Annotated in this window: 54 protein-coding genes and 1 tRNA gene (2 of these 55 only partly in view); 43 read left to right on the top strand and 12 right to left on the bottom strand. The window is 58.0% G+C overall.

Annotated features, from left to right (window positions below; genetic code table 11):
- From C8265_RS14070 to lipB, 3 genes are all read right to left on the bottom strand, one after another.
- Nucleotides 1-406, bottom strand: the 5' portion of a protein-coding gene (locus C8265_RS14070) for a DUF2244 domain-containing protein (RefSeq protein ID WP_276308504.1). The gene continues 53 nt to the left of window position 1, outside the view; only the first 406 of its 459 coding nucleotides appear in the window; its start codon is at nt 404-406; its stop codon lies off the left edge, out of view.
- Between the two features lie 173 nt (nt 407-579).
- The gene (ctaD, locus tag C8265_RS14065) at nt 580-2,253 is read right to left on the bottom strand and encodes a cytochrome c oxidase subunit I (RefSeq protein ID WP_108484652.1); all 1,674 of its coding nucleotides are present in this window, start codon (nt 2,251-2,253) and stop codon (nt 580-582) included.
- Between the two features lie 227 nt (nt 2,254-2,480).
- The gene (gene lipB, locus C8265_RS14060; RefSeq protein WP_108484651.1) at nt 2,481-3,128 is read right to left on the bottom strand and encodes a lipoyl(octanoyl) transferase LipB; all 648 of its coding nucleotides are present in this window, start codon (nt 3,126-3,128) and stop codon (nt 2,481-2,483) included.
- Between the two features lie 125 nt (nt 3,129-3,253).
- Between lipB and C8265_RS14055 the strand changes: the two genes are divergently transcribed.
- Nucleotides 3,254-4,687, top strand: a complete 1,434-nt coding sequence (locus C8265_RS14055) for a peptidoglycan-binding domain-containing protein (protein ID WP_164512339.1) — start codon at nt 3,254-3,256, stop codon at nt 4,685-4,687.
- A gap of 75 nt (nt 4,688-4,762) precedes the next feature.
- Nucleotides 4,763-4,848 (top strand) — tRNA-Leu (locus C8265_RS14050).
- Between the two features lie 168 nt (nt 4,849-5,016).
- Here the strand turns inward: C8265_RS14050 and C8265_RS14045 are convergent.
- Entirely contained in the window at nt 5,017-6,612 is a 1,596-nt protein-coding gene (locus C8265_RS14045; RefSeq protein ID WP_108484649.1) for a GMC family oxidoreductase, read from the bottom strand.
- 125 nt (nt 6,613-6,737) lie between these two features.
- Between C8265_RS14045 and C8265_RS14040 the strand changes: the two genes are divergently transcribed.
- The 14 genes from C8265_RS14040 to C8265_RS13975 all read left to right on the top strand — a co-directional run bounded on the left by C8265_RS14040 (nt 6,738) and on the right by C8265_RS13975 (nt 23,931).
- Complete coding sequence (locus tag C8265_RS14040; RefSeq protein WP_108484648.1) at nt 6,738-7,970, top strand: TRAP transporter substrate-binding protein; 1,233 nt, start codon at nt 6,738-6,740, stop codon at nt 7,968-7,970.
- A gap of 102 nt (nt 7,971-8,072) precedes the next feature.
- The gene (locus C8265_RS14035; protein ID WP_108484647.1) at nt 8,073-8,741 is read left to right on the top strand and encodes a TRAP transporter small permease; all 669 of its coding nucleotides are present in this window, start codon (nt 8,073-8,075) and stop codon (nt 8,739-8,741) included.
- Nucleotides 8,741-10,108, top strand: coding sequence for a TRAP transporter large permease (locus C8265_RS14030; protein ID WP_108484646.1), 1,368 nt, complete (start codon nt 8,741-8,743; stop codon nt 10,106-10,108). Before C8265_RS14035 ends, C8265_RS14030 begins: the two co-directional genes overlap by 1 nt.
- 15 nt (nt 10,109-10,123) lie before the next feature.
- Complete coding sequence (locus C8265_RS14025) at nt 10,124-10,906, top strand: IclR family transcriptional regulator (RefSeq protein WP_108484645.1); 783 nt, start codon at nt 10,124-10,126, stop codon at nt 10,904-10,906.
- 76 nt (nt 10,907-10,982) lie between these two features.
- Nucleotides 10,983-11,999, top strand: coding sequence for an ABC transporter substrate-binding protein (locus tag C8265_RS14020; protein ID WP_108484644.1), 1,017 nt, complete (start codon nt 10,983-10,985; stop codon nt 11,997-11,999).
- 3 nt (nt 12,000-12,002) lie between these two features.
- Nucleotides 12,003-12,770, top strand: coding sequence for an ABC transporter ATP-binding protein (locus C8265_RS14015; protein ID WP_108484643.1), 768 nt, complete (start codon nt 12,003-12,005; stop codon nt 12,768-12,770).
- Entirely contained in the window at nt 12,763-13,548 is a 786-nt protein-coding gene (locus C8265_RS14010) for an ABC transporter permease (RefSeq protein WP_108484642.1), read from the top strand. Before C8265_RS14015 ends, C8265_RS14010 begins: the two co-directional genes overlap by 8 nt.
- Nucleotides 13,549-13,779: 231 nt before the next feature.
- The gene (locus C8265_RS14005) at nt 13,780-14,373 is read left to right on the top strand and encodes a L,D-transpeptidase (protein ID WP_108484697.1); all 594 of its coding nucleotides are present in this window, start codon (nt 13,780-13,782) and stop codon (nt 14,371-14,373) included.
- A gap of 205 nt (nt 14,374-14,578) precedes the next feature.
- Nucleotides 14,579-16,186 carry a thiamine pyrophosphate-binding protein gene (locus C8265_RS14000; RefSeq protein WP_108484641.1) on the top strand — a complete coding sequence of 536 codons (1,608 nt, stop codon included), beginning with the start codon at nt 14,579-14,581 and terminating at the stop codon, nt 16,184-16,186.
- 10 nt (nt 16,187-16,196) lie between these two features.
- Entirely contained in the window at nt 16,197-17,378 is a 1,182-nt protein-coding gene (locus C8265_RS13995; RefSeq protein WP_108484640.1) for a CaiB/BaiF CoA transferase family protein, read from the top strand.
- Between the two features lie 353 nt (nt 17,379-17,731).
- On the top strand, nt 17,732-19,033 hold the full coding sequence (locus tag C8265_RS13990; protein WP_108484639.1) for an OpgC family protein: 1,302 nt from the start codon (nt 17,732-17,734) through the stop codon (nt 19,031-19,033).
- The gene (locus C8265_RS13985) at nt 19,030-20,544 is read left to right on the top strand and encodes an OpgD/OpgG family glucan biosynthesis protein (protein WP_108484638.1); all 1,515 of its coding nucleotides are present in this window, start codon (nt 19,030-19,032) and stop codon (nt 20,542-20,544) included. The genes C8265_RS13990 and C8265_RS13985 overlap by 4 nt, the downstream gene beginning before the upstream one ends.
- Nucleotides 20,544-22,412 (top strand): glucans biosynthesis glucosyltransferase MdoH, encoded by a 1,869-nt coding sequence (mdoH, locus tag C8265_RS13980; RefSeq protein WP_240611090.1) that lies wholly within the window; start codon nt 20,544-20,546, stop codon nt 22,410-22,412. The genes C8265_RS13985 and mdoH overlap by 1 nt, the downstream gene beginning before the upstream one ends.
- Before the next feature lie 238 nt (nt 22,413-22,650).
- On the top strand, nt 22,651-23,931 hold the full coding sequence (locus tag C8265_RS13975) for a DUF3422 family protein (RefSeq protein WP_108484695.1): 1,281 nt from the start codon (nt 22,651-22,653) through the stop codon (nt 23,929-23,931).
- Nucleotides 23,932-23,978: 47 nt separating this feature from the next.
- Here C8265_RS13975 and C8265_RS13970 read toward each other — a convergent pair whose 3' ends face one another.
- The 5 genes from C8265_RS13970 to C8265_RS13950 form a co-directional block, all read right to left on the bottom strand.
- Nucleotides 23,979-24,920 (bottom strand): ABC transporter permease, encoded by a 942-nt coding sequence (locus C8265_RS13970; RefSeq protein WP_108484637.1) that lies wholly within the window; start codon nt 24,918-24,920, stop codon nt 23,979-23,981.
- Nucleotides 24,913-25,920 (bottom strand): ABC transporter permease, encoded by a 1,008-nt coding sequence (locus C8265_RS13965; RefSeq protein WP_108484636.1) that lies wholly within the window; start codon nt 25,918-25,920, stop codon nt 24,913-24,915. The genes C8265_RS13970 and C8265_RS13965 overlap by 8 nt, the downstream gene beginning before the upstream one ends.
- Nucleotides 25,921-25,990: 70 nt before the next feature.
- Nucleotides 25,991-27,712, bottom strand: a complete 1,722-nt coding sequence (locus C8265_RS13960; protein ID WP_108484635.1) for a peptide ABC transporter substrate-binding protein — start codon at nt 27,710-27,712, stop codon at nt 25,991-25,993.
- Complete coding sequence (locus C8265_RS13955) at nt 27,709-28,722, bottom strand: ABC transporter ATP-binding protein (RefSeq protein WP_108484634.1); 1,014 nt, start codon at nt 28,720-28,722, stop codon at nt 27,709-27,711. Before C8265_RS13955 ends, C8265_RS13960 begins: the two co-directional genes overlap by 4 nt.
- Before the next feature lie 94 nt (nt 28,723-28,816).
- On the bottom strand, nt 28,817-29,815 hold the full coding sequence (locus C8265_RS13950) for an ABC transporter ATP-binding protein (RefSeq protein WP_108484633.1): 999 nt from the start codon (nt 29,813-29,815) through the stop codon (nt 28,817-28,819).
- A 204-nt stretch (nt 29,816-30,019) separates the two neighbouring features.
- Between C8265_RS13950 and argE the strand changes: the two genes are divergently transcribed.
- A complete protein-coding gene (gene argE, locus C8265_RS13945) occupies nt 30,020-31,189 on the top strand; it encodes an acetylornithine deacetylase (protein ID WP_108484694.1) in 1,170 nt (389 codons plus the stop codon).
- Nucleotides 31,190-31,280: 91 nt separating this feature from the next.
- Nucleotides 31,281-32,444 carry a M20 aminoacylase family protein gene (locus tag C8265_RS13940; protein ID WP_108484632.1) on the top strand — a complete coding sequence of 388 codons (1,164 nt, stop codon included), beginning with the start codon at nt 31,281-31,283 and terminating at the stop codon, nt 32,442-32,444.
- A 54-nt stretch (nt 32,445-32,498) separates the two neighbouring features.
- Here the strand turns inward: C8265_RS13940 and moaA are convergent, their stop codons facing one another.
- Nucleotides 32,499-33,503, bottom strand: a complete 1,005-nt coding sequence (gene moaA / locus C8265_RS13935; RefSeq protein ID WP_108484631.1) for a GTP 3',8-cyclase MoaA — start codon at nt 33,501-33,503, stop codon at nt 32,499-32,501.
- Between the two features lie 147 nt (nt 33,504-33,650).
- Here moaA and C8265_RS13930 point away from each other — a divergent pair, with 147 nt between their 5' ends.
- Complete coding sequence (locus C8265_RS13930; RefSeq protein WP_240611089.1) at nt 33,651-34,127, top strand: hypothetical protein; 477 nt, start codon at nt 33,651-33,653, stop codon at nt 34,125-34,127.
- Between the two features lie 6 nt (nt 34,128-34,133).
- On the opposite strand, the gene glmS is transcribed toward C8265_RS13930, so the two are convergent.
- Nucleotides 34,134-35,948, bottom strand: coding sequence for a glutamine--fructose-6-phosphate transaminase (isomerizing) (gene glmS / locus C8265_RS13925; RefSeq protein ID WP_108484629.1), 1,815 nt, complete (start codon nt 35,946-35,948; stop codon nt 34,134-34,136).
- Nucleotides 35,948-37,303 carry a bifunctional UDP-N-acetylglucosamine diphosphorylase/glucosamine-1-phosphate N-acetyltransferase GlmU gene (gene glmU / locus C8265_RS13920; protein ID WP_108484628.1) on the bottom strand — a complete coding sequence of 452 codons (1,356 nt, stop codon included), beginning with the start codon at nt 37,301-37,303 and terminating at the stop codon, nt 35,948-35,950. The genes glmS and glmU overlap by 1 nt, the downstream gene beginning before the upstream one ends.
- A 126-nt stretch (nt 37,304-37,429) precedes the next feature.
- On the opposite strand from glmU, the gene C8265_RS13915 reads away from it, so the two are divergent.
- The 24 genes from C8265_RS13915 to nuoN form a co-directional block, all read left to right on the top strand.
- Nucleotides 37,430-38,095 (top strand): HAD hydrolase-like protein, encoded by a 666-nt coding sequence (locus C8265_RS13915; RefSeq protein WP_108484693.1) that lies wholly within the window; start codon nt 37,430-37,432, stop codon nt 38,093-38,095.
- Between the two features lie 59 nt (nt 38,096-38,154).
- Entirely contained in the window at nt 38,155-39,354 is a 1,200-nt protein-coding gene (locus C8265_RS13910) for a DegT/DnrJ/EryC1/StrS family aminotransferase (protein ID WP_108484627.1), read from the top strand.
- A 63-nt stretch (nt 39,355-39,417) separates the two neighbouring features.
- Complete coding sequence (locus C8265_RS13905) at nt 39,418-40,086, top strand: glutathione S-transferase family protein (protein WP_108484626.1); 669 nt, start codon at nt 39,418-39,420, stop codon at nt 40,084-40,086.
- Between the two features lie 106 nt (nt 40,087-40,192).
- Nucleotides 40,193-40,558, top strand: coding sequence for an NADH-quinone oxidoreductase subunit A (locus C8265_RS13900; RefSeq protein WP_108484625.1), 366 nt, complete (start codon nt 40,193-40,195; stop codon nt 40,556-40,558).
- A complete protein-coding gene (locus C8265_RS13895) occupies nt 40,555-41,079 on the top strand; it encodes a NuoB/complex I 20 kDa subunit family protein (RefSeq protein ID WP_164512340.1) in 525 nt (174 codons plus the stop codon). Before C8265_RS13900 ends, C8265_RS13895 begins: the two co-directional genes overlap by 4 nt.
- Nucleotides 41,080-41,081: 2 nt before the next feature.
- Nucleotides 41,082-41,693: an NADH-quinone oxidoreductase subunit C gene (locus C8265_RS13890; RefSeq protein ID WP_108484692.1), complete on the top strand. Its 612-nt coding sequence runs from the start codon at nt 41,082-41,084 to the stop codon at nt 41,691-41,693.
- A 38-nt stretch (nt 41,694-41,731) separates the two neighbouring features.
- The gene (locus C8265_RS13885) at nt 41,732-42,631 is read left to right on the top strand and encodes a sulfotransferase (protein ID WP_164512338.1); all 900 of its coding nucleotides are present in this window, start codon (nt 41,732-41,734) and stop codon (nt 42,629-42,631) included.
- A 1-nt stretch (nt 42,632) separates the two neighbouring features.
- A complete protein-coding gene (locus C8265_RS13880; protein WP_108484622.1) occupies nt 42,633-43,841 on the top strand; it encodes an NADH-quinone oxidoreductase subunit D in 1,209 nt (402 codons plus the stop codon).
- Between the two features lie 77 nt (nt 43,842-43,918).
- On the top strand, nt 43,919-45,094 hold the full coding sequence (locus C8265_RS13875) for an NADH-quinone oxidoreductase subunit E (protein WP_108484621.1): 1,176 nt from the start codon (nt 43,919-43,921) through the stop codon (nt 45,092-45,094).
- Between the two features lie 36 nt (nt 45,095-45,130).
- On the top strand, nt 45,131-45,364 hold the full coding sequence (locus C8265_RS13870) for a DUF5337 domain-containing protein (protein WP_108484620.1): 234 nt from the start codon (nt 45,131-45,133) through the stop codon (nt 45,362-45,364).
- Nucleotides 45,365-45,379: 15 nt separating this feature from the next.
- The gene (gene nuoF, locus C8265_RS13865) at nt 45,380-46,672 is read left to right on the top strand and encodes an NADH-quinone oxidoreductase subunit NuoF (protein ID WP_108484619.1); all 1,293 of its coding nucleotides are present in this window, start codon (nt 45,380-45,382) and stop codon (nt 46,670-46,672) included.
- A 50-nt stretch (nt 46,673-46,722) separates the two neighbouring features.
- A complete protein-coding gene (locus C8265_RS13860) occupies nt 46,723-47,037 on the top strand; it encodes a hypothetical protein (RefSeq protein ID WP_108484618.1) in 315 nt (104 codons plus the stop codon).
- Nucleotides 47,034-47,180: a hypothetical protein gene (locus C8265_RS19535; RefSeq protein ID WP_164512337.1), complete on the top strand. Its 147-nt coding sequence runs from the start codon at nt 47,034-47,036 to the stop codon at nt 47,178-47,180. Before C8265_RS13860 ends, C8265_RS19535 begins: the two co-directional genes overlap by 4 nt.
- 139 nt (nt 47,181-47,319) lie before the next feature.
- Nucleotides 47,320-47,727 (top strand): DUF5333 domain-containing protein, encoded by a 408-nt coding sequence (locus C8265_RS13855; protein WP_108484617.1) that lies wholly within the window; start codon nt 47,320-47,322, stop codon nt 47,725-47,727.
- Nucleotides 47,727-48,164 carry a hypothetical protein gene (locus tag C8265_RS13850; protein ID WP_108484616.1) on the top strand — a complete coding sequence of 146 codons (438 nt, stop codon included), beginning with the start codon at nt 47,727-47,729 and terminating at the stop codon, nt 48,162-48,164. The genes C8265_RS13855 and C8265_RS13850 overlap by 1 nt, the downstream gene beginning before the upstream one ends.
- Before the next feature lie 163 nt (nt 48,165-48,327).
- Nucleotides 48,328-50,346: an NADH-quinone oxidoreductase subunit NuoG gene (gene nuoG, locus C8265_RS13845; RefSeq protein WP_108484615.1), complete on the top strand. Its 2,019-nt coding sequence runs from the start codon at nt 48,328-48,330 to the stop codon at nt 50,344-50,346.
- Nucleotides 50,347-50,352: 6 nt separating this feature from the next.
- Entirely contained in the window at nt 50,353-50,745 is a 393-nt protein-coding gene (locus tag C8265_RS13840; protein WP_240611088.1) for a hypothetical protein, read from the top strand.
- Between the two features lie 36 nt (nt 50,746-50,781).
- Nucleotides 50,782-51,819, top strand: a complete 1,038-nt coding sequence (gene nuoH, locus C8265_RS13835) for an NADH-quinone oxidoreductase subunit NuoH (RefSeq protein ID WP_108484613.1) — start codon at nt 50,782-50,784, stop codon at nt 51,817-51,819.
- A gap of 3 nt (nt 51,820-51,822) precedes the next feature.
- Nucleotides 51,823-52,317 (top strand): NADH-quinone oxidoreductase subunit NuoI, encoded by a 495-nt coding sequence (nuoI, locus tag C8265_RS13830; protein ID WP_108484612.1) that lies wholly within the window; start codon nt 51,823-51,825, stop codon nt 52,315-52,317.
- Between the two features lie 48 nt (nt 52,318-52,365).
- A complete protein-coding gene (locus C8265_RS13825; RefSeq protein WP_108484611.1) occupies nt 52,366-52,980 on the top strand; it encodes an NADH-quinone oxidoreductase subunit J in 615 nt (204 codons plus the stop codon).
- A gap of 136 nt (nt 52,981-53,116) precedes the next feature.
- Complete coding sequence (gene nuoK, locus C8265_RS13820) at nt 53,117-53,422, top strand: NADH-quinone oxidoreductase subunit NuoK (RefSeq protein WP_108484610.1); 306 nt, start codon at nt 53,117-53,119, stop codon at nt 53,420-53,422.
- A gap of 5 nt (nt 53,423-53,427) precedes the next feature.
- Nucleotides 53,428-55,500: an NADH-quinone oxidoreductase subunit L gene (nuoL, locus tag C8265_RS13815; protein ID WP_108484609.1), complete on the top strand. Its 2,073-nt coding sequence runs from the start codon at nt 53,428-53,430 to the stop codon at nt 55,498-55,500.
- Nucleotides 55,501-55,692: 192 nt separating this feature from the next.
- A complete protein-coding gene (locus C8265_RS13805; protein WP_108484607.1) occupies nt 55,693-57,234 on the top strand; it encodes an NADH-quinone oxidoreductase subunit M in 1,542 nt (513 codons plus the stop codon).
- A 21-nt stretch (nt 57,235-57,255) separates the two neighbouring features.
- A protein-coding gene (gene nuoN, locus C8265_RS13800) for an NADH-quinone oxidoreductase subunit NuoN (RefSeq protein ID WP_108484606.1) crosses the window boundary here: on the top strand, nt 57,256-57,534 show its start. The gene runs 1,158 nt beyond the window's last position; only the first 279 of its 1,437 coding nucleotides appear in the window; its start codon is at nt 57,256-57,258; the stop codon falls past the right edge of the window.

Below are 57,534 nucleotides of genomic sequence, written 5' to 3'. Positions count from 1 at the left end.
CACCATACAAGACCTGTCGTTCTTCGGGTGCAAGAAACGCGCCCAATTCCACCTCACGTCCGGAGCCGGACAGGGTTATATATTTCTCAACCGGTCCACCGGTTTCAATCAATTTGACCCGCACCCAAAACGGATTGGCCGACCATCGCTGTTCCGCGCCTTTTGGGTTCGAGCGCACGATTTCGATTCGATCTGTCCACAGGGTCAGATCCTCTCGCAACTGGGCGCTGGTATAGCTGCGTTCCAGAAAATACCACAGCAGCCACACCGCCCCCATGGTAAACGGCAAAAGCCCCCACAAGATCGGCGAGCCGAGTAACGGGATCACGGGCACCATGATCATCACAAACGCAAATCCGATTGCGATCGCCATACCTTTGCGTGGCAAGGATCGGTGTGGCCACAAGACAGCGTGGGCCAAGGCATGGTCAGTGCTGCCTCGGTTTGTAAAATCAGTTTTGTCGGGGTCTTGATCCCAGCGTAGGGGCATGGGGCGCTCACTTGATTTGCAAAAAAAAGGGCCCCGGCGAAATGCGGAGCCCTTTGGATCACCTGCCCAATGGGCGTCGGATCATTCCTTTAATGACCGGGCTGCTTGTCCCACTCGCTCTGCTTGGGGAGCGTTTCAAACGTATGCTCGGGCGGTGGGCTGGGCAAAGTCCATTCCAACGTATCGGCAAATTCGTTCCACGGATTCGCGGGCGATGTGCTCGGTTTGGTGATCAACACCCAGAACAAAACTCCGATGAAGAACAGGAACGAAGCGAAGGACAGGAAGGCGCCCCAGCTTGAGACATAGTTCCACAGCGCGAAAGCATCGGGATAGTCGATATAACGGCGTGGCATCCCCTGACGACCCAGGAAGTGTTGTGGGAAGAAGGTGATGTTGGTGCCGATAAAGAAGGTCCAGAAATGGATCTGCCCGGCCCATTCGGGAATCATCTTGCCCGACATTTTCGGGAAGTAAAAATAGATCCCCGCGAAAATGGCAAACACCGCGCCCAGCGACATCACATAGTGAAAGTGCGCCACGACATAATAGGTGTCGTGATAGGCCCGGTCGATCCCGGCCTGGGCCAGAACAACACCGGTAACGCCGCCCACGGTGAACAGGAACAAAAAGCCAAACGCCCACATCATGGGAACCTTGAACTCAATCGATCCGCCCCACATGGTGGCAATCCAGCTAAAGATCTTCACACCGGTGGGCACCGCGATAACCATGGTGGCCAGCATGAAATAGCTTTGCTGTGTCAGGGACATACCGACCGTGTACATGTGGTGCGCCCACACAACAAAGCCCAGGCCACCAATCGCGATCAGCGCCCAAACCATCGGCAGATAGCCAAAGATCGGCTTGCGCGCGAAGGTGGCGATCACGTGGCTGATGATGCCAAAGCCCGGCAAGATCACGATGTACACTTCGGGGTGACCAAAGAACCACAGGATGTGCTGATACAACACCGGATCACCGCCACCGGCGGGATCAAAGAATGTGGTGCCGAAGTTACGATCGGTCAGCAACATGGTGATTGCGCCGGCCAGAACGGGCAGGGCCAAGAGAATCATCCAAGCCGTGACAAAGATCGACCATGAGAACAGTGGCACCTTGAACAGGGTCATTCCGGGTGCGCGCATGTTCAGAAATGTGGTGATCATGTTGATCGCGCCCAGGATCGAACTGGCGCCCGAAACGTGAACCGCGAAAATCGCCAGATCCATCGAAAAACCACCTTCGTTGGTGGACAGCGGCGGATACAAAACCCAACCCACGCCGGATCCGGCCTGGTCATTGCCACCGGGGGCCAGAACCGAAGAAATGGCCAACAGGGTGCCCGCAACGTACAACCAGAACGACAGGTTGTTCATCCGTGGAAACGCCATATCCGGCGCGCCAATCTGCAACGGCATGAGATAGTTGCCAAAACCGCCAAAAAGCGCCGGAATGACGACGAAGAACATCATCAGGATCCCGTGGCCCGTGATCAACACGTTCCACAAATGGCCGTTGGGCGTACAGTCTCCGGCAGCGGCGGCCGTCATCCGCGCGCCTTCCATACACATATATTGCACACCCGGTTCCATAAGCTCCATGCGCATGTAAACCGTAAAGGCCACCGCGATGAAACCGGCGAAACCGGATACGAAGAGGTAAAGGATACCGATGTCTTTGTGGTTCGTGGACATGAACCAGCGGGTGAAAAAACTCCGCTCGTCGTGCCCGCCGTGGCCATGAACGGCTGCGTCGGCCATATGATGTCTCCTGGTTCCCGAAATTATTGCCAGCCGCGCGGATGATCGCACGGGTTTGGGAATCCTTTTAATGCCAAATTGGGGCCGGGGGCAATGTTACACCTTGCCGCGCCATGGAAAAATTGTCGTGCGCTGGGTGTATTTGTGAAAAAGAACCCCATGGATGGCGATGCGGCCACACGTCAGGCGGTTGTTTGATGGGCGCCTTGGCGTCGGTTTGCCACCGATCAGGATGTGAAAACATCGCCGAACGTTCGGCGCAACGCAACGTCGACATCCTCCATGGTCACCGGCAGCCCCAGATCGACCAAGCTGGTCACCCCATGTTCGCGGATGCCACAAGGCACGATTCCGTCAAAATGCGTCAGATCAGGTTCAACATTTATCGACAGGCCGTGAAAGGAAACCCATTTGCGCAAGCGAATTCCAATCGCCGCCACCTTGTCTTCGCGCACGGACCCGTCACCGTTTGGCGCACGATCGGGCCGTTCGACCCACACGCCAACGCGGCCCTCGCGCACCTCGGCGGTGATATTGAATTCGGCCAATGCGGCAATCACCCAAGCCTCCATCTGATGCACGAACCGGCGCACATCACGGCCCCGTTTGGCCACGTCAAGCATGACATAGGCCACCCGCTGCCCCGGCCCATGATAGGTATATTGCCCACCGCGCCGCGCCTCATAGACCGGAAACCGATCCGGATCGACCAAATCGGCGATCTGCGCGCTGGTGCCGGCGGTATAAAGCGGCGGATGTTCGACCAACCACACGGTTTCGGGGTGTGTGTCTGCCCTGATCCCCTCGGCGATCTGTTCCATCCGCGACAACGCCTCGGGATAGGGGGTCAGGCCGGGTGATACGATCCAATCCATGAACGGCCTCGATAATTAACGGAAAAGTAGCGAATCTGTCGGACATTCGCAAAAAACGCTTATCATGTTGGGTTCATATGCTATCCTTGCAAGAATATAACGGTATTTTTTTACGGAGCAGAAACATGATTACCAAATCGCTTTTATTGACGGGTGTCGCGGCGTCACTGGCCTTTGGTCCGGCCACAAAGGCATCGGCAGATGCGGGTGATTTCATCGCAGGTGCGATTGTTGGGGCGATCGTGAACCATGCCGCAAAACAACCGCAAAAGAAAGTTTATCGAAAATCGACGAAGACCTATAAGAAAAAGGTATCCAAACCGCGCATTCCGGCCACCCAGACCGGGCGGCAGATACAATCGTCGTTGAATTATTTCGGGTTCAATGCCGGTTCGGTAGATGGCCAATTGGGCCGCAAATCCCGTGATGCCGTGTCGCAATATCAGGCCTATCTTGGTTATGCCGCGACCGGGCAATTATCAAGCTTTGAGCAGGATCTTTTGATCAACTCATACAATCGCGCCCAGGCGGGCGGGTATGCCACCCAGCAGATGGTTGCCGCAAATCCGGAAGGCGTGCGTGGATTGCTGAAACAGTTCCGCCAGGAAATGGCGGGCGGTGCGCCGGTGATGGCCGGAATGGCGGCCCCCACAGCAACAATGCCGCAAACCACAATGGTCGTCGCCCCCAGCCAACAGATGGCGATGGCACCTGCTCCGGTGGCCGTTGCGCCGATGCCGGCGCCTGTTGCGCCTGCCCCGGTTGCGGTCGCTCCGGTTGCCGTCGCCCCCACACCGGTTGCGGTCGCTCCTGTTGCCCCGGCGCCCATCGCCCAGGCCGCGGTCACACCTGTGGCGGCGGCTTTGCCCAGTCTGTTTGGCGGTGCGGCCAAACCCACGCTGTCGGTGCATTGCGCCGCAGTTTCCAAAAAAACCAGCGAGAATGGCGGATTTATTACCGCTGCAACCATGACTGACTCAACTGCGGCGTTGAACGAACAGTTCTGTCTTGCGCGCCAATCGGCAATTGCCGACGGGGCGCAATTGGCCCAGGGTCTGGGGGCCACCCCGGATCAGATAAACGCCACATGCGCGGCCTATGGGCAGCAAACAGCGACATTCGTCGCCAGCCTGGGTAGCAAGCCACGCGAGGCCGTTTTGCAAAATGTCGCGGGCTTTACGCAGGGCACCGGGATTCCGTCACAGGATCTGGCGGCAACGGCGAAGGTGTGCATGTCGGTCGGTTATCGTGATGACAACATGGATCAGGCAATTGGTTCGGGCCTTATACTCGCGGCGATGGACAGCGCTGCATTCGGTGAATTGATGGGTCACCACCTAAGTCAGGGGATCGGAACCGAGATGCGCGTCGATCTGGCCGCTGCATGGTATGAAGGCGCGCTGGATGCGGCAGCCGTGCAACCGGTTTTTGCAACCGCCCAGCCTGGCCGTTTGGCCGTGTTGCGCAAAGCAGTGGGCGGCGCGCAAACAGGTGGATTGGCCCCCTTGCCAACCCTGCAACCGGCCTCTGCCTTGCCTGCGTTTTCAATCAGCGAATAGGCAAATGTGACGCCCTTTGAAAAAGGGGCTTCACACGGGCGGCGGCGTATACTACACCGCCGCCAGACCGTATGTGCGGCTGTGGCGGAATGGTAGACGCGCAGCGTTGAGGTCGCTGTGGGGTAACACCCGTGGAAGTTCGAGTCTTCTCAGCCGCACCACTTATTCTTTTGGTTTATCCTGAGTTTGTCTGTAACCGATTTGCGCGGTGACGGCACCTAAACCTGTTCGTTTGCATTAGAAACGTTGGAATGCTGGGACGTCAGCATGTGCAGGCCCCGCGCCCTTTCGATTTTCTCTGTGAAAGAGCGCGGTTTGGAATGTTTCATTCACGTCGCGCGGATCAGATCGCTGCACTTTTCGCCGATCATGATGGCGGGGGCGTTTGTGTTTCCTGAAACGATCTCAGGCATGATCGAACAATCTGCGACGCGCAGGCCCGAAATGCCGTGAACGCGCAATTCTGAATCAACCACCGCGTCGCTGCCCTGGCCCATTTTGCATGTGCCCGCGGGATGATAGATTGACGCGGTATTGCTGCGCGCCCAATCCAATGTCGCGTCATAATCATCCATCGGCAGGGATGGATTGGGGCGATATTCGGTCGATATCTTTGAGGTCAGCGGCGCGTGGCGTGCGATGGTGCGGGCAATGTTTACGCCCGCGACGATGGTGCGACAGTCGGTTTCGGTGCTGAGATAGTTGGGTATGATTTTCGGGTACTGGCGCGGGTCCGGCCCGGCCAGGCGAATTTCGCCCCGGCTTTCGGGGCGCAGTTGACATACCGACATGGTAAAAGCCGAAAACAGATCGGCACCTTTGCCGGGATTTTCCGCCGACAGGGGCTGTACGTGAAATTGAATGTCAGGGGTTTCCAGATCTTCGCGGGTGCGCATGAATCCGGTGGCCAGACTGGCGGCCATGGTCATCGGGCCGGACCGGAACATCAGATATTTCAGCCCGATTCGTGCCTGATTGAAGATGCCGCGCACCTCGTCATTCAGGGTCGGTTCATTACATTTATAGACAAGCCGCGCCTGCAGGTGATCCTGCATATTCTGGCCGACACCGGGCAAATCGTGCGCCACCTCGATCCCGTTTTCGCGCAGCTGTTCGCCCGGGCCAATCCCCGACAGCATAAGCAATTGTGGTGAATTGATCGCGCCGCCCGACAATATGATTTCGCGGCGTGCATTGATGGTTTTCAACGTTCCGGATTTATCGCGATAGGTCACCCCCGTGGCTTTTTTGCCCTCGAGTTCAATTTTTTCGACTTGGGCGTGGGTGATGATCTGCAGGTTTGATCGGGATTTCACCGGGTTAAGATAGGCAACAGCGGCACTGCACCGCCGGCCATTTTTCGAGGTCAGCTGGAAATATCCAACGCCTTCCTGGGTTTCGCCGTTATAATCGGGGTTGAACGGATAGCCCGCCGATTGCGCCGCCGCGACCCATGCATCGCAGATCGGCCGCTGAATACGCATGTTCGACACCGAAAGCGGACCCTGATCGCCATGGTATTCATCGGCGCCGCGCTCATTGTTTTCGGCCCGTTTGAACAGCGGCAAAATCTCGTCCCAGCCCCAGCCACGATTGCCCATTTGCGCCCAACGGTCATAATCCTGAGGTTGTCCGCGCACATAAAGAAGCCCGTTCAGCGAGGATGAACCGCCCAGAACCTTGCCACGGGGCCATTCGATGGACCGGCCATTCAAACCCGGATCGGGTTCGGTTTTGTAACACCAGTCGACCGACGGGTTATGGATGGTTTTGAAATACCCGACAGGAATGTGAATCCAGGGATTCAGATCGCGCCCGCCTGCCTCAAGCAGAACAACCTTTACCGAAGGATCCGCGCTTAACCGGTTTGCCACCACGCATCCCGCCGATCCGGCCCCCACAACGATGTAATCCGCGTCTTGCATACGATTCCCTCCAAGTATGTGAAGAAAACCCTATACAGAATCAAATTCCACGAATAGTGTTTTTTGAAACGATACGTCTCAATAATTGACGAACCTTACGATCAAGCACTTTCAGGGAGGATAAAATGAAAGTTTCCAAAGCACTTGCTGGCATTTCGCGCCGTGACCTTTTCAAACTTGCAGGCCAGTACGGCATGTCAAGCACGTTGTTGGCGGCTGGCACGTTTGGTGGTGCCGTAAGCATCGCAAACCTGGCCAAGGCCGCTGAATCGACCTATGAAAAGCGGTTCGCAAAAGAGCCAAAGCACACATTCAAGATGGGCGCGTCGGGTTTCAACGCCCGTAACCTGCTGGTTGAACGGATGGGCGCGTTGGAATTCGCGCGGGATCTGGAAAGCCGCACGGATGGCGAAATTCGCGTTGAATTCATTGGGGATAACCAGATCTGTAGCCAGACCGCATGTGTTGAAAAAGCACAGCAGGGCATCGTTGATATGATTGCCGCGTCCACCCAGAACTCATCGGGCGGTGCGCCGTATTACAACGTGCTGGATTATGCGTATATGTTCCCAAGCCGCGCGTCACAGTACCATTTCCTGTATCATCCCGATTCGGTGCGCCTGTTGCGCGAACCGCTTGAGCGGCGCCATGGGATGAAATTCCTGTTTTCCCATGCTGAACTGCGTGGCATCAACTTGGGTCTGTCCTGGAAAGACCGCGAGACGGTGACAAGCATCGATCAGTTGGCAGGCACCAAGAACCGCGTGACCGGCACCCAGTTGGGGCGCATCGCGATGGAGGCCATGCAGCTTAATCCGGTTCCCGTGGCGTGGGAAGAAACCCTTGATGGTCTGCGTCAGGGCCTGATTGATGGCGCTGAAACCTGGGCTTCTGCGGTGGCCTATGCCGGGATGGCGCCTGTGGTATCACAATGTGTCGATCTGAAATTCTTCTGCGGCACCGAACACACCGCGATGACCATGAAGGCATGGGATGCGCTGAACGAAGAGCTGCAAGAGGCGGTGATGGAATCGGCGTATTGGGCGCAGGTGCATGTGCAGGGCGCGAACGAGGCGGCACTGGTCAACACTGTCGGCTTCTCAACGCCGCAGTTGCCGAACACCATTTTCGCCAACGAGGGCGTGCGCGTCGCCACCTTGTCGGATGCCGAAATCAAGAAGGCCGAAGAAATGTGTTCGCCCGAGTTCCAGCCGCAGTTGTGGGAACAGTGGCGCGAGCGCCTGAACGGCTGGTCCGGTGGGCATGACACCTATCAGGATATCTACAATATCGCCCGCGAAATTCCAAAAGACACGCTGGCCGAAAACGTAGAGCCCCGCCGTTGGTGGAAAGGCTGATCATCACTTAAATTCAAGGTCGGCCTGTCGTGGGCCGACCTGTTTCAAACTTGGCCCGAACCTCCGGCAAACGGCGGCGGCCAACCGAAAGAGGGGCAGACCATGTCAATATGGTCCGAAGCTGCGGCCGTTGTGCCGACGCTGTTTAGTGGTGATTGGTGGGCGATCACCCAAGCTTTGCGCACGGAAGGGGCGTGGGTTGTTGGCACTGCGTTCACATTGTTGGGCGCATTTCTGGTGATGACAATCTATCGTCTGGTTCCCTTTATCGAACGGCATTTTGAACGCACCGTCATGGTTTACACCTATCTTGGCATTGCCGCGATCATCTGTGTCGAAGTGGTGCGGCGGTTTGTGTTTTCGGTGCAGGAACCTTGGTCAACCACATTTCCGCCGGTTCTGTTTCTGGTGATGACGTGGTTTGGCTGTGCCTATAACATCAAACTGCGCACACATTTGGCGTTCAACGAATTTCGCACCAACATGCCGCGCCCGGCGCAAATGTTTTGCCTGTCCTTGGATGCGGTGCTTTGGCTGGTCTTTTGCATCATCGTCGTGGTTACCGGATCACGCGTTACGGCAAATGCGGCCGACAATTTTCAGATTCTCGAAGGCACGGACAACTTCATGAAATGGTGGTTTCTGATCACCGTGCCGATTGCATTTTTGCTGATGGCGGCGCGGGTGATGGAAAACTGGATAGAGGATTGGCGCAATTACAGATCAGGCGAAATCATGATAAAACAAGCCGTTATCGGAGGCGATGTGTGATGACCGATGCAACGATTATCACAGTGATTTCGCTGGGCGTCACGTTTTTGTTCATGCTGGGCGTGCCGGTGTTTCTGGTTATCGGCTATTGGGTAATTGGCACGACGTTTGTTCTGGGTCAGACCCTTGATAACGTGGGTGCCGAATTGTCCAATGTGTTTGTCAAAGGGTTTGCCCTGTTGGCGATGCCTTTGTTCATTCTGACCGGGGATTTGATCAACAAATCCGGTATTGCACGGCGGCTTTCGGATTTTGCCTATTCTTGTCTTGGGTGGCTGCGCGGTGGGTTGGCCATGGCCAGCATCGGCGCCTGTGGGTTGTTTGCCGCGATTTCGGGATCAAACAGCGCGACAACTGCCACCATCGGATCAATGTTGCACCCCGAAATGGTAAAGGGCGGATATGATGAACGGTTTTCCGCGGCCACCGCAGCAGCAGGCGGCACAGTGGGGATCATCATTCCCCCATCGATCATTTTCATCGTCTATGGCTATCTCATGGGCCTGTCGATTTCCGACCTGTTCATCGCGGGCATCGTTCCCGGTGCGTTGATGGTTCTGGCGATGATGGCGGCGGCCTGGATCATCTGCACGATCAATGGCTGGGGCTATCTCATTCCTCTGCGGCTTGAGCGGATTTTGAAAACCGCGTTCGGCGCATGGCTGGGCTTTTTCGCGATCGGATTGGTGTTGTACGGCATTTATACCGGCAAATTTTCCCCCACCGAAGCGGCGGCTGTGACGGTTGGCTTTTGCCTCATTGTCGGGCTGATCTGTTATCCGTTGAACAAGATCATGCACAATCATGGCAATGACACGCCGGTCGATGAAAAGACATATGCCGATATGGCCGTTGTCGAAGGGTTCAAGTTGTCCGAAGTGCCGTCAATCACCATGCGCAGTGCACAGATTACCGGCATTCTGGCACCGCTGATCGGAATCTCGGTGGTGATGCAGCAAAACCTTTCGCTGCTTGGCGCACAGGAGGTGATCGGCACTTTTGTCACCGGCATGGGCGGATATTACGCTGTGCTGTTCACATCAATGGCCATCGTGTTCGTATCGGGCATGGTATTGGAATCACTGCCGGTTACGATCATTCTTGCACCGATCCTGGCCCCGATTGCGGCAACTGTCGGGATTGATCCGGTCCACTTTTCGGTGATCTTTCTGATCGGCGCTTCCATCGGGTTCATCACGCCGCCCTATGGTCTGAACCTATATGTCGCAAGCGGGGTGACCGGCGTGCCATATTTCCGGTTGTTGCGCTATACCGTGCCATATCTTGCCGCGCTGATTGGTGTCTGGATCATCGTTGCCTTGACGCCAAACCTTGCATTGATGCTTGTCCCGCAAATCGGGGGATAAGGGAAAGGCAATACCATGCCAGAAGATGCAAACACGGACCAGGAGCAGGGGCAAATCCCCACCAACATGCGGTTGCTGTTGCTCTTGGAAGAAGTAGCGCGTGTCGGCACCCCGGTCAGCCCTGCTGATCTGGGTGCGGCGCTGGGCCTGCCAAAGCCGACCATTCACCGGCTGTTGCACACCTGCGAGGCCGAAGGGTTCCTGCAACGGGATCTGGATGGCCGATCTTATGGGCCGGGGCGCCGGTTGCGCCGGTTGGCGGTGAATATTTTGTCCAGCCTGCATGTACGCACAGCGCGGTTGGCAATCTTGAATGCTCTGGCCGACCGCGTCGGGGAAACCTGTAATATTTCCACGCCCGACCGTGAATCGATGATTTATCTCGATCGCGTCGAAACAAAATGGCCCCTGCGCATTCAGTTGCCCATCGGCACCCAAGTGCCGTTTCATTGCACCGCCAGTGGCAAAATGTACCTGAGTTCCCTGAAACCCGGATATCTTGACCGGATCGTTTCGGCCGCGCCGTTGGTGCGCCATACCGATAAAACAATCACCGATCCCATTCTGTTACAGGCCGAAATCGCGGCGATTCGTGAACGTGGGTTTTCAACCGATAACGAAGAATTCATGGATGGCATGACAGCCATTGCGGTTCCCATTCTTGATCCGCAGGGGCGGGTGGTTTCGACACTGTCGATCCATGCGCCGGTGCAACGGCGCAATCTGGCGGCGCTGCATGCCGATTTGCCGCAATTGCAAAAGGCCGCAAAAGATTTGTCAGACCTGCTGGTCAGCTAAGCCTTGACCTTGCGCCGTCAAAGACCATGCTGCCCGCCAACCGGTCGCACAGGCCAAAAGCACGGGAGTATCCACCATGACCATCACCAGACGTCGCACTCTTGCCCTTATGGGTGGCACTGTTGCCGCGGGCGCATTGGCCGCGCCCGCGATTGCCTCGGGCACCAAAACCGTCGTTGGCGCATTGCGCCTGACCAGCCACGCCGCCAGCTTTGTGGCCGAGCAGCGTGGATATTTCACCGACGCGGGCATGGATGCCGAATTGCGGTTTTTCGATGCGGCGCAACCGATGGCCGTGGCGATTGCCAGTGGTGATGTGGATTTCGGCATAACCGCCATGACAGGCGCGCTGATCTCCTTGGCCGATAAGGGCGCCGTGCGCGTCATCGGTGGCGCGTTGCAGGAAGAGCCGGGCGTGGACGGGCAGAAAATTCTGGTGTCTGACGCGGCATTCCAAAACGGCATCACCGAACCGGCGATGTTGGCCGGGAAAAAATGGGCCGTGACCCAAGCCGGATCGTCGTTTCACTATATGGGGTCGAAAATGGCCCAGGGCGAAGGGATCGAATTGCAATTCACGCCGTTGCAAAAGGTTGGCGCGATCATCGGCGCGATGAAATCGGGCCAGGTGGATGGCTGGGCCATCGTACCCCATATCGCCAAGGCATTGGCCGGGTCGGGTGCTGTGCATATGATTGGCGACGTGGCCGATTACCTGCCCAATTATCAGGTGACAACCGTGTTCACCTCGGCCAGGAACACCACCGATGAGGCCGCCAAAACCCGTGATTTCATGGCGGTCTTTGCCAAAGGCGTGGCCGATTTTAACGCCGCTTTGGTGGATAAAACCCAAGGCGAGCAAGCGCGCGATGACATGGTGCGCCTGATCCATAACTACGTCTACACTGATCGCCCCTACGAGGCAGCGGCGCCATCAATCCTGAATGGTGCGATGCGGCTGAACGGCGATGGCGCGCTGAACATGGCGTCACTGCGCGATCAACTGGCCTGGTTTCAGGCCGAGGATCTGGTGGATGACGCGATCACGCTTGATACGATCGTGAACACCGATTTCGCGCCGCAGATGTCGTAAAAGATGGAATTGTCTTTGGTCGGTGTCGGTCATTCCTATGACCGCACCGATGTTTTATCCGATATCACGCTGGATATCCCCGGCGGGCGCATTCTGTGCATTGTCGGCCCGTCAGGCTGTGGCAAATCCACGCTGTTGCGGCTGATCGGTGGGTTGGAACGGCCCAGCCGGGGGCAGATATTGCAAACGGGCAGGGTGCCTGAGGGGTGTTTGAATCCGCTGACCTATGTGTTTCAGGATTTCGCGCTGCTGCCTTGGCGCACGGTCGAGGGCAACGTGCGCCTCGCGCTTGAGGATCATCGCCTGCCCAAAGGCGAAACCGACCGCATTGTCACCGATGTTTTATCGCGCACCCGCCTGTCGGATTTTCGCACCGCGCTGCCCCGGCAATTGTCGGGTGGCATGAAACAGCGGGTGGCGATTGCGCGTGCCTTGGCCGTCAATCCGGCGGTGATGTTGATGGATGAACCGCTGTCGGCCCTTGATGCGCAAACCCGTGAATTGCTGATGGATGATCTGGTGGCGCTGTGGCTGCGCGCACCCTTTACCGCTGTTTATGTGACGCATAATTTGACCGAGGCGGTGCGCCTGGGCCACCGCATTGTTGTGCTGTCGCGCCGCCCGGGGCGCATTGCCGAGGTGGTGGATATAAAAACCGATCTTGCCGAACGCCGCGCCGATGACCCGGATCTGGTGCGCCATCAATCCCACCTGTGGGATGTCATGCGCGATGAGGCCCGCGCCGCCGATCAAGAGCTGATCAATGGCTGATCCGGTTCCCTTTCGCGGCGGCGGTTTCGCGCCCAAGGCCAAGCGCGGCATCGGCGCGGCAGTGTTCATCGCGCTGATCGCATTGGTGGAATGGGGCACGGCAACGGGCGTCATCTCATCCCTGACCCTGCCGCGCCCGTCCGATGTGTTGGCCGAGTTTGTATCGCTCTATCAGTCGGGGCGGTTGTGGGATCATCTGTTGCCGTCTTTGTCGCGGTTGGCTGTCGGGGCGGCATTTGGGGTAACGGCGGGGGTGCTGATTGGATTTGCCATCGGGCTGTTTTCCTATGCGCGGGCGGGGCTGGTGCCGTTGGTGGCCGCGATCTTTCCGATCCCGAAAATCGCGCTGCTGCCGTTGTTTGTGATCTGGTTCGGCATTGATGAGGCATCCAAATACGCGCTGATCGCCTTTGGCACCTTTACCCCCACGGTGGTGGCCACCTATGGCGCGGTCGATAACGTGGATCGCACGCTGATCCGCATGGGGCAGAGTTTTGGCCTGTCGTGGTTCAGCATCGTGCGCAAGATCGTGCTGCCCGGGGCAATGCCGGGCATATTATCGGGGCTGCGGATCAGTCTGGCGATTGCCATCATCCTGTTGGTGGCGGCCGAAATGCTGGGCGCGCAAACCGGGGTGGGGGCGTATATCCTTGAGGCGGGATCGCTTTATGATCTGGAGCGTTTGTTCGCCGGTGTCGCGATTTTATCGGTGCTCGGCGTCAGTGTCAGTTTCGTGATCGGTCGGGTTGAACGGCGCCTGTTGCGCTGGCGCGGCTAAACCCGGTTGCCAGATGATTCGCCAACGGCCGTTGGGGCATGCTTTTGCTTCGGTGCAAAGCGTGACCAAAAAAATACGACATCGCCAAAATACCACAGGCGTCGCAACGGCAGGGGAACAATTTGTAAACGTTGGGGTTGTTAATCAAACCTGGCGTGGGCCAGAATGTGTTATAATGCTGCTTGTCCCGTTCTGCGCCGGGACACAACGACCTTAGAAGGAACTGCCATGATGAACCGCCGGGATCTGATAAAAACCACCACTGCCTTTGCTTTGCTGGGGGCTACGCCACTGGCTGCTGCGCCCACCGTGCCAACCTATAATGTGCCGGAAAAATACCTCCCGCGTGAGGTAAGCCTGCGGGTCAATCTGGCACCGGGTGAGGTGCATGTTTTCCCCGACGAATTTGCCGTGTACTGGACCCTGCCGGAACAGCGCGCCATCCGCTATACCTGCGGCATTGGCCGGGTGGGGCTGTATGAACCCGGTGAATTTTATGTCGGTGCGAAAAAAGAGTTTCCAAGCTGGAAACCGACGCCTGATATGGTCAAACGGTCGCCCGCGCAATATGCCCGCTATGCCGAGGACGGGATCAAGGGCGGATTGACCAACCCATTGGGCGCGCGGGCGCTGTACCTGTTTGAACCGGGGCGCGGCGATACGTTCCTGCGCCTTCACGGCACGCATCTGCCCAACACGATCGGGCGCGCCGTCTCCAATGGCTGTGCGCGGCTGGTCAACGATCAGATGGTCGATCTTTATAACCGCGTGCCAATGCAAAGCCGTGTCGTGTTGTATCCGCGGATGTTGCCAAACCGGTCATAACAAAACCTGTCGCACACGTGACTTTTCAGAATGCGCGCCACCTGTCAGGGTTGGCGCGTATTTCATTCAGGAGAGTTACCATGCGCCTTTTCGCCACCACCATTGCGCGGATGACATTCCTGATTTGCAGGTGGCGGCGGGCGAATTAGATGGCATATTCCAGAATATCGCCGATGCCGCCGCCCACTGACCAAGGATATCTGATATGAAAACGCCCCCCCGCTCTGCCGATATCCTGGCGCGCCGCCTTTACGCCGCCGGGTGCCGCACCGCGTTCGGAATGCCGGGGGGCGAAGTTCTGACCCTGATTGACGCGCTTGAACGGGCGGGCATCCGGTTTGTTCTGTGCAAGCATGAAAATGCCGGCGGGTTCATGGCCGAAGGGGTGCATCATGTCGATGGTGCGCCGGCAATCTTGCTGGCCACTGTCGGGCCGGGGGCGATGAACGGCGTGAATGTGGTGGCCAACGCCCATCAGGACCGCGTGCCGATGATCGTGCTTTGCGGCTGTATCGATCCGGATGAGGCGGCCACCTATACCCATCAGGTGTTGGACCACCGCGCCGTGTTTGCACCGATTACCAAGGCGACATTCACGCTGACGGCCGGCGCGGCGGGCGTGATCGCCGACAAGGCGATCGCCATCGCCACCGAAGGGCGCGCGGGCCCCGTGCATATCGATGTGCCGATTTCCGTGGCCGATGCACCGGGCGCCGAAATGGAGGGCGCGCGCACACCGCCCGCGCCAACCGTTCCGGCCAATTTGCAAAAGGCCCGCCGCTGGCTGTCCGAGGCGCACCGCCCGATCATGATCGTGGGTCTGGATGCCCTGAAAGACGGCGCATTTGAGGCCGTGCGCCGGTTTTCCGACGCCTTGTCGGTGCCTGTCATCACCACCTACAAAGCCAAGGGCGTGATTGATGAAACCCATCCCCTGGCGATGGGGGCCGCTGGGCTTTCGCCCAAGGCCGATGCGATCTTGCTGCCGCTTTTGGGCGAGGCTGATCTGATCCTGTCGGTCGGGTATGATCCGATTGAAATGCGCGCCGGGTGGCGCGATCCGTGGAACCCAGCCATCCAGCGGGTGATTGATATTCACGCCGCGCCCAACCACCATTATATGCATCAGGCGACGCTGTCTTTTCTGGCCGATACCGGCGCCACACTCGACGCGTTGCGCGAAAACAGCACCGTGCGTGCCAAATGGCCCCAGGGCCGCGTCACCGCCGCAAAACAGGCCCTGCGCGCGGCCTTTCCCACGGACGAGCCATGGGGCCCCGCCGCGATCATTGATACCTGCCGTGCGGCATTGCCGGCCAATACCATCGCCACTGTCGACAGCGGGGCGCACCGGATTTTACTGTCGCAAATGTGGACCTGCGAAGCCCCCCGCACGCTTTTGCAATCATCGGGATTTTGCACCATGGGCTGTGCCGTACCGCTGGCCATCGGCGCAAAGCTGGCCGCGCCGGACCGGCCGGTGGTGTCGTTTTCGGGCGATGCGGGATTTTTGATGGTCGCGGGTGAACTGGCCACGGCTGCCGAACTGGGCCAGACGACGATCTTTGTCGTGTTTGTCGATCGCGCGCTTGCCCTGATCGAAATGAAACAGCGCGCACGACAGATGCAAAATCAAGGCGTTGATTTTGCCGGTCACGATTTTGCCGCCATCGGGCGTGCCTTTGGCGGTCACGGCGTAACAGTGACCGGGCGTGCCGATCTCAGGGGCGCAATTGCCGATGCATTGGACGCTGACACCTTTACCGTGATCGCCGCTGTGATAGACCGTCAGGCATACGACGGGCGCATTTGAGGAGGCGGATATGGCTGGTGCTTTGGACGGGTTGAGAATTCTGGATCTGTCGCGGATTCTGGCAGGGCCGACCTGCACCCAATTGTTGGGCGATTTGGGCGCCGAAGTCATCAAGATCGAAAATCCCGGCACACATGGCGATGACACCCGCGCATGGGGGCCGCCCTTTGTCACCGGCACCGATGGCGCGCCGACCGATCTTTCGGCCTATTTCATGTGCGCCAACCGCAATAAATTATCGGTCGCGGTCGATATTGCCACGCCCGAGGGGCAGGAAACCATTCGTGCCCTGGCGGCGACCTGTGATGTCGTGCTTGAAAATTTCAAACCCGGCGGGTTGGAAAAATACGGGCTTGACCACGCCAGCCTGCGCGCGGCCCACCCCGCCTTGGTGTACTGTTCGATATCGGGCTACGGACAGACGGGGCCGAATGCGTCAAAACCCGGATACGATCTGATGGCCCAGGGGTACGGCGGCATCATGTCGTTGACCGGCGCAACAGATGGTGAGCCGATGAAGGTGGGCGTCGGCGTGGCCGATGTGATGTGCGGCATGTACGCCACCGTTGGCATTCTGGCGGCACTGCGCCACCGCGATCAGACCGGTGAGGGGCAGCATGTGGATGTGTCGCTTGTCGATACCCAGATCGCCTGGTTGATCAACGAGGGGGTGAATTACCTCACCTCGGGCGAGGTGCCGAAACGGCGCGGCAATGCCCACCCCAATATCGTGCCTTATCAGGTGTTTGCATCCAGTGACGGGCATGTTTTGGTGGCCGTGGGCAACGATGGCCAATTTGCCCGGTTCTGTGATTATCTGGGCGTTGCGGAATTGGCGCAAGACCCGCGTTACGCCACAAACCCCGCCCGTCTGGCCAACCGCGACACGTTGATCGAAACCGTCGCCGGGCTGCTGGCGGCACGCACGATGGACGATATCATCGCTGGGCTTGAGGCGCGCAAGGTTCCGGTTGGCCCGGTGCAGACCCTTGATCAGGTGTTCGCCAGCGATCAGGTGCAAGCGCGCGGCATGGTGGCCGAAGTGCCCTGTGACGAGGCGGCCGAGGGCCATGTGCGGCTGATCGGGAATCCGTTGAACATGTCGGCCAGCCCTGTCACCTATCGCCGGGCACCGCCCCGGTTCGGACAGGACACCGACGCCATTTTGGCACGTCTCAAGGACAAAACCTGAAATATCGTGGTTACTCAGGTTGATAGACGGCATTGTTTGGCGGCAAACCGCCGAACAATTTGGCGTTAACAGCGGAAACAGGATCACCTCCCTGTTATTTGCAGGGGGGGAAGCAGTAATCCGATACAACTGCGATTACATATGGGGGCCACGCGTTTGCCCTGTATTGGACTGCCCCCATGACCCAAGCGATTCTGCCCGCCCGCCCGTATAATCCCCGGATTTCCAGTGCCCCGCGCGCCTGCGATGCCAAAAGATCTGCGGCCCGGCTTGGCCTTGATTCAAAGGCTGAAAATGCCGCTTGCGCCGCGCGCAATTCGGCCTAATAAGCCGCGCAAAGGACTCTCACACACATGACACTGGCCAATCCTACCGATTTTCCGTTTGCGGGCGTCTCGACCCCTGTCCGGGTCAAACCGGCGGCGCGATTTCGTGATCCCCGGCTGGATTTCTACCGCGGCATTGCGATGTTCATCATCCTTGCCTCGCACACGCCCAACAATTTCTTCAGCCTGTGGATTCCCGCGCGCTGGGGCTTTTCCGATGCCACCGAAATCTTTGTGTTCTGTTCGGGGATGGCCAGCGCGATTGCCTTTGGCGCCAGTTTCGACAGCCGCGGCTGGCGTTTGGGGACTGCGCGTGTGGGGTATCGTGTCTGGCAGGTGTATTGGGCGCATTTGGGCATGTTCGTGGTAATCGCGGCGATGTTGGCGGCGATTGATCAGTTCGGTGATTTCGAAACAGTATACATCGGCACCCTCAACCTGTGGAAATTCTTTGCCGATCCGGGGCCGCAATTGGTGGGCCTGGTGACGCTGACCTATGTGCCGAACTATTTCGACATTTTGCCGATGTATATGGTGCTTTTGGCAATGATCCCGGTGGTGATGGCCCTGTCAAAGCTGCACGTGGGCCTGGTTTTTGGTGCCATGGCAGGGCTGTGGATCGCGGCGCAGGGCGCGCTGTGGGTCTGGTGGGGCGGCGTGTTTTCCGGCCTCAGCTTTCCCGCCGAACCCTGGAGCGAGCGGCGCTGGTTTTTCAACCCATTTGCCTGGCAATTGGTGTTTTTCACCGGGTTTGCATTGATGCGGGGCTGGATTCCGGCCCCGCCGGTGCGCATCTGGCTGATCGCGCTGTGCGCGGTGCTGGTGGTTGCAAATATCATCGTTTCGAATGTCGGGTTTCGGTTTTTTGAACTGGCCCCGGTGCGCGCCACCTATATCGCGCTGACCGGGTGCGCCGAAACCGGATTTGGCCGGTGTAACCCGGTGTTTGATTTCCGACAGGCGTTTGCACCGTGGTTTGACAAATCGAACTTCGGCATCCTTCGCTATGTTCAGTTTCTGGCGCTGGCTTATCTGGCATGGGTGGTTGCGGGGCCACAGGGCGTGCGCCTGCGCCCGGTCGGGGAGGGCCGCCTGTCACGCGTTTGGGCCACTTTGGTGGCGTGGATCACCAAGGTGGGGCAGCAATCGCTGGCGGTGTTCCTGTTTTCAATGGTTCTGGCGCGGTTCAGCGGGTTCGTGATGGACCAGACGGAACGCACGGCCTGGAACATGACACTGGCCAATTTCATCGGCTTCGGCCTTCTGATCGCGCTCGCCTATGGCGTGGCCTGGATCAAATCTCAACCTTGGCGGGACTTCGTAAAATGACCATGGATAGACGATCGTTTTTGGCCGCACTTGCGGCGTTAGCTGGGGCACCGGCGTTTGCGCGGGGCGAATTGGTGCAATCTCAGGCACCGTTCTCCCGCGACTGGTTGAACCAGGAGGCCGGACGTTTGGCCGCCGCGCCGTATCAGCCCGCGCCCAGCGTCCCGAAAGGGTGGAAAAACCTGTCCTATGATGAATACCGGATGATCTGGTTCAATAGCCAAAAGGCGATTTGGGCGGATGAGCCGCGCCCGTTGCAATTGGATCTGTTCGCGGCGGGGCTTTATTTTGATCATCCGGTGGAAATTGCCATCGTTGACGATGGTATCGCCCGCACCCTTGGGTTTGATCTGTCATTGTTTGACAGCACCGATCAGTTTCCCAATCCGCCCGTGGATGACACCATGGGGTATTCCGGTCTGCGCCTGCGTGCAGAGTTGAACAAGCGCGGCATTTTTGAAGAATTCATGGTGTTTCAGGGCGCGAGCTATTTTCGCGCCATCGCCAACGGTCAGACCTATGGCCTGTCGGCGCGGGGGCTGGCGTTGAACACCGGCGATCCTTCGGGTGAGGAATTTCCCGAGTTTCGCAAATTCTGGGTGGAAACCCCAAAGGCAGGGCAGGGCACATTCACCGTTCACGCCTTGCTTGACGGGCCATCGACCAGTGGCGCGTACAGTTTTGAAATAACGCCGGGCACGCCCACCATGGTTGAGGTATCGGCGACGCTGTATCCGCGCGTGGCGCTGAGCCATGTGGGGTTTGCCCCGTTGACCAGTATGTTCCTGTTCGATGAAACCAACCGCCACAGGTTCGATGATTTCCGCCCCGCCGTTCATGACAGCGAAGCGTTGATGGTGTGGAACGGCAATGACGAGGTGTTGTGGCGGCCCCTGGCCAACCCCCGCGCCCTGCAACTTAGTAGTTTCGCCGATGCAAACCCGAAAGGGTTCGGCCTGATGCAGCGCGGACGGCGGGCCGAAGATTTTGCCGATCTTGAGGCGCGCTATGAAAACCGCCCGTCCCTGTGGATCACGCCCAAGGGCGATTGGGGGCAGGGCGCGGTGCGCCTTGTTGAAATTCCCGCAGACCGTGAGATTTACGATAATATCGTGGCCTATTGGCACCCCGGCACGCCCCTGGCCCCGGGGCAGGCCCATGAATTTGCCTATACAATGGCATGGGGCGAACAGCCCGCCGGATTGCCCGATGTGGCCAAAGTCATCAACACCCGCATCGGCCGGGGGTTTGATCAGGTGAAAACGGTCTGTGCCATTGATTTCGCCGATCACCCCGCCTTGGTTGATGGGGCCGAGGGGCTGACGATTTATCTGCATTCCGATCAGATACCCCCATCCGAGGGCGTATTAGAGCGCAACCGGGGAACCGGCGGTCTGCGTCTGGCGTTCAGCTTTGTGCCGGGCGATGTGCCCGCCGCGGAATTTCGCGCCCAATTGTTCAAGGATAACAAACCGGTGAGTGAAGTTTGGCTTTACCGATGGACCGCCTGATGCCCCATCCCAACATGCCCCCCCACAGCCCGCTGTCGCGCCCCATACAGGCGTTGCACCGGCCCCATTGCGGCGCGCCCGCCCCGGTGCGCACCGCGTCGCGGGCAATGGCCTGGCGCGTGGCCACGTTCGTGCCTGCGGTTTTGACCACGGCAGGCCTGATCGCGGCATTCACCGATTGGTTTGCCGTTGGCGGGCTGACCCCGTTTGAGGCGGTGATCATTCTTTTGATCGCGTTCAGCTTTTTCTGGATCGCCCTGTCGGTCAGCACCGCATTTCTGGGCCTGAGCAGCCTGTGGTTGCGCCGCAATCCGGTATCGGCACCTGGCCCGGTCCTGCCCATGGACGTGGCGCTGTTGGTGCCGGTTTACAATGAATCCCCGGCCGATGTGTTTGGCAACGCCGCCGCCATGTTGGCCGCGTTGGCCAGTGAACCCCATGAACACCGGTTTTCGCTGTTTATTCTGTCAGACACCCGCGATGATGCCATTGCGCTGCAAGAATTGCGCGCGTTTTATTCGCTGCGCGCGATGGTGGGTCCGGATGCGCCGGTGTATTACCGCCGCCGCACCGAAAACACCGATCGCAAGGTCGGCAATCTGGCTGATTGGGTCGAAAACTGGGGCGGGGCGTATCCGGCGATGTTGGTGTTGGACGCCGACAGTCTGATGAGCGGGCCAGCGATTGTTGCGCTGTCAGATGCGTTGTCTGCCGATCCGGCGGCGGGGCTGATCCAGTCGTTTCCATTGCTGTTTGGCGCGCACACCCTGTTTGGCCGCGTGCAACAGTTTTCCAACCGGATATATGGCACTGCTCTGGCCGAAGGTCTGGCCAAATGGACCGACCGCGAGGGCAACTATTGGGGCCACAACGCGATCATCCGCAGCGCGGCCTTTGCCGCCTGTGCCGGCCTGCCGCGCATGCGCAGCCGCAATGGCGAGGGGCGGTTGATCCTATCCCATGATTTTGTCGAGGCAGGACTGTTGCGCCGTGCCGGTTGGTCGGTGCGGTTTTTGCCCGGCATTGGCGGATCGTATGAAGAGGTGCCGCCGACCCTGATTGATTACGTGTTGCGGGATCGGCGCTGGTGCCAAGGCAATTTGCAACACCTGCGGCTGGTGTTCAGCCGCGGCTTTCACGCCGTATCGCGGTTTCACCTGATTTCGGGGGCCATGGGGTATCTGATGTCGCCCGTGTGGTTGGCGCTTTTGGTGGTGTGGTTTCTGGTTGGTGGCGGGGCCGAGGGCGATGTGATCACTTATTTCAGCGGCCTGAACCCCCAGGTCAGCTGGCCGGAAATGACCCGGTTCAACGGGGTTTCGATTTTGGCGTTCATGTATGCCATGCTGTTGGCCCCAAAATTGATGAGCGTCGGGGCGATTCACCGGGTTGGCATTCGCCTGCGCGATCTTGGCGGATTGCGGCAATTCGTGCTGTCGGTGCTGGTGGAAATCACCCTTTCCATTGCCTATGCGCCGGTGTTGATGGTGCAACAATCGGTGGCTGTGGCGCGCACGGCGCTGGGCCTTCGCGAAACCTGGGTGCCACAGGCGCGGCGCGGCGGGCGCTATGGCTGGGCGACGCTGGCGCAGTTTCACGGTGTGGAAACCGTGCTGGGTGCGGCAATGGTGGCGGGCATGGGGGTGGGGGTTGTCACGCTGTGGTTGTTGCCAATCGGGCTCAGCTTGTTGTTGGCGATTCCGCTGTCGGCGCTCAGTGGCGTCAATCTGGCGCGCCATCGCTGGTCGGCGCGCCAACTGGGCACGCCCGAAACCATAAACGCCCCCCGGATCATTCGCCGCGCGATGGTGGAACGGCGCCGCTTTGCCAAACTTCTGGATGCGCCCGATCAGGTGGCGGCAGAATAGCAATCAACGTCTATCCGGCGCGCTCCACTGGCGGGCCGGGTTTGATCCAGAACCGGAAATGCCGACGCCGCACCTGCAACGGCGCGCGGATCGCGCGGCCGTGATCGGGGTGGCGAGCGTTGCAATAATAACAGGCCACCATTGTATACTGCCAAAGGCGCAACAAAAGCGGTGAAATCCGCCGTACAGCGCGAATATGACAGGTAAAACAGACCCGACCCAGCAGGAGCAGCCCCGGATGAGCGCGATTGAAAACCACCCCCTGCGATACAATCTTGCAAATGAGCTGCACGCACGGCCGTTTCCAAATCTGAGCGCGCCATCATTCGCCGCATTTCTGGCAATCAAACAGCCAAACGCCGCCGTGGGGCGCGACCGCAGTCTGGATCGGGCGCATCTGTTGGATTTGCTTGACCGGCACGGGGCGCAGCACCCAAAGGACGGGGCCACCCATTATTTTGGTCAGGTCGGAAAATACCACCTGAAATGGGAACAGCACACCGAATTCGTGACTTATACGATTTTTGGAAATGGCGTGGGCGCGCGGGCGTTTGACCCGGCAGAATTTGACGTCTTCCCCGAAGATTGGCTGGCCCAGGCCCCCGGTTTACGCATGACATCGGCCCTGATCCGGGTCGAGATGGGCGTGGGCAAAGACGAGATTGGCCAAAAACTGGACGAATGGTTCGTGCCCGAAAGCCTGGCGGTTTCGGCGGTTGTCGATGGGTCGGGGATCATGGCCGCCGATTTCCGCATTGATCCGGCGGGGCATATGCGCATGGCCTGTTTCATTGACCCGGCCACCGATCCGCGCCGCATTGGCCGCATCGTGCAGCGGATGTGCGAAATCGAAACCTATAAATCCATGTCGATGCTGGGGCTGGCACGGGTGCGGGATCTGGGGCAGCACATGGGCGGCCTTGATCAACGGCTGACCGCGATGATGACCCAGATGAGCAACCCAAGCGCCAAATCCGATGATACGCTGCATGCGTTGCTGGAAATGTCGGCCGAACTGGAAACCATGATCGCCCAAAGCTCTTTCCGCTTTGGGGCCACCGGGGCCTATGCCGCGTTGGTGGATCAACGGATTTCGGTTCTGCGCGAAGTGCGCTGGCAGGGTCGGCAAACCTTTGGCGAATTCATGCAGCGCCGGTTCGAACCATCAATGCGCACGGTTCAGGCCAGCGAAAAGCGGCTGCATGAAATGGCCGAACGCGCGATCCGTGCCGCCAACCTGTTGCGCACACGGGTCGATGTGGAACGCAGCGCCCAGAATCAGGATCTGTTGGCCAGCATGGACAAACGCGCCGATCTGCAACTTCGGCTGCAAAAAACGGTTGAAGGTTTGTCAGTGGTCGCGATCAGTTACTATGCGGTGAATCTGGCCGCCTATGTCACCTATCCTTTGTTCGAACCGCTGGGATTCAGCAAGGGAATGGGAACGGCGATTTTGACACCATTGGTGGTGGTTTTGGTGTGGCTTGCCGTGCGGCGGATCAGGAAAGAGGTGGAATAACCGCTTTCGCAAAGGTCAGTGCCGCTCAGATCTGGGGCGCCCTTCGGTCAACGCCCCCTGATCCGCGGATCGAGCGCATCGCGCAGCCCGTCGCCGATGTAATTTACCGACAGTACCGTCAGCGAAATCGCCAAGCCCGGCCACATTACCCGTTCGGGGTATTGTTGCAAATAATCGGTGGAATCAAACAAAAGGCGGCCCCAAGTGGGGAAATCCGACGGAAAACCAAGGCCAAGGAAGGACAACGCACTTTCGGTGATGATGGCGTTGGCGATGCCCAAGGTGGCGCTGACCATGATGGGTGACAACACGTTGGGCAGGATATGACGGGTAATCATGCGCCGGTTCGGGGTGCCGATACTGCGCGCGGCCAGCACGAATTCGCGTTCTTTCAACGCCAACACATCGCCGCGCACGATGCGCGCGGTTTGCATCCAACTGGTGATGCCGATCACCCCGACGATCAGAATGAATATCCCGGTTTCCGGCCCAAACGCGGCGCGCAGCGGATCACGAAACAACAGGATGATGACCAACAACAATGGCAGCAAAGGCAGCGCCAGGAACAAATCGGTAAACCGCATCAGCAATCCGTCGAGCCGTTTGAAATAGCCTGCCAATACCCCCACCAAGGTGCCCAGGATCAGGCTGAGCACCATTGCCATCAGGCCCACCGAAACGCTGGTGCGCCCGCCTGAAATCATCCGTGCCAATGTATCGCGGCCCAACTGATCGGTGCCAAATGGGTGCGCCAGGCTTGGCCCCTGGTTGCGGGCGCGGATGTCGATGAATGTGGGGTCGATTGTCCAAAGCAGCGGCCCAAGGGTGACGGCCAACAGGATGAACACGAAAAACCCAAGCCCCGCCAGCGCGCCCTTGTGGGTGCGAAATTGATCCCACACGCCCCACCATTGGCTGCGCGGGGCGGGGGCCACACGCACCGGTTGCGGCGGGACCACGGCGGTATTGGCGCGCACAGGTTCAGTCATAGCGGATCCTTGGGTCAAGCACGCCGTACAGGATATCGGCAATCAGGTTGAATACCACAATCAGAATGGCGAAAATAAAGGTGAGCGTTTGCACCATCGGCAGATCGTTGGCTTGAATCGCGGTGATCAACAACTGGCCGATGCCATTCACCTTGAACACCTGTTCGGTGATGATCGCCCCGCCAAAGATTGACGGCACGCCAAGGGCGATCACCGTGACCACCGGAATCATCGAATTGCGCAGCACATGCACCATGACCACCACCATTTCCGACATGCCTTTGGAGCGCGCGGTGCGCACATAATCCTGATTCAGATTGTCCAGCATTGAGGCCCGCATATAGCGCGAAATCTGTGCCGTGGTTTGCAGCGCCAAAACCATCACCGGCATGATCATCTGGCGCAACTGCACCTTGAAGCTGGCCCAATCATTCACGACATGGGTGGTATCATAGATCGAGGGAAACCAGCCCAGTTGCACAGAAAAGATCACGATCAACAACACGCCGGAAAAGAACGGCGGCACCGAATAGCCGATCATCGAAACAAATGTACCGGCCTGATCAAACAGGGAATATTGGCGATAGGCCGAATAAATCCCGATCGGCAGGGCAATCAACACCCCGACGATATAGGCCATGCCAACCACCCACAGGGTTTGGGGCAGGCGTTGTACCACGATATCCATCACCGGGCTGCGGGTTTGCCATGAAATCACCCTTAATTTGCCCTCGGCGAAGGTGGTGCCAAAGTAATGATCGAACAGATTCAGCGGCTCGATCCAGAAAAACTGTACCAGCCATTTCCAGAACCGGATATGGCCCGGCTCGCCCAGACCCAAGGCCAGGCGCATCTTTTCCTTGACCTCGGGGGGCACGGTCATTGGCACTTGGGCCATCGGATCGCCGGGCGCCAGTTCCAACAGTAAAAAGATCACCAAAGCGATGAACAGAAGCGTCGGCACCGAAAGGATCAGCCGGCGGATCGTGAATGTCAGCATGGATGCCTCGGTTCAGGGCTGGTTGAGGGGTGGGTTTGCCCCCCTGCGGTACAGGGGGGGCAGGGGCAGATTATTCTGTGCGATACCAATCGGCGGCATTCCACAATTCAGAATCCCAAGTGTTCAGGATCACACCGCCCAAGGTGTTGGAATGGGCCGAAACCCGGCCCCGATCCACCAGCCCGACAATCACATGGCTGTCTTTGGTCAGCATGTCATTCAGCGCCTTGGCGATGCGCCCCCGTTCATCCAGATCACCGGTGCGGCCCAGTTCGGCCAGCAATTCCTCATAGGCCGGATCACAGAAACGGTTGATGTTTTCGCCCTGCCACTGGGTTTCCGGGCTGGGGATTTTGTCGCAGGTATAGGCGGCAAGATATGCCTCGGGGTCGGTGCCATCAAAGTTGTTGGCATACATTTCCACATCGGCATAAAACCGTTGGAACGTATCGGGCGAACCGGGATCACCGCCGAAATAGACCGACGCATCGATCTGGCGCAGCTCGACTTCAACGCCGATTTCTTCCCACCACTGTTTGATCAGCGCCTGAAAATCCTGACGCACGGCATTGACCGAGGTTTGATAAAGCAACGCCAGTTTCTTGCCATCCTTGTCGCGCACGCCATCGCCATTTGTATCGCTCCAGCCTGCTTCGTCCAGCAGGGCGCGGGCGCGGTCGAGATCCTGGGGCATACAGCTGGTGTTGTCAGAGGCATACATCGCCGGGGCCGGCACCAGATTGCAGGTGGCACGCCCCGCCTGACCATAGCCGATTTCGACCAACAGATCACGATCAATCGCGATGCTCAGCGCCTCGCGCACGCGAATATCCGACAGGATCGGGTGGGGATGTTTGGCCGTCGAACGCTCGCCCTCGGGCAGGTCGGGCGAGGGATCGGTCATGTTCATTTCCAACCGTTCCACCAAGGTGCCAAAGGCCGACACCGGCACGCCCTTGCCCGCGGCGGCCATGTTGGCGATGACTTCGGGGGCAAGTTGCAGGTTCCAGGCGTAATCGTATTCGCCGGTTTCCAGCACCGCGCGCCCCGCCGCCGCCGCATCGCCGCCCCCCTTTAGGGTAAGCGTGGCAAAGGCCGGTTTTGACGCATCGCGGTAATTTGGATTCGCCGCCATGGTGATCACGTCATTGGGGCGAAATTCGGTCACGGTGAAAGGGCCGGTGCCGATGGGGTTAAAGTTTTCGTCCGTGCATTCGGGTGCCCGCGCGCCGGTGCATTCGGCAAATTGCGCCGCCTGAAGGATTGGCGACTGGCCCCCCATGAAAGGCAAATAGGGGTTTGGTTTGGGTTCGTTGAACGTGACCTTGACGGTCAGATCGTCGATTGCCTCAACGTTTTCAACGCCTTCAAACTTTGCCAATTGCGCACAGCCCCCTTCGGGGTGCATGCAATATTCGGCGGTAAACACCACGTCGGCCGATGTGAAAGGTGTGCCGTCTGACCACAGGATGCCTTCTTTCAGCTTCCAGGTGATTGTGGTCAGATCTTCGGACACGCCACCATTGGCGACAGTCGGAATTTCGGTGGCAAGGAACGGCACAAGGTTGCCATCCTGATCATAGCGGCCCAATGGTTCAAGGATCAGCGACGCGCCTTCGACATCCTTGGTGCCACCCGACAGGAACGGGTTCAGGATTGATACCGCCTGCCAATAAATCACTTTCACTTCGCCGTCGCGTCCACGCTCGCCGGTGTGGGCGTCGGCGGTTGCCATGACCGGGGTCAGCGCCACCGCGGCAGCGGCCCCCAAAAGCGCAGTTTTCAGTTTCATGTTACTCTCCCTGGTTTATTATTCTGGTCGTCGTTCAGCAGGTGACAGGCGGCAAAGCATCCCGGTGACACCTCGCGGAATTCGGGGTCTTTCTGGCGGCAAATTTCCATCACCTTGGGGCAGCGGGTGTTGAAATTGCAGCCCTTTGGCGGGTTGGCTGGGCTGGGCACATCGCCGGTTAGGATTTGACGATGACGGTTGGCGGCAATCGCCGGATCGGGATCGGGAACCGCCGACAAAAGCGCCTGGGTATAGGGGTGCTGCGGCGTGGAATAGAGGGCGGCGCGCGGGGCCAGTTCAACGATTTTTCCCAGATACATCACCGCGACGCGGGTCGCGATATGGCGCACCATCGACAGATCATGTGAGATGAACAGATAAGTCAGGCCCAGGCGATCCTGCAAATCTTCCAGCAGGTTCACCACCTGCGCCTGAATGGATACATCCAAAGCGGCAATCGGTTCGTCACACACGATGAATTTCGGATTCAACGCCAAGGCGCGGGCGATGCCGATCCGTTGCCGTTGACCACCGGAAAATTCATGGGGATAGCGGTTGGCAAAATCACGGTTCAACCCGACCTGATCCATCAATTCAGCAATCCGCGCCTGACGTTCGGATTTCGACAGTTTCATGTGCTCGTCGAGCGGTTCGGCGATGATATTGGCCACCGACATGCGCGGGTTCAGCGAGGCTTGCGGATCTTGAAACACCATCTGCATGGTCGGGCGCATCTGGCGCAATTCCTCGGCGTTGACCTCGGCGATATCTTTGCCTTCGATCAGGATGGAACCGCCCGTGACCTCATACAGACGCAACAGGGCGCGCCCGCAGGTGGATTTGCCACAGCCCGATTCACCCACCAGCCCCAGGGTTTCGCCCTGATAAATATCAAAACTGACGCCATCCACCGCCTTGACCGCGCCAACGACCCGTTGAAGCAATCCGCCGCGAATGGGGAAATGCATTTTCAGATCGCGCACTTCGACCAGTTTGTGTGGCACGCTCATCTCGGTTTGTCCGGTGTTGGTGTGTGGGGAGAGGGCGGGAGCCTCCGGCGGGGATATTTTAAGCAAGAAAAAACCGGGCGTTGGTGGATTTCAATCATCGCGGTGCTCCTGTGGTTGGGTCCCAGAAACAGGCGGCGTCATGGCCGGGGGCGACGGGGCGGCGGGCCGGGTTTTCGGCGGCGCAGCGATCAAAATGATGGGCGCAGCGGGGCAGAAACGGGCAGGCGGTGGGGGACGCCGTGAGGATCGGCGGTTGGCCTTCGATCACTTGCAGGCGCTGGGCGCGCTCTCCGCTGACCGTGGGAATGGTTTTAAGCAGGCTGCGGGTGTAGGGGTGTTGGGGATTGGCGAACAATTCCTGCACCGGGGCCTGCTCCACCACCTGACCCGCATACATCACCAACACCCGGTCGGCGATGCCCGCAATCACGCCCAGATCATGGGTGATCCAGATGATCGCCATCCCGAGTTTTTCGCGCAGCTCTTTCACCAGGTCGAGGATTTGCGCCTGAATCGTCACATCAAGTGCGGTTGTCGGTTCATCGGCGATCAGCACTTCGGGATCGCAGGCCAGGGCGATGGCAATCATCACCCGTTGTCGCATTCCACCCGAAAATTGGTGGGGATAATCGTTAAGCCGTCGCCGCGCATCAGGGATGCCGACCAGTTCCAAGAGTTCGACGGCGCGGGTGCGGGCGGCGGATTTGGACAGGCCCATGTGTTTGCGCAGCGGTTCGCCGATCTGAAAGCCGACATTGAACACGGGGTTGAGCGATGTCATCGGATCTTGGAACACAAATCCGATGCGTTTGCCGCGAATATCGCGCAGGCCGGTTTCATCGATGGACAGCAGGTTTTGATCTTTGAACACCACCTGACCTGCACGGATTTCCGCGGGGGGCGTGGGCAGCAGACCGATCAAGGACATCATCGTTACCGATTTGCCGGAACCGGATTCGCCGACCACACCCAACAGTTCGCCGGGCCGTAAATCAAAGCTAACGGAATTGACGGCGTGGATTTCCCCTGCCCGCGTTTTGAATACAGTTTTCAGGTCCTTGACATCAAGGACGGGCGCGGCCCCATCGGGCATAGGTGACTCCCCAGTCGGTTTTTGATCCCGGATCGGTCATGCCGTCACAGGTTATCGGACAGCATTGCGCAAGATTCGGATTGTCACAACAAAAAATACTCAAACTGCCAAGGGTTTGTATCGATATGCAAGGAATGGTGGTTTTGCTTGACCTTCGGGTATGTGCGACGCACCTTTCGCCTGTCCCATTTGCAAGAGGCCGAAATGACCCCGTTGACCGCCCGTCAGATCATGGAAAAGCTGGTCAGCTTTCCCACAGTGAGCCGCGACAGTAACCTGGAATTAATCTCTTGGGTCGAAGAATATCTGAAGGGATACGGAATCGCCGCGACCCGCGTATATGACACGACGGGCAAAAAGGCCGCGTTATATGCCAATGTCGGGCCAGAGGTTGACGGTGGCATCGTTTTATCGGGCCATACCGATGTGGTGCCGGTGGATGGCCAGGCATGGGACACGGATCCATGGGTGGTCACACAAAAGGGCGGGCGGCTGTATGGGCGCGGCACCTGTGACATGAAAGGGTTTGATGCGCTGGCACTGGCCGCCGTGCCTTTGGCGTTAGAGCGGGGGGTGAAACGGCCCCTGCAAATCGCGCTGAGCTATGATGAAGAGGTGGGCTGTCTTGGGGCGCCGCCGATGATTGATGAAATGGTAAAACATCTGCCCCGTGCGGCGGGCGCAATCATTGGTGAGCCGTCGATGATGAAAACCGTGACGGCCCACAAGGGCAGTGTCGGGTATCATACCCATTTGCGGGGGTTTGAGGTGCATTCATCGTTGATACACACCGGTGTGAATGCGATCATGTTCGGGGCAAAGTTGATCGAATGGGCCAATGAGATAAACGCGCAGAACGCCGCCGCCAAACCCAGTGCGCTGGCCGACGTGTTTGTGCCGCCCTATACCACAGCGCATGTGGGACGGATCGAGGGTGGAACAGCCCATAATATCACCGCCAAGGATTGCATGTTCGGGATGGATTTCAGGGTTGTTCCCGGTGAATCCATGCAGGCATGGCGTGATCGTTATCTGGAAAAAGTGCGTCAGGTCGAGGTTGAAATGCAGGCGATTCACCCCGATACGCGCATCGATGTTGAACCCTATTTCAGCGTGCCGCCCCTGTCGCCGGAAAAAGCAGGCGCCGCCGAAGCCTTGGCGCGATCCATCACCGGCGACAATGGCACCCATGTCGTCAGCTATGGCACCGAAGCCGGTCAATTTCAGGAGCGGGGATATTCGGCCGTGGTATGCGGCCCGGGTGACATTGCACAGGCCCATCAGCCCAACGAATACATCGAAGTCAGCCAATTTGAGGCGGGCGAAGCGTTTCTGGCAAAAGTTGTCGATTCGCTTTGCCGTGAGGATGTTTGAGGCGGCAAAGACCGCGGCCAACCGATTTGCCGCTTGCCGCGGGCATCGGGCTTTGCCAGATTGATCAGGCCCAAAACAGGAGCGCCCCAGAATGCCCGTTAAAAACCGTTTCGCCGAATTGCTGCCCCGGATCACCGAGTGGCGGCGCGATTTCCACATGCACCCCGAATTGCAGTTCGACACCCACCGCACCAGCGGGATCGTGGCGGAAAAGCTTACCTCGTTCGGTTGTGACGATGTGGTGACAGGGATCGGGCGCACCGGGGTGGTTGGCGTGATCAAGGGGCGCAAAACCGATTCGGGCAAGGTGATTGGCCTGCGTGCCGACATGGACGCCCTGCCGATTATCGAAGACACCGGTTTGGATTATGCCAGTACCGCGCCCGGAAAAATGCATGCTTGTGGCCATGACGGACATACCGCGATGCTGCTGGGGGCGGCGCAATATCTGGCCGAAACCCGCAATTTTGACGGCACGGTTGTGTTGATTTTTCAACCCGCCGAAGAGGGCGGCGGCGGTGGTCGGGAAATGGTGAACGATGGCCTGATGGAACGGTTTGGCATTCAGGAAGTGTATGGGATGCACAATTGGCCCGGGCTGCCGACGGGCCAGTTCGCGATCCGGCCGGGTGCGTTTTTTGCCGCCACCGACATTTTTGATGTGTTCGTCGAGGGGCGCGGTGGCCACGGCGCCAAACCCCATGAATGTGTTGATCCGATTGTTGCGACATCGCAGATCGTGACAGGGCTGCAATCCATCGCGTCGCGCAATATCGATCCGGTAAAACAGGTGGTCGTGTCGGTGACATCCTTTCAATCCGAAGGCGACGCTTACAATGTCATCCCGCCGCGTGTACATTTGCGCGGCACTGTGCGCACCCTTGATCCGGGGGTTCAGGACAAAACCGAAGAACGGTTAAAGACGATTTGCACCCTGACTGCCCAGGCAATGGGATGTACGGCGACCGTTGATTACAAACGGAATTATCCCGTGATGGTGAATTCCGAGGCACAGACCGCCTTTGCCGCCGACGTTGCGGCATCGGTGGCAGGGGCCTGTGAGGATGCGCCATTGATCATGGGCGGCGAGGATTTCGCATTCCTGCTGAACGCGCGGCCAGGGGCGTATATTCTGGTGGGCAATGGCGATACGGCGGGGGTACATCACCCGAAATATAACTTCGATGATGACGCGATTCCTGCGGGCTGTTCCTGGTGGGCGGGCGTTGCCGAGCAGCGGATGCCAATCGGATAAAGCATGGCATCAACGATGCCGACAGGCCGCATTTGATGAAGCGCTCGGGCGGTATCAGCCGCCCGTGTGGCTCATATGGCGGGTCATTTGGCCATCTGCGCGCTGGCGGGAATAATCAAAATCGTGGCCCTTGGGCTTTAACGCGATGGCAGCGCGAATGGCGTTTTCCAAAACGTCATTTTCCGCCGATGCCCGCAGTGGGCCGCGCAGATCGGCCATATCTTCCTGGCCAAGACACATGTATAATTCGCCCGTGCAAGTCAGCCGCACGCGATTGCAGCTTTCACAGAAATTATGGGTGAGGGGGGTGATGAAACCGATTTTTTGCCCGGTTTCCTCAAGCCTGACATAACGCGCCGGGCCACCGGTGCGCAGGGCAATATCTGTCACGGTATAGCGTTCGCGCAATCGTGCGCGCAGATCTTTCAGGGACCAGTATTGATCCAAACGGTCCTCATTACCCAGATCGCCCATCGGCATCACTTCGATCCAGGTCAGATCGCAATCGCGCGCCGCGCACCATTCGGTCAGGGTGAACAGTTCGGATTCGTTGAACCCTTTTAACGCCACTGCGTTCAGTTTGACCCGAAGCCCCACCGCCTGTGCCGCATCAATCCCGCGCAAGACCTGCGCCAAACGGCCCCACCGGGTGACCTGTGCGAATTTTTCTTCGTCCAGAGTATCAAGCGAGACGTTGATCCGCCGCACACCGGCCGCGAAGAGATCGGCAGCGTATTTTTCAAGTTGCGATCCGTTGGTGGTCAGGGTCAGCTCTTTCAACGCGCCGCTGTCCAGATGCCGTGTCATGGCCTGAAAGAACGACATGATCCCGCGGCGCACCAAAGGCTCACCACCGGTGATGCGCAATTTTTCAACGCCCATGCCGATAAAGGTGGTACACATGCGATCCAGTTCTTCGAGCGTCAAAAGCTCTTTCTTGGGCAGGAACGTCATGTTTTCAGACATGCAATAAACGCAGCGGAAATCACAGCGGTCGGTCACCGACACCCGCAGGTAGGAAATGGCCCGCTGAAAAGGATCAATCAAAGGTACAGTCATGGCACAAGAGTAGGGGCCGCAAAGACCCGCCGCAAGGGGGATTGGCCGTTGCCGCCGATCCTGTCGTACACTATCTTGTCAGCTATGAACAAACTCTTACGCCCTGCCGCGGTTTGCGGCCTTTTTGCCATCTCGGCTTGTGCCCAGATGCCCGAATTTTTGCGCACCGGCGATGCGGCTGCCCCCGCCGACGCCAGCGCCCCTTTGGATGCAACAGAAAGTGCGCAACCCGGCAGTGCCGAGTTGAGTGACGATGTGCGCGATGTGGTCAGCGCACCGCCCCCAGCCGCCGCCGCCCGCACCGAAGAAGAATTCGACACAACCACCGATGCACAGCGCAAACAGGCCGAAGCGGCCCCCGTCGCCGCAGGCGAAGTGAAACTTGGCGAAACGGTCGCATCCTTGGGCGATCCGACCCAAGGCGGGTTCTGGATCAAATCGCCGCTTGTGAAAACCGCCGGTCCCGGGCGTATCGAAAACCCTGCAAACGGCAAATCAGCCTTGGTGGAACTGATCCCGCTTGCCGGGCCGGAAACCGGCGGGTCACAGGTGTCGTTGGCGGCGCTGCGCCTGCTTGAGGCGCCGATTACCGACCTGCCGACACTGGTTGTTTACGCAAACTGATCGGGCCTATTCCACCGTAACTGATTTGGCCAAATTGCGCGGCTGATCAACATCGGTGCCTTTTGCGATCGCGGTGTGATAGGCCAACAATTGTGCCGGGACAGCATAAAGGATCGGTGCGAAAACCGGGGCGACTGTGGGCATTTTCAGCACCTCCCAGGTGCCGAAACCGGCTTCGGTCACGCCGCAGGAATCGGTGATCAACAGCACCTTGCCTGCCCGCGCCATGACCTCTTGCATGTTGCTGACGGTTTTATCGAACAGCGCATCACGGGGCGCCAGAACGATCACTGGCACCTGTTCGTCGACCAAAGCAATCGGGCCGTGTTTTAGTTCACCCGATGCATAACCTTCGGCGTGTATGTAACTGATTTCCTTTAATTTAAGTGCGCCCTCAAGGGCTAGGGGAAACATCGCGCCACGGCCCAGAAACAGGATATCCTGCGCCTCGGCCAACTTGCGTGCGATGGTCACGATCTTGTCCTCGGTGGCCAGGGCCTGACTCATCAAACCGGGCAGGGCGCGTAAATCATCGCGATGATCGGCCAAGGTTTCGGGCGCCAGTGTGGCCCGATCTGCGGCCGCGCGCAGGGCGAGTAGGGCCAGAACCGTCAATTGGCAGGTGAATGCCTTGGTCGAGGCCACGCCGATTTCAACGCCCGCCAGAATTGGCAGCGCCACATCGCTTTCGCGCGCGATGCTGCTTTCGGGCACGTTGACCACCGACAGGATCGCCGCCTTGCCCTGACAATAGCGCAGGGCGGCCAGGGTATCTGCGGTTTCGCCCGACTGGCTGACAAATATCGCCATGGTTCGTGCGCCGATGGGCGGCTCACGATATCGAAATTCGCTGGCCACGTCCACTTCGACGGGGATTCGGGCCAATTGTTCGAACCAGTATTTGGCGGTGAGACAGGCATAAAATGCCGTACCGCATGCGACCATGATAATCCGGTCAATACCGTTGAAATCGGGCAAGTCATCGGGAAATTCGATCGTGTCGCCGGTGATGTAATGGGCCATGGCATCGGCCAAAACCACCGGCTGTTCGGCGATTTCCTTGGCCATCCAATGTTTGTGACCGCCCTTTTCAACCCGTGTTTGATCGGCTGACAGTGTTTTCATGTCACGATTCACGCGCTGATCGGTGTGATCGAATATTTCAACCGATGTCCGGGTCAGGATCGCGCGGTCGCCTTCGTCAAGATATGTGATTTGATTGGTCATCGGCGCGAGGGCAATCGCATCGCTGCCCACATACATTTCACCGTCGCCGTGACCAATGGCCAAGGGGGACCCCTTGCGCGCCACAATCATCAAATCGTCATGGCCATCGAACAGGAACGCCAGCGCGAAAGCGCCTTCGAGCCGTGCAAGCGTCAGGCGCGTGGCCGCAATCGGGTCATGGCCTTCAGAGAGGTATTTCTGAGTCAGCAGCGCGACGGTTTCGGTGTCGGTCTGGCTGTGAAATTGATACCCTTCGCCAGCCAGCTCTTCGCGCAGGGTGCGAAAATTCTCGATGATTCCGTTGTGCACGACGGCGACCGGCCCCGCCTGATGGGGATGTGCATTGGTTTGCGTTGGCGCGCCATGGGTGGCCCAGCGGGTGTGCCCAATGCCGGATTTACCCGCCAACGGGGCATGGACCAGATGGTCTGACAGGTTGACCAGTTTGCCCACCGCACGGCGCCGATCCAGGACGCCGTTGTTCACGGTGGCGATGCCGGCACTGTCATACCCGCGATATTCCAGCCGCTTCAATGCCTCGACCAACATTGGGGCCACTTCGTGGGTGCCCAGGATACCTACAATTCCGCACATTAATCAGAATCTTTCTGTTTGTTTTTCTTTAAAAAATTTAACTTTTCGAACATTTGCGTCGCAAGCCCCGGTTTGTTCACCTGTTTGGCCCGCCCAAGTGCCAGATCACCGGCGGGCACGTCAGATGTGATCACCGATCCGCTTGCCGTCATGGCACCTGCGCCGATATTGACCGGCGCGACAAGCATCGTTGAAGACCCGATAAAGGCCGAGGCGCCAATCGTCGTATGGTGTTTGAAAACACCGTCATAATTGCACGTCACCGTACCGGCGCCGAGATTGGCATGGGCCCCGATGGTTGCATCACCAACATAGGACAAATGATTCACTTTTGCCCCATCACCGATCTGGGCGTTCTTGATTTCGACGAAATTGCCGATTTTCACTTCGTTGCTCAGCTCGGCGCCGGGGCGCAAGCGGGCATAGGGGCCGACGATGGCGCGCGCGCCCACATGACACCCCTCAAGATGCGAAAACGCGCGAATTTGTGCTTCGGTTTCCACGGTCACACCGGGGCCGAATACGACATTGGGCTCGATCACCGCATCGCGGCCCAAATGGGTATCGTGCGAAAAGAACACTGTGTCGGGCGCGATCAGGGTCACGCCATTTTCCAACGCTTCGCGGCGCTTGACGGCTTGAAATATCGTCTCACCCTTGGCCAATTCGGTGCGGGTGTTGATGCCCATGGTTTCGGCCTCGGGGCAGGTGACGGCGGTGGCCGACAGGCCGCGCGCGCGCGCCACGGCCACGATATCGGTCAGGTAATATTCACCCGATGCGTTGGTGTTGTTGACGCCATCCAGAAGATCAAAAAGAATCGTGGCGTCAACGGCAAAAATTCCGCCATTGCAAAGGGTTATCGCGCGTTCTTCATCGGTCGCGTCCTTGAATTCCACGATTCTTTGCAGGGTGTCGCCCTGCATGACCAATCGGCCATAGCGGGCCGGATCCTGTGGGGTGAAACCCAAAACAACCACGCTGTGATCGCGCCGCGCCGTGGCCATTTTCGCCAATGTTTCGGGGCGGATGAATGGCGTATCGCCAAACAGAATGAATACCGTGCCTGTCGCGCCCTCTAATGCGGTCCGGGCGCTGGCGACGGCGTGACCGGTGCCCAATTGTTCGCTTTGGGTGACGACGGTGATGTCGGGGTCAAGTGTTTCTGCGGCGCCGCGCACCTGATCGCCGCCATGGCCAACAACAAGGATCCGGCGCTGGGGCTCCAGCGCATCGCCCGAGGCAAGGGCATGGGCAAATAGCGGTGCATTGCCAATTTCATGCAAAACCTTTGGCCGGTCCGATTGCATGCGCGTGCCTTGGCCTGCGGCCAGTACGATAAGATGTGTGTCCATGACCGCTCTTTCATTTCTTTTCTTTGTCTTTTAACCCGTGACGGCCATCTCACAAGGGGTGGGGCGATCAAAAAGCTTTACGATACATTTCAGGGGCGGGACTATCCCGCCAAAAAGGGGGCGAACGTGCGCACAGTTATTTTCGATTTGGACGGAACGCTGGCCGATACCGGCGCCGATCTTTTGGCGGCGGCAAATGCGTGTTTTCGTGAAATGGGGCACGGCGATGTTTTGCGTCTTGAAACCGACAAGGGCACGGCGCTGCGCGGCGGGCGGGCGATGCTGAGCCTTGGATTTGACCGGTTGGGTGTCGCCTATGACGACGATGCCCTCACCGCGTATTACCCTGATATTTTGCGCCATTACGAGGCGGATATCCACACCCACACGCGGTTCTATCCCGGGGTTGAGGCGGCGGTTAAGGGGCTGATCGAAAAAGGTTATGTGGTGGGAATATGCACCAACAAGCCGGTTAAGCTGGCGGAAATCCTGATTGAGAGCCTTGGCGCGCGTGATTGGTTCGGCGCGTTGCTCGGGGCCGACAGTCTGCCGGTGCGCAAGCCTGATCCGCTTCATTTTACCGAAACGGTGCGGTTGTGTGGTGGCGATGTGCGCCGGTCGGTTCTGATCGGCGATACGGTGACCGATCATGACACGGCGCGCGCTGCGGGGGTGCCATCGGTTCTGGTTGGTTTCGGGCCCGGCGATACGGATGTGCGGGCCTTGCAGCCTGACGCGCTGCTGGATCACTTTGATGATTTGCACGATGTGGTGGCACGGCTGATCGGTTGACCGTTGACGGGGCCCACCTCTTGGCACCACTCTTGCCCGATCATTGCAAGAGGCGCGACATGAGCGAGATTTTTACCGGCGGTTTCACCCAGCAAGAGCCGATTCCCGAAGAAGGGATCGCCGCCGCGTTGAACGTGTTACGCCATGGTCGGTTGCATCGTTATAATCTGGCGCCTGGTGAATTGGGCGAAGCGGCGGAATTGGAACAGGAATTTGCCGCCACAACGGGTGCGAAATATTGCTTGGCCGTTGCGTCGGGTGGCTATGCGATGGCAACCGCGTTGCGGGCCTTGGGGGTTGCGGCGGGGGATAGGGTGTTATCGAATGCCTTTACCCTGGCGCCGGTGCCCGGGGCAATTGCCAGCATTGGCGCGGTGCCGGTGTTTGTCGGGGTGAGCGATGCCTTGCGCATCGATTTGGCGGATCTGGGCGAAAAAATCACAACCTCGGGGGCCAAAATTTTGCTTTTGTCCCATATGCGCGGGCACATCTGCGATATGGATGCGTTGATGCAGATTTGCGACCGCGCCGGCGTGCGCGTGATCGAGGATTGCGCCCACACGATGGGGGCCGCGTGGAACGGCACGCCGTCGGGGCGGTTCGGGGTCATGGGGTGTTATTCGGCCCAGACCTACAAGCATGTGAATTCCGGTGAAGGCGGGTTTTTGGTGTCGGATGATGCCGACTTGATGGCGCGCGCGATCCTTTTGTCGGGATCGTACATGTTATACGAACGCCACATTGCCGCCCCCCCGCCCGAAGCCTTTGCCAAGGTCAAATACGACACGCCAAACATTTCGGGCCGCATGGATAATCTGCGCGCGGCGATCCTGCGCCCGCAAATCGCCCGGTTGGCCGAACAGCGCGAAAAATGGAATGCGCGCTATCGTAAGCTTGAGCAGGGGCTGAAAGGCACGCCGGGCCTCACCCTGATCGAACGCCCGCACCGGGAATCCTATGTCGGATCGTCGTTTCAGATGCTGTTGCTTGATTGGCCCGTGGCCAGGGTTGAACAGGTCGTGGCCCGCTGCAAGGCGCGCGGCGTTGAATTGAAATGGTTTGGCGCGCCTGAACCGGCTGGTTTCACGTCAACTTATCGCCATTGGCGGTATGCCAATCCCCACCCGATGCCGCAGACCGACAGGGTGCTGGCGGGGCTTCTTGACATGCGTCTGCCGCTGACTTTTACCCTTGAAGAATGCGATCAGATCGCCGAAATTTTACGGGCAGAAATCGGCGCGCTGCACCAGTACGTTTAACTCTCTGCTTTTTCTTGCTAAAAATATCCAACCGCGACATCCGCCGCGCAAGGAAGGCTTGATATGATTACGCTACACCATTGCCACCAAACCCGCTCGATGCGGGTGCTATGGCTTCTTTACGAGCTTGAGGTTGAATTCAACCTGCGCGTTCATCCGTTCGACCGTGGCTTGCGTTCTGACGAATTTTTGACCCGTTCACCGGCGGGGCGGGTGCCCGCACTTGAACTTGATGGCGATATCCTGTGGGAAAGCGGCGCAATTTGCGAGGTTCTGTGCGAACGGTTTCCCGAACGTGGCTTGGGCCGGATTCCGGGCGAGGTGGATCGCCCCGATTTCCTGATGTGGCTGCATTTTGCCGAAACCGTCAGTCAACACACCGCGGCGCTGACCCAACAGCATATCATCCTGTACGAAGACCACATGCGCAGTCCGATCCTGATGAAACTTGAGGGTGCGCGTCTTGAAAACTGCTATGCCGCGATTGAGGGGCGGCTTTCGACGCCGGTTGAAAACCGTGATTACCTGTTGACCAGCGGGTTTTCGGCGGCTGATATTTGCGTCGGGCAGGCCGTGTATATGGGGCGTCATTTTGCAACGCTTGATCGGTTTCCCGCGGTTCAGGCCTGGTACGAGCGGATCACCGAACGCCCCACGTTTCAGCGCGCCCTGCCGCCCGAAGGGGCCGAACTGTTGTACAAACAGGAATTTTACCCGCCCTGGCCGCTGTAACGGCGTGCGCATATGCCGCCTTTCGGTTGACCCTGTCTTGCGCCATGATTAGACAGACCAGAGCCAACGCCGCGCCGGGGCAAGTCCGGCGAAAAGGAGCCGCCACGTGGACGAATATCTTCGCGAATACCTGCCTATTCTCATTTTTCTGTCCATGGCGATTGCCTTGGGCCTTGTTCTGATTCTGGCGGCGGCGCTGATTGCCGTGCGCAATCCGGATCCTGAAAAGGTTTCGGCCTATGAATGTGGCTTTAACGCCTTTGATGATGCGCGGATGAAATTCGATGTGCGATTTTACCTTGTCGCGATCCTGTTCATCATTTTCGATCTGGAAATCGCGTTTCTGTTTCCGTGGTCGGTGACGTTCCATGGTATGAGCGATGTTTCCTTCTGGTCGATGATCGTATTTCTGGGCGTGCTGACCGTGGGCTTTGCCTATGAGTGGAAAAAGGGAGCGCTGGAATGGCAATGACCGGAACCAATACCGCCGGGATTGATCGCGAAGTCACGGTTCAGGATCTGAACCGCGATCTGCAGGACAAGGGTTTTCTGCTGACCAGTGCCGAAGACATCGTGAACTGGGCACGCACCGGTTCATTGCACTGGATGACCTTTGGTCTGGCCTGTTGCGCCGTTGAAATGATGCACACATCGATGCCGCGCTATGACGCTGAACGTTTTGGCATTGCGCCGCGCGCCAGCCCGCGCCAATCGGATGTGATGATCGTGGCAGGCACGTTGACCAACAAGATGGCACCGGCCCTGCGCAAGGTTTACGATCAGATGCCCGAACCGCGCTATGTGATCTCCATGGGCTCGTGTGCCAATGGTGGCGGTTACTATCACTACAGCTATTCTGTGGTGCGCGGATGTGACCGGATTGTGCCGGTCGATATCTATGTGCCCGGCTGCCCGCCCACCGCCGAGGCGCTGCTGTATGGTATCCTGCAACTGCAACGCAAAATCCGCCGCACCGGCACGATCGCGAGGTAATGATGACCGACGCCCTGACCGAACTTGGTTCCCATATCGAGGCAAAGCGCCCCGATTGCGTGCTGTCTTATGCCGTGTCCCATGGCGAATTGACGATGGAAATCGCGCCATCGTCACTGGTGTCGTTTGTCGAGTTTCTGAAAACCGATCGCACCTGTCGTTTTTCAACTTTGATCGATATCACTGCGGTCGATTATCCGGCGCGCGCGGCGCGGTTCGATGTGGTGTATCATTTCCTGTCGATGTACCAGAATCAGCGTATTCGTCTGCGCATTGCTGCGCGCGAAGAGGATATGTTGCCATCAATCATCGAGGTGCATCCCAGCGCAAACTGGTTTGAACGCGAGATTTTCGATATGTTCGGCCTGTTGTTCACCGGCCACCCCGATTTGCGCCGTATCCTTACCGATTATGGCTTTCGCGGCCATCCGTTGCGCAAGGATTTCCCGACAACTGGCTATACCGAAGTGCGCTATGACGAGGCGCAAAAACGGGTGGTCTATGAGCCGGTCAAATTGGTGCAGGAATATCGCCAGTTTGATTTCATGTCGCCGTGGGAAGGTGCCGAATACATTCTGCCCGGCGATGACAAGGCCGCAGATGGCGCCAAGTGACGCCAGTGGTGCGCGCCCCCAACATAATGTCACGCTTGATGGGCAAAGGTAAAAAAACCGCCCGCGATACCGTGTTGATGTTCTGTGTGGGCGCAACGAAATCTGGCACCTCGTGGTTGCATGAGGCATTGGTTGACCATCCCGCATGCCATTTGCGCACGGTAAAAGAACTGCATTATTTCGACGCGTTGGAAAAAGGCAAATTCGAACCCCATATTCGCGAAATCACCCTGTGGCGTGATAAGTTGGCGGCGCGTGTCGCGGATGCGAAAGGGGCGAAAAAGGCCGATCTGTCGCGCCGGATCAAAGACCGCGACGATTGGTTGCAGGTGCTGAACGGCGGCGGGGAAAACCCCGGTGCCTACATGGATTACCTGACACACGGGCAGGGGGCGGCCCATGTAATTGGCGATGTCACCCCGGCCTATGGGTTGTTGCCTGTGGCGCGATTGCGCGCGATGGCGGAATTGACTGACGATGTGCGGTTCATTTATCTGATGCGCGATCCGGTGGCGCGGCTTTGGTCACACGTGCGGATGATTGCAACCCGGCGCAGCGAAACCGGTATTCTGGACCCCAACAAGGCCAGAAACATCCTGATGCGGACCATTGCCGGGGATGAACGCGAGATTGAGATACGCGGCGATTATGCCGGCGCGCTGACCCGGTTGCACGATGCGGTGCCCGAAGGAAAGCTGTTGACGATATTTTACGAAGACCTGTTCGGCGGTGACGGAATGACCCGGATTTGCGATTTTCTGGATCTGGCGGCCATTTCCGGAGTACAAACACGGCGTGTTCATGAGGGCGCGACGCTGGACATGCCCGAGCGGTTGCGCGACAAGGCGCAAGAGTGGCTTGCGCCGCAATACGATCATGTGGCCCATCGATTGGGTCGTCTGCCCGAGGCGTGGCAGGCCAATAGGGTAAAGGTGTGATATGGACGGACAATTCAACGACACGCTGACCGGCGAACAGAGAATCCGCAATTTCAACATCAACTTTGGGCCCCAACACCCGGCGGCCCATGGTGTGCTGCGTCTGGTTCTGGAACTGGATGGCGAGGTTGTGGAACGCTGCGACCCGCATATCGGGTTGTTGCACCGCGGTACTGAAAAGCTGATGGAATCGCGGACGTATCTGCAAAACCTGCCCTATTTCGACCGGCTGGATTATGTCAGCCCGATGAATCAGGAACACGCCTGGTGCCTGGCGATTGAACGGCTTACCGGTACTGTGGTGCCGCGCCGCGCGTCCTTGATTCGGGTTCTGTATTGCGAAATCGGCCGCATTCTCAATCATTTGCTGAACGTTACCACTCAGGCAATGGATGTTGGTGCGCTGACCCCGCCTTTGTGGGGCTTTGAAGAGCGTGAAAAACTGATGATTTTTTACGAGCGGGCCTGTGGCGCGCGCCTTCATGCGGCGTATTTCCGCCCCGGTGGCGTGCATCAGGATCTGCCGCCCGATCTGATCGAAGATATCGACGCATGGGCCAAAGATTTCCCGCGTGTGATGGACGACATTGATGAGCTGCTGACCGAAAACCGCATTTTCAAAATGCGCAACGCCGATATCGGTGTTGTGACCGAACAAGAGGCCCTGGATTGGGGATTTTCGGGCGTGATGGTGCGCGGCAGTGGCATGGCCTGGGATCTGCGCCGCGCGGAACCCTATGAATGCTATGACGAATTTGAATTTGGCATTCCTGTGGGTAAAAATGGCGATTGTTACGATCGTTATCTGGTGCGGATGCAGGAAATGCGCGAATCGGTGAAAATTATTCACCAAGCCTGTGAAAAGCTGCGCAAGGAACCCGGCCCGGTCATGGCCCGTGGAAAAATGACACCGCCAACCCGTGGGGATATGAAAACCTCGATGGAGGCTCTGATTCACCACTTCAAACTTTACACCGAAGGGTTTCACGTGCCCGCAGGCGAAATTTATGCCGCCGTTGAGGCGCCGAAAGGCGAATTTGGCGTGTATCTTGTGGCCGATGGCACCAATAAACCTTATCGCGCAAAACTGCGTGCGCCGGGGTTCTTGCACCTGCAAGCCATGGATCACGTCGCCAAGGGCCACCAGTTGGCCGATGTTGCCGCGATTATCGGCACCATGGATGTGGTGTTCGGAGAGATTGACCGCTAAGCGGCGATGTTTCTTTTACGCAAAATACTCCCGCCGGGGGCTTTGTCCTCTGCCAAGTCTACAAGGGTCTGATTTAGATGCTCCGCCGCCTTCACCCAGAACAACCCGATACATTCGCCTTCACCCCGGCCAATCAGGCCTGGGCCGAGGCGCAGATGACAAAATTTCCCGAAGGCCGACAGGCCAGCGCCGTGATCCCGCTTTTGTGGCGCGCGCAGGAACAAGAAGGCTGGCTGACCCGCCCCGCCATCGAAGAAGTCGGGCGCATGCTGGATCTGGCATATATTCGCGTGCTCGAAGTGGCGACATTCTATTTCATGTTCCATCTGCAACCGGTTGGGTCGGTGGCTCATATTCAGATTTGCGGCACCACGTCCTGTATGATTTGCGGCGCCGAGGATTTGATCGGGGTGTGCAAGGAAAAGATCGCCAGATCACCGAATACATTAAGCGCTGATGGCAAGTTTTCGTGGGAAGAGGTTGAATGTCTGGGAGCCTGTGCCAACGCGCCCATGGCCCATATCGGCAAGGATTATTACGAAGATCTGACCGCCGATATAATGGCCGGTTTGCTGGATGATCTGGCAGCCGGAAAAGTGCCGACACCGGGGCCACAAAATGGCCGTTATGCCGCCGAACCCGCCAGCGGCCTGACCAGCCTGACCGACCACTTTGAGGGGCGCGTGCCACTGAATGCCAGCGCCACCCTGGCCCGTGATCTGGGCGATACGATCAAACGTATTGACGGAACCGAAGTGCCGCTGATTACCCCGTGGGTGCAACGTAACGACGGTGCAGCCCAGGACAGCGCGCGCGACGATATGATGCCGCCCTCGGCCAATACCGACAAACCGACGCCCGGCCCGAAACCCGCGGCCGACACGCCCGCCGATGATACCGGGATCACCAAACAAGAGGCCACCGCCGAAGGCATCGCGCGCCCCGAGATTGAGACGGATCAGGGCGATACGCCCGAAGCGTCGCGCCCTGCGTCTTTGACTGGCGCGCGTGACGGCAAGGCCGATGACCTGAAGATGATCAAGGGCGTCGGGCCAAAGCTGGAAGAGTTGTTGCACGGTCTGGGGTTTTATCACTTTGATCAGATTGCGGCCTGGACCCCGGCAGAAATTGCCTGGGTTGATGACAACCTCGAAGGGTTCAAAGGCCGGGTGATGCGCGATGATTGGGTGGCCCAGGCCAAAGTTTTGGCGGCAGGAGAGGAGACAGAGTTCTCGAACCGCGCTAAGTACTGAATGGGTTGAAAAACGCTATCGAACAAGGACGCCTTGATGACCGACCGTTCCGATCTTGAACTTTCCCTTGCGCGCCAGCAGCGTGCGGCGGGGTTTGCGATTGCCGGGGCGGTGGTGGTTTGGATGGGGCTGCAATTTCTGGGCGCGCAGGGCTATATCACAACGCGGGTCTTGTTCCTGTTTGATTTTGCCGCGCTTGCCGTGATGGTGTGGGCGTTGGTGGTGACATATCGGGTTTGGCGCAGAAAACGCGCCAATGATTCCCGCTGAGGTAAGGACGATAAGATGTTGAAAGACCAGGACCGGATTTTTACCAATCTCTATGGTATGCACGACCGCTCGTTGGCCGGGGCCAAGGCGCGCGGACATTGGGATGGCACGGCCGATATCATCAAGAAGGGCCGGGATTGGATCGTCGATCAGATGAAAGCCTCGGGTTTGCGGGGCCGGGGCGGCGCGGGGTTTCCAACCGGTTTGAAATGGTCATTCATGCCCAAGGAAAGCGATGGGCGGCCATCCTATCTGGTGGTGAATGCAGATGAATCCGAACCCGGCACATGCAAAGACCGCGAGATCATGCGCCATGATCCACATACCCTGATCGAAGGATGTCTGATCGCGTCGTTCGCGATGCAGGCGCACGCCTGCTACATCTATATCCGCGGCGAATATATCCGCGAGCGTGAGGCGCTGCAGGCGGCGATTGATGCCGCCTATGACGATGGATTGTTGGGGCGCAACGCCGCCGGTTCGGGGTGGGATTTTGATCTGTATCTGTCCCATGGGGCGGGGGCCTATATCTGTGGCGAAGAAACCGCGCTGCTTGAAAGCCTTGAGGGCAAAAAAGGCATGCCGCGGATGAAACCCCCGTTTCCCGCCGGTGCGGGCCTTTATGGCTGTCCGACGACGGTGAACAACGTTGAATCCATCGCCGTTGTGCCCACAATCCTGCGGCGAGGGCCGGAATGGTTTTCGGGGTTCGGGCGGGCGAATAACTCGGGCACGAAACTGTTTGCGATTTCGGGCCACGTGAACAACCCCTGTGTCGTAGAAGAAGCCATGTCGATCAGTTTTGAAGAGCTGATCGAGCGCCACTGCGGCGGTATTCGCGGTGGTTGGAGCAACCTGAAGGCAGTGATTCCCGGCGGCAGTTCGGTGCCGTTATTGCCCGGAAAGATCATGCAAGAAGAAGCGATCATGGATTTCGATTGGCTGCGCGAGCAGAAATCGGGCCTTGGCACCGCGGCGGTGATCGTGATGGATCAAAGCACCGATGTGATCAAGGCGATCTGGCGGCTGGCGGCGTTTTACAAACACGAAAGCTGTGGCCAATGCACCCCGTGCCGGGAAGGCACCGGATGGATGATGCGGGTGATGGAACGTCTGGTCAGGGGCGACGCACAGCCCGAAGAAATCGACATGCTGCTTGACGTGACCAAGCAGGTCGAAGGCCACACGATCTGTGCCCTTGGCGATGCTGCGGCCTGGCCGATTCAGGGATTGATTCGCCACTTCCGCGACGAAATCGAAGACCGGATCAAACACAAACGGGCCAGATCGCCCCTTGCGGCAGAGTAGGTCGGATCATGGGTCTCAGATTTGGACGAATTGCCGTGATTGGGGCGGTTATGGCAGGTCTGCTTTCGGGCTGTGGCATCCAGCAACGGTTGGGGTTTAACAAAGCTGCGCCTGAAATTACGCTTCCGTACCGGTCAAAACTGTCAAAAGGCGCCGAGGCGCGGCAGTTTTCAGTAAAGGTTGAAGCCAAAGGCGCAGACATCGACGCGGTGCGCGAAAGCGTGCGCCACCCGGCGACAGGGTATTGCCTGTTGACTTATGGCGGCTCTGACATTGCCTGGGATACGGATTCTTCCGGCGAATGGCGGGCAACCCGCTTGGATGATGGCGATATGATCTTTTCCGGGGTCTGCACCGCCCGGTGATGCAGCCCGAAGGCGATCATATCGCCGGGTTCACATTGGCGTTCTTTTCCATGACCGCGGGTGGCCGCAGCCCCGGTTTTGTCTTGCGTTTGGCCGATGATGGCTTGGACGTGGTGATCGGGCCTTTGGTTTGGCGTGGCTGAAACGGCGCTGATCACGGTTGCGCGGGTTTTTGCCGCTTGGGTTGAATAAAATCATATCAGGGGCCACGTTGGACTGGGCGCGTCAAAATATGCGTTTTCGGAGTGTGCGGACACCTGAACCCAAATGTCGGAGCAGCAAATGAGCAGATTTTTAACCAGTGCGGCACTTTGTGCAACGCTTGCCTTTCCCGTGGCAGCACAGGCTTTGCCGCCAATCAACAAAGAACCACAAGTGTATGCCATGTTCTACGCGCTTGGGTTGGCCGATGAGGTGCGCAAAAATTGCCCGACCATTTCACCGCGCATGATCCGGGCATTCACTTATCTGAAATCGATTGAGAGTTATGCGCGAAAAGTGGGCTATACTGAGACACAGATTCGCGATCTCGCGGAAAACAAGGCCGAAAAGGAAAAGCTGCGCGCCATCATACGCGCCGACCTTGCCAAACGCGGCGCCAAGTCGGGCAGTCCCGAAGGGTTTTGCCAGGTGGGCCGTGAAGAGATTGCGAAAAACAGCGCCAGTGGACGCCTATTGAAAGAGAATTGATGCGTAAAATACTTTGCACTTTGACCGTTGCCCTTTGCCCCATCGCGTCCGTCGCCCACGAGGTGCCGGATGCGCCCACCCATGCCCTGGTTGTGCCGGGCGCGTTTGACAGTGTTCCGCCGCGCGCCGAATATTACGGGCATTTCCTGCGCGGTCAGGTGCACCATGGCGCGGCACACCACGGTGATGGCCATCTCAACGCCGAGGCGCTTTTCCCCCGTCATGGACAGATTTTCACCACTGACAAGGGGAATGGGTTCATCATTCTGGTAACACCCAATCTGGTGAACCATGCCAGTGCCCGCCATACCGCCGATCATTTGTCGGTCGCCCATTGCAAGGCGATTCCCGGTGCCACGCGCGTGACCTATCACCGGGTCGAACGCCATGCGCGGCAACAGTTGGATGCCTGGATGTTTCAGGGGCGCTGCCGCTGATCGCGGTTTTATCGGCGCGTCACAGTGATGCAACTGTGGGAAACGCCGTTGCAGTTTGCGCCGGGATGCTCCAAAACGGGGCCAACTTTGGGCGCAGTAGGTTCGGCACCCAAGCATCAGTTTTCGGGCACAAACGCGCCCGTGCAAGGGAAGGACGACAGCGATGAGCACCCTGCGCAAGATCGTGATCGACGAGAAAGAAATTGAAGTCGACCCGGCGATGACCCTGATTCAGGCCTGTGAACAGGCCGGGGTGGAAATTCCGCGGTTCTGTTACCACGAACGCCTGTCGATTGCGGGCAACTGCCGGATGTGTCTGGTTGAGGTTGTGGGGGGGCCGCCCAAACCCGCGGCATCCTGTGCGATGCAGGTGCGCGATTTGCGCCCCGGCCCCGAAGGCGCGCCGCCGGTGATCAAAACCAACAGCCCGATGGTGAAAAAGGCCCGTGAGGGCGTGATGGAATTCTTGTTGATCAACCACCCGTTGGATTGCCCGATCTGCGATCAGGGCGGCGAATGTGATTTGCAAGATCAGGCCATGGCCTATGGCGTTGATTTTTCACGGTTCCGTGAACCAAAACGCGCCAGCGCCGATATGGATCTGGGGCCGTTGGTCGGCACCCATATGACGCGCTGCATTTCCTGTACCCGGTGCGTGCGGTTCATCACCGAAGTTGCGGGCATGCCCGAATTGGGCCAGACGGGCCGTGGGGAAGATTCCGAAATCACATCCTATCTCGGTCAGACGCTGGAATCGGAACTGCAAGGCAATATCATTGACTTGTGCCCGGTTGGCGCGCTCACTTCAAAGCCCTATGCATTTACGGCCCGGCCTTGGGAATTGACCAAGACCGAAACGATTGATGTCATGGATGCGCTGGGGTCGAACATTCGGGTCGATACCAAGGGCCGCGAAGTGATGCGCCTGTTGCCGCGCAACCACGACGGAATCAACGAAGAATGGCTGAGCGACAAGTCGCGCTTTGTCTGGGATGGCCTGCGTCGGCAACGTTTGGACACACCTTATATCCGCGAGAACGGCAAATTGCGCCCCGCCACCTGGCCCGAAGCCCTGAGCGCGGCTGCCAATGCCATGAAGGGCGCAAAATTGGCCGGGCTGGTGGGTGATCTGGCTCCGGTTGAGGCCGTATTTGCGCTTAAGGAGCTGATCGAAGGGTTGGGCGGCAATGTCGAATGCCGCACCGATGGGGCAAAGCTGCCCGCGGGAAATCGCGCCGGGTATGTGGGCACCGCCACGATCGAAGATATTGATTCGGCCAAGCATATTCACCTGATCGGCACCAACCCCCGCGCGGAAGCGCCGGTGTTGAATGCGCGGATTCGCAAGGCGTGGTCGCGCGGCGCGCACGTTGGTCTGATCGGTGAACCGGTCGATTTGACCTATGAGTATGACCACATCGGCACCGGCCCTGCGGATTTGGCCAAACTGCTGGACAATGATTTTGACTCGGTTGTGGATGAACCATCGCTGGTGATTGTCGGGCAGGGCGCGTTGTGCCGTGCAGACGGCGGCGCGGTGTTGGCACAGGCGATGGCCCTGGCGGAAAAAACCAGGTCGGGCCTGTTGATCCTGCACACAGCCGCCGCGCGTGTCGGCGCGATGGATGTGGGGGCCGTGACCGATGGCGGCCTGACCGCTGCGCTGGACGGGGCCGAGGTGATTTATAACCTGGGCGCCGATGAAGGGGACATTCCCGAAGGTCCGTTCATTATCTATCAGGGCAGCCATGGCGACCGGGGCGCCCACCGCGCCGATGTGATTCTGCCCGGCGCGGCCTGGACCGAAGAGCAGGGGATTTTCGTCAACACCGAAGGCCGCCCACAACTGGCGCTGCGCGCCGGGTTTGCACCGGGCGAGGCAAAGGAAAACTGGGCAATTCTGCGGGCATTGTCGGCTGAATTGGGGGCAACGTTGCCCTATGATTCGCTGCTGCAGCTGCGCAAGGCGTTGGTAAAGGCCGTTCCGCATATGGGGTTGATCGATGATATCCCGATGAATGACTGGCAGGCCGTGCCGATGGGCGATGCCGGTGAGGCACCGTTCCAATCCACGGTGCGCGATCATTATCTGACCAACCCCATCGCCCGGGCCAGCGCCCTGATGGGAGAGTTGAGCGCCAATGCCAAGGCCCGCAAGGCCCGGCCTCTGGCGGCCGAGTAAGCGGGCGTGCGCCCCCTCGTCATGATCCTGGTGGCCGCCACGGTGGCTGCCTGTGGACCAACGAACCCGACAGTTGATCAGTTGGGTCTGGTTCCCGATTATCTGGGTGTGCAAACCCGGCTGTTGGATGGGGATCTGGCGAACTTTCTGGTGGAGGCGCGTGGCGCGCTGAAGCCGGGTGATGTTGAAAACTATGCAGAATGTGCTGCGGCGCAGTATGCATTGATCCGCGGGTATGGATTTGCGCGGCATGTGCGGACAAATGTTCACGAACGGGGTGGCATTTGGCGCGGCGATGCTGTTTACACCATATCGCCAGCGCTGCCTCGCGGCGTGCGCACGATTGACGCCGAAGTCGTCGTTGCGCGCTGTCGGGAACGCGGCATACCAACGGTTTGAGAGGCCCCATGTTTCAAAGGGATACGGTGATACGCAATGGCTGATTTCCTGGATACCGGGTTGGGTATTGCCCTGCTTGTAATGGCGCAAAGCCTTTTGGTCATCGCCTTTGTGATGATTTCACTGCTGTTTTTGGTCTATGGCGACCGCAAGGTTTGGGCCGCCGTTCAGATGCGTCGTGGTCCCAACGTTGTGGGGGTTTTCGGCCTTTTGCAATCGGTTGCCGACGCGCTGAAATATGTGGTCAAGGAAATCGTCGTACCTGCCGGTGCGGATCGGACCGTGTTTATCATGGCGCCGATGGCCAGCTTTGTTTTGGCGATGATTGCCTGGGCGGTGATTCCATTCAATGACACATGGGTTTTGGCCGATATCAATGTCGCCATTCTGTATGTTTTCGCGATTTCCTCGCTTGAGGTATATGGCGTGATCATGGGCGGCTGGGCTGCGAACTCGAAATATGCGTTTCTTGGATCGTTGCGTTCTGCCGCGCAGATGATTTCTTACGAGGTGTCGATTGGCCTGATCATCGTCGGGGTGATCATATCCACCGGATCGTTGAATTTTGGTGATATCGTGCGCGCGCAGGATGGCGGGTATGGGTTGTTCTCGTGGTATTGGTTGCCACATTTGCCCATGGTATTCCTGTTCTTCATCAGCTGTCTGGCGGAAACCAACCGCCCGCCTTTCGATCTGCCTGAGGCCGAATCGGAACTGGTGGCCGGATACCAGGTTGAATATTCGTCGACGCCGTTCCTGTTGTTCATGGCGGGTGAATATATCGCGATTTTCCTGATGTGCGCGCTGACGTCGCTGTTGTTCTTCGGCGGCTGGCTGTCGCCCATTCCCGGCCTGCCCGATGGGGCGCTGTGGATGGTGGGTAAAATGGCGTTCTTTTTCTTCATGTTCGCCATGGTCAAGGCGATCACGCCGCGCTACCGCTATGACCAGTTGATGCGCCTCGGGTGGAAGGTTTTCCTGCCCTTTTCGCTGGCCTGGGTCGTGCTGGTTTCATTCTTTGCACATTTCGAGATGTTCGGCGGCGCCTATGCCCGCTGGGCCGTAGGAGGCTGATACATGACTCAGATCGATTATGTTCGCGCTGGCAAATACTGGCTGCTGTTTGATTTTTTCAAAGGCTTCAAGGTCGGGTTCAAATATTTCTTTGGCCCCAAGGCGACGTTGAATTACCCCCACGAAAAAGGCCCGCTTTCGCCGCGGTTTCGTGGGGAACACGCCTTGCGCCGGTATCCCAATGGTGAAGAACGCTGTATCGCCTGTAAACTCTGCGAGGCAATCTGCCCCGCACAGGCGATCACAATCGATGCCGAACCGCGCGATGACGGCAGCCGCCGTACGACGCGATACGATATCGACATGACGAAATGCATCTATTGCGGTTTCTGCCAAGAGGCGTGCCCGGTGGATGCAATCGTCGAAGGCCCGAATTTCGAATTTTCGACCGAAACCCGGGAAGAGCTGTATTACGACAAGGACAAATTGCTCGCCAATGGCGAGCGGTGGGAAGCCGAGATCGCGCGCAACCTTGAGATTGACGCGCCTTACCGATAACCCACGCAAGAGCCCCAAAAGAGGGCGGTGAACGAAGGGAACTGAACGATGGGCACTGCGGTTTTCGCATTCTATCTTTTCGCTGTCACATTGGTGACGGCGGGCCTGTTTACGGTGATCAGCCGCAATCCGGTGCATTCGGTTTTGTGGCTGATCCTGTCGTTCCTGTCGGCGGCGGGGCTGTTTGTGCTGCTGGGCGCCGAATTTGTCGCGATGCTGCTGATCATTGTCTATGTCGGTGCCGTAGCGGTTTTGTTCCTGTTCGTCGTGATGATGCTGGATGTCGACTTTGCCGAGCTTAAGGCGGAAATGTCGAAATACATGCCGCTGGCTCTTTTGATCGGTGTTGTGATTCTGATGCAATTGGGCATCGCCTTTGGTGTCTGGGAGGCGTCAGAGCAGGCCGTGGCGCTGCGCGCTGCTGTAGCCGCAGAAGCGGCTGGATTGTCCAACACCGAAATGTTGGGCCGGATCCTGTATGACGATTATCTTTTGCAGTTCCAGTTGTCTGGCCTTGTATTGTTGGTTGCAATGATTGGGGCGATTGTTCTGACCCTGCGCCATCGTTCGGATGTGAAGCGCCAGAATGCAGTGTCGCAGATGATGCGCGATCCGGCTTTGGCAATGGAAATCAAAGACGTGAAACCGGGGCAGGGGCTTTGACCTGCCGCTTGAAAGGATGTGAAAATGTCGACCAATACAATCGTGATTGTTGTTGTGGTTTTGATCGTCTTGCTGGGCGGCTACAGCTTTCTGGGCTGAGCGCCAAAACTTCTGAACCATCACAGGATAAAAACCGATGATCGGGATTGAACATTATCTTACCGTTGCTGCCGCATTGTTCGTCATTGGCATTTTCGGTCTGTTTCTTAATCGTAAGAATGTGATCATCATTTTGATGAGTATCGAATTGATGCTGCTTGCGGTGAACATCAATTTCGTCGCCTTTTCGGCCTATCTGGGCGATTTGGTGGGCCAGGTGTTCACGATGTTCATTCTGACCGTTGCCGCCGCCGAAGCGGCGATCGGGTTGGCCATTCTTGTGTGCTTTTTCCGCAATCGTGGAACCATCGACGTTGAAGACGTTAACGTGCTGAAAGGCTGATCACAGTGGAAACCATCATCCTCTTTGCCCCGTTGTTGGGCGCGCTGATCTGCGGGTTCGGCTGGAAATTCATTGGCGAAAAAGCCGCCATGTGGACGGCCACGGGCCTGTTGTTTCTGGCGGCATTTTTATCGTGGATCGTGTTCCTGTCCTTTGATGGGGTGACCCAGCAGATCCCGATCATGCGGTGGATCGAATCCGGCAGCCTGGCCACCGAATGGGCGATCCGGCTGGATCGGATGACAGCGATCATGTTGATTGTTGTCACAACAGTATCGGCCTTGGTGCATCTGTATTCGTTCGGTTATATGGAGCATGATGTGAATTTCCGTGAGGGTGAAGTGTATCGCCCCCGGTTCTTTGCCTATCTGTCGTTCTTCACCTTCGCCATGTTGATGCTGGTTACAGCTGACAATCTTCTCCAACTGTTTTTCGGTTGGGAAGGGGTTGGCGTTGCGTCGTATCTGCTGATCGGGTTTTATTACCGCAAACCCAGCGCGAATGCCGCGGCGATCAAGGCTTTCGTCGTCAACCGAGTCGGTGATTTTGCCTTTCTTTTGGGCATTTTCGCGATTTATCTGATCTTCGACAGCATTCAGTTTTCAACGATCTTTTCCGAGGTTGCCGATAAATCCGATGACAGCCTTCGCTTTCTCTGGGCTGACTGGAATGCGATTGAGGTGATTTGCGTTTTGCTGTTTGTCGGGGCCATGGGCAAATCGGCGCAGCTTTTCCTGCACACGTGGTTGCCCGACGCGATGGAAGGGCCGACTCCGGTGTCCGCCCTGATTCACGCGGCCACCATGGTAACAGCAGGCGTTTTCCTGGTGTGCCGGATGTCGCCGTTGATGGAATTTGCCCCCAACGCCACCATGTTTGTCACGCTTATTGGCGCAACAACCGCGTTTTTCGCGGCCACGGTTGGATTGGTGCAAAACGACATCAAGCGCGTGATTGCCTATTCGACCTGTTCACAACTGGGTTATATGTTCGTGGCGGCAGGTGTGGGTGTCTATCCGGTGGCAATGTTTCACCTGTTCACCCACGCCTTTTTCAAGGCGATGCTGTTTCTTGGCGCCGGTTCGGTAATCCACGGGATGCACCACGAACAGGATATGCGCAATTATGGTGGCCTGCGTAAAAAGCTGCCCTATACCTTTGGCGCGATGATGATCGGCACCCTGGCCATCACTGGTGTTGGCATTCCGCTTACCCATATCGGGTTCGCCGGTTTCCTCAGCAAGGATGCCGTGATTGAATCGGCTTGGGGCGCGATGTCGGGGCCGGGAACCTATGCGTTCTGGATGTTGGTCATCGCCGCGATGTTCACCAGCTTTTATTCCTGGCGCCTGATGTTCATGACATTCTATGGCGAGGCCCGGGGCGACAAGCACACCCATGACGGAGCCCACGAAAGCCCGACAGTCATGTTGGTACCCCTGGGTGTTCTTGCCCTTGGTGCCGTGTTTTCCGGAATGATCTGGTTCAATTCCTTCTTTGGTGATCACGACAGCGTAAACCGGTTTTTCGGCATCACCCAAGGTGAGGCACATGCCAGTGCAACAGTGTTGCCCGGCGCGGCCCATGCAGCGACCGAGGAGGCCGCTGGCGCAGTGGCCCATGTTGGCGAGCCTGGCGATGGTGCGATCTATATGGCGCCGGACAATCATGTGATGGACAATGCGCACCACGCCCCCATTTGGGTGAAGGTCAGCCCGTTCGTTGCGATGCTGATCGGGTTGTTCACTGCCTGGCTGTTTTACATCAAAAACCCCAGTCTGCCGGGCCGTCTGGCGGCGACCCAGCCGATCATTTACCGGTTCTTGCTTAACAAATGGTATTTCGATGAAGTCTACCATGCCTTGTTCGTCAAACCGACAAAGGCTCTTGGCCGGTTTCTTTGGACCCGTGGCGATGGCAGCGTGATTGATGGCGGGTTGAACGGTCTTGCCCTTGGGATCATCCCGTTCTTTACACGTCTGGCCGGACGGGCTCAGTCGGGGTATCTGTTCCACTATGCGTTCGCCATGGTTCTGGGCATTACAATCTTCATTACCTTGATGACCATGCGAGGCTGACCAAGTGATTGATTTCCCAACCCAGATCTTTGCATCGCTCGCATTGGCCATCGGCCTTTTCCTCTGCTTGGCGCAGTTGGGCGGCTCTGGTCTGATTGTCTCGGTCATGTGTTACACGGCCATCTTTTTGGCCGGATTTATCGCCGCGCTGCCTGTCGTTTTGAGTGCCGCACGGCGGAATGGATTATTCTAATGGACAACCTTCTTTCCATCGTTACCTTCCTGCCGGCCTTGGCTGCGCTGATCCTGGCGATTTTCCTGCGGGGCAATGACGAGGCGGCGCAGCGCAATGCCAAATACATGGCGCTGATCGCCACATCGGCGTCATTTCTGCTGAGCCTGTTCATTCTGGCCGGGTTTGATGCCAACAACACCGGGTTTCAGTTCGTCGAAGAACACGATTGGCTGATGGGGCTGCAGTACAAGATGGGCGTTGATGGCATTTCGGTGCTGTTTGTCATGCTGACCACCTTTCTCATGCCGATCACGATTTTGGCCTGTTGGGATGTCAAACTGCGGGTCAAGGAATACATGATCGCGTTTCTGTTGTTGGAAACATTGATGTTGGGCGTATTCTGCGCACTTGATATCGTGCTGTTCTATTTGTTCTTCGAGGCCGGCCTGATCCCGATGTTCCTGATCATCGGCATCTGGGGCGGGGCAAACCGCATTTACGCATCGTTCAAGTTTTTCCTGTATACGTTCTTTGGGTCGGTTCTGATGCTGGTGGCGATGATTGCCATGTATGTTGATGCAGGCAGTACCGATATTCCGACGCTGCTGGCCCATAATTTCGGCTCAGAGTCGTTTAGCGTTCTGGGCATCCACATCGTTGGTGGCATGCAAACCCTGTTGTGGCTCGCATTTTTCGCTTCGTTCGCGGTAAAAATGCCGATGTGGCCTGTGCATACCTGGTTGCCCGATGCGCACGTTCAGGCACCAACGGCCGGTTCCGTTGTTCTGGCGGCGATTTTGCTGAAGATGGGCGGGTACGGATTTCTGCGGTTCAGTCTGCCGATGTTTCCCCTTGCATCAGAGCTTTTCGCACCGATGGTGTTGTGGCTTTCGGCGATTGCGATTGTGTACACCTCATTGGTCGCCTTGGCGCAATCGGACATGAAAAAGCTGATCGCCTATTCGTCGGTCGCACATATGGGATATGTGACCGCCGGGATTTTCAGCATGAACCAACAGGGGTTGGATGGGGCGATTTTCCAGATGATCTCGCACGGGTTCATCTCGGGCGCGCTGTTTCTGTGTGTTGGCGTCATCTATGACCGGATGCACACCCGCGAAATCGACGCCTATGGCGGATTGGTTAACCGGATGCCGGTTTACGCGCTGATCTTCCTGCTTTTCACCATGGCCAATGTTGGCCTGCCCGGCACATCCGGTTTCGTGGGGGAATTTCTGACGCTGATGGGTGTTTTCCAGGCCAACACATGGGTTGCGGCGATTGCGGCAACGGGCGTTGTCCTGAGCGCTGCTTATGGGTTGTGGTTGTATCGCCGTGTGGTCATGGGTGATCTGATCAAGGAATCCCTGAAATCCATCACCGATATGACAACGCGCGAGCGGGCGATTTTCGCACCTCTCGTTGTCATGACCATTTTGTTGGGCGTTTACCCCAGCCTGGTCACCGATATCACCGGCCCCTCGGTTGAGGCGCTGATTTCACAATTCGACACCGCGCTGATCGATGCGGGCGATACCACCGCTGTCGTCCAGAACTAGGCCCCGGAGTTAAGAAACGCTATGACATCCGCCGATTTACAGTCTGTCCTGCCCGAACTCTGCCTGGCCATTTTTGCGCTCGCTGCGCTGTTGTTTGGGGTTTACACGGGCAAGGACCGCACAGCGCCGATGCTGATCTGGGTCACCTCGGCCGTTTTGGCCGCTGCCGGGATTTATATCGGGTTGTCTGATGGCACCCATGTCGTTTTTGGCGGCAGCTTTATCAATGACAGCTATTCGCGCTTTGCCAAGGTGATGATCCTGCTCAGCTCAGCCGCCGTTCTGATGATGAGCGAGGGA

The organism is Oceaniglobus ichthyenteri (genome assembly GCF_003057885.1).
GTDB lineage: Bacteria > Pseudomonadota > Alphaproteobacteria > Rhodobacterales > Rhodobacteraceae > Oceaniglobus > Oceaniglobus ichthyenteri.
Note: the sequence above shows the minus strand (reverse complement) of the source record. Positions and strands in the feature narration are given on the sequence as shown.

What these genes read in the sequence shown, in the direction of transcription:
- C8265_RS13950 (WP_108484633.1), bottom strand. Translation starts at nt 29,815, where the DNA reads ATGCCCGATGGGGCCGCGCCCGTCCTTGATGTCAAGGACCTGAAAACT.
- C8265_RS13870 (WP_108484620.1), top strand. Translation starts at nt 45,131, where the DNA reads ATGACCGACCGTTCCGATCTTGAACTTTCCCTTGCGCGCCAGCAGCGT.
- C8265_RS13940 (WP_108484632.1), top strand. Translation starts at nt 31,281, where the DNA reads ATGCCCGTTAAAAACCGTTTCGCCGAATTGCTGCCCCGGATCACCGAG.
- C8265_RS13855 (WP_108484617.1), top strand. Translation starts at nt 47,320, where the DNA reads ATGAGCAGATTTTTAACCAGTGCGGCACTTTGTGCAACGCTTGCCTTT.
- lipB (WP_108484651.1), bottom strand. Translation starts at nt 3,128, where the DNA reads ATGGATTGGATCGTATCACCCGGCCTGACCCCCTATCCCGAGGCGTTG.
- C8265_RS13880 (WP_108484622.1), top strand. Translation starts at nt 42,633, where the DNA reads ATGGACGGACAATTCAACGACACGCTGACCGGCGAACAGAGAATCCGC.
- C8265_RS13905 (WP_108484626.1), top strand. Translation starts at nt 39,418, where the DNA reads ATGATTACGCTACACCATTGCCACCAAACCCGCTCGATGCGGGTGCTA.
- C8265_RS13885 (WP_164512338.1), top strand. Translation starts at nt 41,732, where the DNA reads ATGGGCAAAGGTAAAAAAACCGCCCGCGATACCGTGTTGATGTTCTGT.
- nuoG (WP_108484615.1), top strand. Translation starts at nt 48,328, where the DNA reads ATGAGCACCCTGCGCAAGATCGTGATCGACGAGAAAGAAATTGAAGTC.
- C8265_RS14005 (WP_108484697.1), top strand. Translation starts at nt 13,780, where the DNA reads ATGAACCGCCGGGATCTGATAAAAACCACCACTGCCTTTGCTTTGCTG.
- C8265_RS14015 (WP_108484643.1), top strand. Translation starts at nt 12,003, where the DNA reads ATGGAATTGTCTTTGGTCGGTGTCGGTCATTCCTATGACCGCACCGAT.
- C8265_RS14020 (WP_108484644.1), top strand. Translation starts at nt 10,983, where the DNA reads ATGACCATCACCAGACGTCGCACTCTTGCCCTTATGGGTGGCACTGTT.
- ctaD (WP_108484652.1), bottom strand. Translation starts at nt 2,253, where the DNA reads ATGGCCGACGCAGCCGTTCATGGCCACGGCGGGCACGACGAGCGGAGT.
- C8265_RS13875 (WP_108484621.1), top strand. Translation starts at nt 43,919, where the DNA reads ATGCTCCGCCGCCTTCACCCAGAACAACCCGATACATTCGCCTTCACC.
- C8265_RS13910 (WP_108484627.1), top strand. Translation starts at nt 38,155, where the DNA reads ATGAGCGAGATTTTTACCGGCGGTTTCACCCAGCAAGAGCCGATTCCC.
- C8265_RS13930 (WP_240611089.1), top strand. Translation starts at nt 33,651, where the DNA reads ATGCCCGAATTTTTGCGCACCGGCGATGCGGCTGCCCCCGCCGACGCC.
- C8265_RS13995 (WP_108484640.1), top strand. Translation starts at nt 16,197, where the DNA reads ATGGCTGGTGCTTTGGACGGGTTGAGAATTCTGGATCTGTCGCGGATT.
- C8265_RS14030 (WP_108484646.1), top strand. Translation starts at nt 8,741, where the DNA reads ATGACCGATGCAACGATTATCACAGTGATTTCGCTGGGCGTCACGTTT.
- C8265_RS13975 (WP_108484695.1), top strand. Translation starts at nt 22,651, where the DNA reads ATGAGCGCGATTGAAAACCACCCCCTGCGATACAATCTTGCAAATGAG.
- C8265_RS13850 (WP_108484616.1), top strand. Translation starts at nt 47,727, where the DNA reads ATGCGTAAAATACTTTGCACTTTGACCGTTGCCCTTTGCCCCATCGCG.
- C8265_RS13895 (WP_164512340.1), top strand. Translation starts at nt 40,555, where the DNA reads ATGACCGGAACCAATACCGCCGGGATTGATCGCGAAGTCACGGTTCAG.
- C8265_RS13860 (WP_108484618.1), top strand. Translation starts at nt 46,723, where the DNA reads ATGGCAGGTCTGCTTTCGGGCTGTGGCATCCAGCAACGGTTGGGGTTT.
- C8265_RS13960 (WP_108484635.1), bottom strand. Translation starts at nt 27,712, where the DNA reads ATGAAACTGAAAACTGCGCTTTTGGGGGCCGCTGCCGCGGTGGCGCTG.
- argE (WP_108484694.1), top strand. Translation starts at nt 30,020, where the DNA reads ATGACCCCGTTGACCGCCCGTCAGATCATGGAAAAGCTGGTCAGCTTT.
- C8265_RS14040 (WP_108484648.1), top strand. Translation starts at nt 6,738, where the DNA reads ATGAAAGTTTCCAAAGCACTTGCTGGCATTTCGCGCCGTGACCTTTTC.
- nuoH (WP_108484613.1), top strand. Translation starts at nt 50,782, where the DNA reads ATGGCTGATTTCCTGGATACCGGGTTGGGTATTGCCCTGCTTGTAATG.
- C8265_RS13805 (WP_108484607.1), top strand. Translation starts at nt 55,693, where the DNA reads ATGGACAACCTTCTTTCCATCGTTACCTTCCTGCCGGCCTTGGCTGCG.
- nuoK (WP_108484610.1), top strand. Translation starts at nt 53,117, where the DNA reads ATGATCGGGATTGAACATTATCTTACCGTTGCTGCCGCATTGTTCGTC.
- nuoI (WP_108484612.1), top strand. Translation starts at nt 51,823, where the DNA reads ATGACTCAGATCGATTATGTTCGCGCTGGCAAATACTGGCTGCTGTTT.
- C8265_RS14000 (WP_108484641.1), top strand. Translation starts at nt 14,579, where the DNA reads ATGAAAACGCCCCCCCGCTCTGCCGATATCCTGGCGCGCCGCCTTTAC.
- moaA (WP_108484631.1), bottom strand. Translation starts at nt 33,503, where the DNA reads ATGACTGTACCTTTGATTGATCCTTTTCAGCGGGCCATTTCCTACCTG.
- C8265_RS13985 (WP_108484638.1), top strand. Translation starts at nt 19,030, where the DNA reads ATGACCATGGATAGACGATCGTTTTTGGCCGCACTTGCGGCGTTAGCT.
- C8265_RS14025 (WP_108484645.1), top strand. Translation starts at nt 10,124, where the DNA reads ATGCCAGAAGATGCAAACACGGACCAGGAGCAGGGGCAAATCCCCACC.
- glmS (WP_108484629.1), bottom strand. Translation starts at nt 35,948, where the DNA reads ATGTGCGGAATTGTAGGTATCCTGGGCACCCACGAAGTGGCCCCAATG.
- glmU (WP_108484628.1), bottom strand. Translation starts at nt 37,303, where the DNA reads ATGGACACACATCTTATCGTACTGGCCGCAGGCCAAGGCACGCGCATG.
- C8265_RS13965 (WP_108484636.1), bottom strand. Translation starts at nt 25,920, where the DNA reads ATGCTGACATTCACGATCCGCCGGCTGATCCTTTCGGTGCCGACGCTT.
- C8265_RS14055 (WP_164512339.1), top strand. Translation starts at nt 3,254, where the DNA reads ATGATTACCAAATCGCTTTTATTGACGGGTGTCGCGGCGTCACTGGCC.
- nuoF (WP_108484619.1), top strand. Translation starts at nt 45,380, where the DNA reads ATGTTGAAAGACCAGGACCGGATTTTTACCAATCTCTATGGTATGCAC.
- mdoH (WP_240611090.1), top strand. Translation starts at nt 20,544, where the DNA reads ATGCCCCATCCCAACATGCCCCCCCACAGCCCGCTGTCGCGCCCCATA.
- C8265_RS14010 (WP_108484642.1), top strand. Translation starts at nt 12,763, where the DNA reads ATGGCTGATCCGGTTCCCTTTCGCGGCGGCGGTTTCGCGCCCAAGGCC.
- C8265_RS13825 (WP_108484611.1), top strand. Translation starts at nt 52,366, where the DNA reads ATGGGCACTGCGGTTTTCGCATTCTATCTTTTCGCTGTCACATTGGTG.
- C8265_RS13890 (WP_108484692.1), top strand. Translation starts at nt 41,082, where the DNA reads ATGACCGACGCCCTGACCGAACTTGGTTCCCATATCGAGGCAAAGCGC.
- C8265_RS13970 (WP_108484637.1), bottom strand. Translation starts at nt 24,920, where the DNA reads ATGACTGAACCTGTGCGCGCCAATACCGCCGTGGTCCCGCCGCAACCG.
- C8265_RS13955 (WP_108484634.1), bottom strand. Translation starts at nt 28,722, where the DNA reads ATGAGCGTGCCACACAAACTGGTCGAAGTGCGCGATCTGAAAATGCAT.
- C8265_RS14035 (WP_108484647.1), top strand. Translation starts at nt 8,073, where the DNA reads ATGTCAATATGGTCCGAAGCTGCGGCCGTTGTGCCGACGCTGTTTAGT.
- C8265_RS14045 (WP_108484649.1), bottom strand. Translation starts at nt 6,612, where the DNA reads ATGCAAGACGCGGATTACATCGTTGTGGGGGCCGGATCGGCGGGATGC.
- C8265_RS13990 (WP_108484639.1), top strand. Translation starts at nt 17,732, where the DNA reads ATGACACTGGCCAATCCTACCGATTTTCCGTTTGCGGGCGTCTCGACC.